The organism is Pseudoxanthomonas sp. (assembly GCF_036845285.1).
Taxonomy (GTDB): domain Bacteria; phylum Pseudomonadota; class Gammaproteobacteria; order Xanthomonadales; family Xanthomonadaceae; genus Pseudoxanthomonas_A.
In genome coordinates this window covers 1-57,671 of record NZ_DAIUEE010000013.1, presented here as the reverse complement: position 1 = coordinate 57,671, position 57,671 = coordinate 1, and the positions used below count along the sequence as shown (strand labels likewise).

General features: G+C 67.8%; 49 protein-coding genes and 2 pseudogenes (1 of these 51 running past the window's edge). 21 read left to right on the top strand and 30 right to left on the bottom strand.

The annotated features are described in order from the left end of the window. The 8 genes from ligA to V7060_RS14950 all read left to right on the top strand — a co-directional run. Positions 1-2,163, top strand: partial view of an NAD-dependent DNA ligase LigA gene (gene ligA / locus V7060_RS14985; RefSeq protein WP_334180051.1) — the 3' portion only. The gene continues 219 nt to the left of window position 1, outside the view; the window shows 2,163 of its 2,382 coding nt (coding positions 220-2,382); its start codon lies off the left edge, out of view; the stop codon is at positions 2,161-2,163. Between the two features lie 151 nt (positions 2,164-2,314). Beyond that, positions 2,315-3,283, top strand: a complete 969-nt coding sequence (gene epmA, locus V7060_RS14980) for an EF-P lysine aminoacylase EpmA (protein ID WP_334180050.1) — start codon at positions 2,315-2,317, stop codon at positions 3,281-3,283. Positions 3,284-3,392: 109 nt separating this feature from the next. Continuing rightward, entirely contained in the window at positions 3,393-4,142 is a 750-nt protein-coding gene (locus tag V7060_RS14975) for a DUF3011 domain-containing protein (RefSeq protein WP_334180049.1), read from the top strand. A gap of 49 nt (positions 4,143-4,191) precedes the next feature. Further along, the gene (mtnA, locus tag V7060_RS14970) at positions 4,192-5,250 is read left to right on the top strand and encodes an S-methyl-5-thioribose-1-phosphate isomerase (protein WP_334180048.1); all 1,059 of its coding nucleotides are present in this window, start codon (positions 4,192-4,194) and stop codon (positions 5,248-5,250) included. A gap of 175 nt (positions 5,251-5,425) precedes the next feature. Further along, positions 5,426-6,559 carry a GGDEF domain-containing protein gene (locus tag V7060_RS14965; RefSeq protein ID WP_334180047.1) on the top strand — a complete coding sequence of 378 codons (1,134 nt, stop codon included), beginning with the start codon at positions 5,426-5,428 and terminating at the stop codon, positions 6,557-6,559. Positions 6,560-6,672: 113 nt separating this feature from the next. After that, a complete protein-coding gene (locus tag V7060_RS14960; protein ID WP_334180046.1) occupies positions 6,673-8,475 on the top strand; it encodes an ATP-binding protein in 1,803 nt (600 codons plus the stop codon). Beyond that, positions 8,472-8,912 carry a response regulator gene (locus V7060_RS14955; protein WP_334180045.1) on the top strand — a complete coding sequence of 147 codons (441 nt, stop codon included), beginning with the start codon at positions 8,472-8,474 and terminating at the stop codon, positions 8,910-8,912. Before V7060_RS14960 ends, V7060_RS14955 begins: the two co-directional genes overlap by 4 nt. Before the next feature lie 3 nt (positions 8,913-8,915). Beyond that, complete coding sequence (locus tag V7060_RS14950) at positions 8,916-10,424, top strand: ATP-binding protein (protein ID WP_334180044.1); 1,509 nt, start codon at positions 8,916-8,918, stop codon at positions 10,422-10,424. A gap of 46 nt (positions 10,425-10,470) precedes the next feature. Here V7060_RS14950 and V7060_RS14945 read toward each other — a convergent pair whose 3' ends face one another. The 3 genes from V7060_RS14945 to V7060_RS14935 form a co-directional block, all read right to left on the bottom strand. Next, the gene (locus tag V7060_RS14945) at positions 10,471-10,797 is read right to left on the bottom strand and encodes a hypothetical protein (RefSeq protein WP_334180043.1); all 327 of its coding nucleotides are present in this window, start codon (positions 10,795-10,797) and stop codon (positions 10,471-10,473) included. Positions 10,798-10,946: 149 nt separating this feature from the next. After that, entirely contained in the window at positions 10,947-11,360 is a 414-nt protein-coding gene (locus V7060_RS14940) for a hypothetical protein (RefSeq protein WP_334180042.1), read from the bottom strand. Between the two features lie 285 nt (positions 11,361-11,645). Then, entirely contained in the window at positions 11,646-11,990 is a 345-nt protein-coding gene (locus V7060_RS14935; RefSeq protein WP_334180041.1) for a hypothetical protein, read from the bottom strand. A 178-nt stretch (positions 11,991-12,168) separates the two neighbouring features. On the opposite strand from V7060_RS14935, the gene V7060_RS14930 reads away from it, so the two are divergent. The 4 genes and pseudogenes from V7060_RS14930 to V7060_RS14915 all read left to right on the top strand — a co-directional run bounded on the left by V7060_RS14930 (position 12,169) and on the right by V7060_RS14915 (position 17,657). Continuing rightward, complete coding sequence (locus V7060_RS14930; RefSeq protein ID WP_334180040.1) at positions 12,169-14,589, top strand: DEAD/DEAH box helicase; 2,421 nt, start codon at positions 12,169-12,171, stop codon at positions 14,587-14,589. A 104-nt stretch (positions 14,590-14,693) separates the two neighbouring features. Further along, positions 14,694-15,455: pseudogene (locus tag V7060_RS14925) on the top strand (ribonuclease H-like domain-containing protein); the annotation flags it as partial. Between the two features lie 83 nt (positions 15,456-15,538). Next, on the top strand, positions 15,539-16,363 hold the full coding sequence (locus V7060_RS14920; RefSeq protein ID WP_334180039.1) for a hypothetical protein: 825 nt from the start codon (positions 15,539-15,541) through the stop codon (positions 16,361-16,363). A 172-nt stretch (positions 16,364-16,535) separates the two neighbouring features. Then, complete coding sequence (locus V7060_RS14915) at positions 16,536-17,657, top strand: HDOD domain-containing protein (RefSeq protein ID WP_334180038.1); 1,122 nt, start codon at positions 16,536-16,538, stop codon at positions 17,655-17,657. Between the two features lie 219 nt (positions 17,658-17,876). Here the strand turns inward: V7060_RS14915 and V7060_RS14910 are convergent, their stop codons facing one another. Next, on the bottom strand, positions 17,877-18,305 hold the full coding sequence (locus tag V7060_RS14910) for a type II toxin-antitoxin system death-on-curing family toxin (RefSeq protein ID WP_334180037.1): 429 nt from the start codon (positions 18,303-18,305) through the stop codon (positions 17,877-17,879). A gap of 10 nt (positions 18,306-18,315) precedes the next feature. After that, positions 18,316-18,537, bottom strand: coding sequence for an AbrB/MazE/SpoVT family DNA-binding domain-containing protein (locus tag V7060_RS14905; RefSeq protein WP_334180036.1), 222 nt, complete (start codon positions 18,535-18,537; stop codon positions 18,316-18,318). Positions 18,538-18,649: 112 nt separating this feature from the next. Here V7060_RS14905 and lexA point away from each other — a divergent pair, with 112 nt between their 5' ends. From lexA to V7060_RS14880, 5 genes are read left to right on the top strand one after another with little or no spacing between them, the layout of a single operon-like run. Continuing rightward, positions 18,650-19,255, top strand: a complete 606-nt coding sequence (gene lexA / locus V7060_RS14900) for a transcriptional repressor LexA (protein WP_334180035.1) — start codon at positions 18,650-18,652, stop codon at positions 19,253-19,255. Position 19,256: 1 nt separating this feature from the next. Continuing rightward, positions 19,257-19,883, top strand: a complete 627-nt coding sequence (gene imuA, locus V7060_RS14895; protein WP_334180034.1) for a translesion DNA synthesis-associated protein ImuA — start codon at positions 19,257-19,259, stop codon at positions 19,881-19,883. Positions 19,884-19,892: 9 nt separating this feature from the next. Then, the gene (locus V7060_RS14890; RefSeq protein WP_334180033.1) at positions 19,893-21,311 is read left to right on the top strand and encodes a DNA polymerase Y family protein; all 1,419 of its coding nucleotides are present in this window, start codon (positions 19,893-19,895) and stop codon (positions 21,309-21,311) included. Next, a complete protein-coding gene (locus tag V7060_RS14885; RefSeq protein ID WP_334180032.1) occupies positions 21,308-24,568 on the top strand; it encodes an error-prone DNA polymerase in 3,261 nt (1,086 codons plus the stop codon). Before V7060_RS14890 ends, V7060_RS14885 begins: the two co-directional genes overlap by 4 nt. Before the next feature lie 8 nt (positions 24,569-24,576). Next, complete coding sequence (locus tag V7060_RS14880) at positions 24,577-25,215, top strand: alpha-ketoglutarate-dependent dioxygenase AlkB (protein WP_334180031.1); 639 nt, start codon at positions 24,577-24,579, stop codon at positions 25,213-25,215. Positions 25,216-25,426: 211 nt separating this feature from the next. On the opposite strand, the gene flgL is transcribed toward V7060_RS14880, so the two are convergent. From flgL to V7060_RS14820, 12 genes are all read right to left on the bottom strand, one after another. Beyond that, on the bottom strand, positions 25,427-26,629 hold the full coding sequence (gene flgL / locus V7060_RS14875; protein WP_334180030.1) for a flagellar hook-associated protein FlgL: 1,203 nt from the start codon (positions 26,627-26,629) through the stop codon (positions 25,427-25,429). Continuing rightward, entirely contained in the window at positions 26,626-28,509 is a 1,884-nt protein-coding gene (flgK, locus tag V7060_RS14870) for a flagellar hook-associated protein FlgK (RefSeq protein WP_334180029.1), read from the bottom strand. The genes flgL and flgK overlap by 4 nt, the downstream gene beginning before the upstream one ends. A gap of 14 nt (positions 28,510-28,523) precedes the next feature. Beyond that, positions 28,524-29,576, bottom strand: coding sequence for a flagellar assembly peptidoglycan hydrolase FlgJ (gene flgJ / locus V7060_RS14865; RefSeq protein WP_334180109.1), 1,053 nt, complete (start codon positions 29,574-29,576; stop codon positions 28,524-28,526). A 10-nt stretch (positions 29,577-29,586) separates the two neighbouring features. Continuing rightward, entirely contained in the window at positions 29,587-30,768 is a 1,182-nt protein-coding gene (locus tag V7060_RS14860) for a flagellar basal body P-ring protein FlgI (RefSeq protein WP_334180028.1), read from the bottom strand. A 10-nt stretch (positions 30,769-30,778) separates the two neighbouring features. Further along, entirely contained in the window at positions 30,779-31,465 is a 687-nt protein-coding gene (gene flgH / locus V7060_RS14855; protein WP_334180027.1) for a flagellar basal body L-ring protein FlgH, read from the bottom strand. Positions 31,466-31,499: 34 nt separating this feature from the next. Next, positions 31,500-32,285: a flagellar basal-body rod protein FlgG gene (flgG, locus tag V7060_RS14850; protein ID WP_142124956.1), complete on the bottom strand. Its 786-nt coding sequence runs from the start codon at positions 32,283-32,285 to the stop codon at positions 31,500-31,502. A 1,015-nt stretch (positions 32,286-33,300) separates the two neighbouring features. Next, positions 33,301-34,053: a flagellar basal body rod protein FlgF gene (locus V7060_RS14845; RefSeq protein ID WP_334180026.1), complete on the bottom strand. Its 753-nt coding sequence runs from the start codon at positions 34,051-34,053 to the stop codon at positions 33,301-33,303. A gap of 28 nt (positions 34,054-34,081) precedes the next feature. Further along, a complete protein-coding gene (gene flgE, locus V7060_RS14840) occupies positions 34,082-35,302 on the bottom strand; it encodes a flagellar hook protein FlgE (protein WP_334180025.1) in 1,221 nt (406 codons plus the stop codon). A 37-nt stretch (positions 35,303-35,339) separates the two neighbouring features. Further along, on the bottom strand, positions 35,340-36,020 hold the full coding sequence (locus V7060_RS14835; RefSeq protein WP_334180024.1) for a flagellar hook capping FlgD N-terminal domain-containing protein: 681 nt from the start codon (positions 36,018-36,020) through the stop codon (positions 35,340-35,342). A gap of 27 nt (positions 36,021-36,047) precedes the next feature. Beyond that, the gene (gene flgC, locus V7060_RS14830; RefSeq protein WP_334180023.1) at positions 36,048-36,455 is read right to left on the bottom strand and encodes a flagellar basal body rod protein FlgC; all 408 of its coding nucleotides are present in this window, start codon (positions 36,453-36,455) and stop codon (positions 36,048-36,050) included. 11 nt (positions 36,456-36,466) lie between these two features. Beyond that, positions 36,467-36,853, bottom strand: a complete 387-nt coding sequence (flgB, locus tag V7060_RS14825; protein ID WP_334180022.1) for a flagellar basal body rod protein FlgB — start codon at positions 36,851-36,853, stop codon at positions 36,467-36,469. Between the two features lie 114 nt (positions 36,854-36,967). Continuing rightward, entirely contained in the window at positions 36,968-37,921 is a 954-nt protein-coding gene (locus V7060_RS14820; protein WP_162337309.1) for a chemotaxis protein, read from the bottom strand. An 892-nt stretch (positions 37,922-38,813) separates the two neighbouring features. Between V7060_RS14820 and flgA the strand changes: the two genes are divergently transcribed. The 4 genes from flgA to V7060_RS14800 all read left to right on the top strand — a co-directional run bounded on the left by flgA (position 38,814) and on the right by V7060_RS14800 (position 41,628). After that, the gene (gene flgA, locus V7060_RS14815) at positions 38,814-39,461 is read left to right on the top strand and encodes a flagellar basal body P-ring formation chaperone FlgA (protein ID WP_334180021.1); all 648 of its coding nucleotides are present in this window, start codon (positions 38,814-38,816) and stop codon (positions 39,459-39,461) included. 168 nt (positions 39,462-39,629) lie between these two features. Next, positions 39,630-39,938: a flagellar biosynthesis anti-sigma factor FlgM gene (gene flgM / locus V7060_RS14810; protein WP_334180020.1), complete on the top strand. Its 309-nt coding sequence runs from the start codon at positions 39,630-39,632 to the stop codon at positions 39,936-39,938. A 5-nt stretch (positions 39,939-39,943) separates the two neighbouring features. After that, a complete protein-coding gene (locus V7060_RS14805) occupies positions 39,944-40,288 on the top strand; it encodes a flagellar protein FlgN (RefSeq protein ID WP_334180019.1) in 345 nt (114 codons plus the stop codon). Between the two features lie 188 nt (positions 40,289-40,476). After that, positions 40,477-41,628 (top strand): ATP-binding protein, encoded by a 1,152-nt coding sequence (locus V7060_RS14800; protein WP_334180108.1) that lies wholly within the window; start codon positions 40,477-40,479, stop codon positions 41,626-41,628. A 192-nt stretch (positions 41,629-41,820) separates the two neighbouring features. Here the strand turns inward: V7060_RS14800 and V7060_RS14795 are convergent, their stop codons facing one another. From V7060_RS14795 to V7060_RS14735, 13 genes and pseudogenes are all read right to left on the bottom strand, one after another. Further along, positions 41,821-42,087 carry a GIY-YIG nuclease family protein gene (locus tag V7060_RS14795; RefSeq protein ID WP_334180018.1) on the bottom strand — a complete coding sequence of 89 codons (267 nt, stop codon included), beginning with the start codon at positions 42,085-42,087 and terminating at the stop codon, positions 41,821-41,823. Then, positions 42,080-43,726, bottom strand: a complete 1,647-nt coding sequence (locus V7060_RS14790; protein WP_334180107.1) for an EAL domain-containing protein — start codon at positions 43,724-43,726, stop codon at positions 42,080-42,082. Before V7060_RS14790 ends, V7060_RS14795 begins: the two co-directional genes overlap by 8 nt. A gap of 65 nt (positions 43,727-43,791) precedes the next feature. Then, positions 43,792-44,421 (bottom strand): histidine kinase, encoded by a 630-nt coding sequence (locus V7060_RS14785; RefSeq protein WP_334180017.1) that lies wholly within the window; start codon positions 44,419-44,421, stop codon positions 43,792-43,794. A 131-nt stretch (positions 44,422-44,552) separates the two neighbouring features. Beyond that, positions 44,553-45,743, bottom strand: coding sequence for a methyl-accepting chemotaxis protein (locus V7060_RS14780; protein ID WP_334180016.1), 1,191 nt, complete (start codon positions 45,741-45,743; stop codon positions 44,553-44,555). A 289-nt stretch (positions 45,744-46,032) separates the two neighbouring features. Then, positions 46,033-47,103: a chemotaxis response regulator protein-glutamate methylesterase gene (locus tag V7060_RS14775; protein WP_334180106.1), complete on the bottom strand. Its 1,071-nt coding sequence runs from the start codon at positions 47,101-47,103 to the stop codon at positions 46,033-46,035. Next, a complete protein-coding gene (gene cheD / locus V7060_RS14770; protein ID WP_334180015.1) occupies positions 47,100-47,702 on the bottom strand; it encodes a chemoreceptor glutamine deamidase CheD in 603 nt (200 codons plus the stop codon). Before cheD ends, V7060_RS14775 begins: the two co-directional genes overlap by 4 nt. Then, positions 47,699-48,610: a CheR family methyltransferase gene (locus tag V7060_RS14765; RefSeq protein WP_334180014.1), complete on the bottom strand. Its 912-nt coding sequence runs from the start codon at positions 48,608-48,610 to the stop codon at positions 47,699-47,701. Before V7060_RS14765 ends, cheD begins: the two co-directional genes overlap by 4 nt. A 100-nt stretch (positions 48,611-48,710) precedes the next feature. After that, positions 48,711-50,939, bottom strand: coding sequence for a methyl-accepting chemotaxis protein (locus V7060_RS14760; RefSeq protein ID WP_334180013.1), 2,229 nt, complete (start codon positions 50,937-50,939; stop codon positions 48,711-48,713). A gap of 103 nt (positions 50,940-51,042) precedes the next feature. After that, positions 51,043-51,447, bottom strand: coding sequence for a hypothetical protein (locus V7060_RS14755; RefSeq protein WP_334180012.1), 405 nt, complete (start codon positions 51,445-51,447; stop codon positions 51,043-51,045). A 165-nt stretch (positions 51,448-51,612) separates the two neighbouring features. Continuing rightward, the gene (locus tag V7060_RS14750; RefSeq protein ID WP_334180011.1) at positions 51,613-54,231 is read right to left on the bottom strand and encodes an EAL domain-containing protein; all 2,619 of its coding nucleotides are present in this window, start codon (positions 54,229-54,231) and stop codon (positions 51,613-51,615) included. Positions 54,232-54,398: 167 nt separating this feature from the next. After that, positions 54,399-56,648 carry a methyl-accepting chemotaxis protein gene (locus V7060_RS14745; protein WP_334180010.1) on the bottom strand — a complete coding sequence of 750 codons (2,250 nt, stop codon included), beginning with the start codon at positions 56,646-56,648 and terminating at the stop codon, positions 54,399-54,401. A gap of 215 nt (positions 56,649-56,863) precedes the next feature. Next, entirely contained in the window at positions 56,864-57,352 is a 489-nt protein-coding gene (locus tag V7060_RS14740) for a chemotaxis protein CheW (RefSeq protein ID WP_162337321.1), read from the bottom strand. Between the two features lie 96 nt (positions 57,353-57,448). Beyond that, positions 57,449-57,671, bottom strand: a pseudogene (locus tag V7060_RS14735) (hypothetical protein); the annotation flags it as partial.

The following is a 57,671-nucleotide window of genomic DNA, read 5'->3' as shown; positions in this document are numbered from 1 at the left end:
CATGAAGTTCCAATGCTCTCGCTAGGTAACGCATTTAGTGATCAAGAGGTTGTCGACTTCGTTCGACGAATCAAAGGGAAGCTGAGGCGTTCTCGCGTCATGTTTTCTGCAGAGCCAAAGCTGGATGGCCTTGCTATCAGTTTGCGCTATGAAAGAGGTCGGTTCGTTCGAGGGTCCACTCGCGGTGACGGTACAATTGGCGAGGATGTAACCAAGAATCTAAAAACTGTTAAGTCCATCCCGATGAAGCTTCGGAGTACTGGGTGGCCGGATGTGCTCGAAGTTCGTGGTGAGGTATACATGTCTCGCCGCGACTTTGAGCGTTACAACAGCTACGCGCTAAAGAATCAAAAGAAGGTTCTTGCGAATCCTAGGAACGGCGCGGCTGGTTCTTTACGGCAGCTCGATTCGCGGATAACTGCTGAAAGAAGGCTGTCTTTCTTTGCGTACGGAGTGGGAGAGGTAAAGAACGAGGGGGTTCTGTTTGGAGAAGAATCGATCCTACCCAGCACACATTCAAGAACTTTGACCTCTTTGCGTGACTGGGGCTTTCCTATTAGCTCTCTATGCAAGGTTGTCGAGGGAGCTAGTGGTCTACTGGATTACTACCGGTTCGTTGGCGAACAACGAGACGTCCTCCCATTCGACATTGATGGTGTTGTGTACAAGTTGGATGACTATGCAGGGCAGCGCGAGATGGGCTTCGTCTCGCGCGCGCCACGCTGGGCGATCGCGCACAAGTTCCCGGCCCAGGAGCAGGCGACCACCGTCGAGGCCATCGAGATCCAGATCGGCCGCACCGGCGCCGCTACCCCGGTCGCGCGGCTGGCGCCGGTGCACGTGGCCGGCGTGATCGTCACCAATGCCACGCTGCACAACGCCGACCAGATCGCGCGGCTGGACGTGCGCGTGGGCGACCATGTCATCGTGCGTCGCGCCGGCGACGTCATTCCGGAAGTGGCAGGCGTGATCCTCGACCGCCGCCCCGACGGCACCGTGCCGTGGCAGATGCCGACGCATTGCCCGGTGTGCGGTGCCGAGATCGTGCGCGAGGAAGGCGAGGCGGTCTGGCGCTGCTCCGGCGAACTGAGCTGCCCCGCCCAGCGCAAGGAGTCGCTGCGTCACTTCGCCTCGCGCCGCGCGATGGACATCGAGGGTCTGGGCGACCGCTACATCGAGGACCTGTCGGACCTCGGCTATCTGGATTCCATCGCCGATCTCTATCAGTTGACGCTGGACGACCTGCTGGAGATGAAGCGCCGCGCCGACGAGCGCAAGCCTGTCCCCGCGGAGGCGGCGAGCACCACGCCCGAGACGGTGAAGTCGGGGAAAGTGGCGACCAAGTGGGCCGAGAACCTGATCGAGGCCATCGACCGCAGCCGCCGCACGACGCTGGAGCGCTTCCTGTTCGCGCTCGGCATCCAGCACGTCGGTGAGAGCACGGCCAAGGCGCTCGCCGCGTGGCTCGGCGACCTGCAGCGCATTCGCCACCTGCCGTGGCCGCTGTTCAAGCGCGTGCCCGACATCGGCGGCGAAGTGGCGCGTTCGCTCGGCCATTTCTTCGACCAGCCGGGCAACCAGCGTGCCATCGACGATCTGCTGGCGCGCGGCGTGGTGATCGGTGACACGCATCCGCCGTCGGGCAAACTGCGGCCTGGCCTGGACCTCGCCACGCTGCTGGTCGACCTGGAGATTCCCAAGGTCACCCGCGTGCGCGCAGAACAACTGGCCTCCGCGTTCCCGTCCGTGGACGCGCTGCTGGATGCGCCCGCGCACAACTTCGTCACCGCGGGTTTGCCGAGCGATTCAGCGAACGCATTCGCCGCGTGGCTGGAGGACGAAGCAAATGCCAAGCTGCTGACACATAGCGGCGCCGCGCTCGACGAACTGCTCACGAACACGCCAGAGGACGTCGAGGTCCCCGCCGGCCCGCTCGATGGCAAGACCGTCGTCCTCACCGGCGGCCTGGCCGCGATGAGCCGCGACGAAGCCGGCGAGAAACTCGAAGCCCTCGGCGCCAAGGTGGCCGGCAGTGTGTCGAAGAAGACGCATCTGGTAGTGGCGGGCGAGGCCGCGGGTTCCAAGCTCGCCAAGGCGCAGGAACTGGGCATCGAGGTCTGGGACGAAGCGCAGCTGCTGGCGTTTCTGGAGCGGCATGCATGAGGCTGCAGGGATGCCTCTGTAGGAGCGACGTGAGTCGCGACCGGAAGAACTCCACTCCCGGACAATCCGTCTATCGCGCGCGCCGACAGGACGCCGGTTGCTTCGGACGTGGGGTCGCGACTTACGTCGCTCCTGCAAGGAAGCGGGGCTAATGACTTGGCAACCCACTGCGACGATGGATGCTCTCCGCCTGCGCGCCGCGCTCAATCGCCTCGTGCGCGAATTCTTCCACGCCCGCAACGTGCTGGAAGTCGAGACGCCGATGATGTCGCGCGCGGGTAACACCGACGCGAACATCGCTTCATTCTCGCTGGACTTCTCCGGTCGCACCGACGGTGCGCCGCGCACGTGCTGGTTGCGCACCTCGCCGGAGTTCCCGTTGAAGCGCCTGCTCGCGGCGGGCGCAGGCGACTGCTTCGAACTCGGCAGGGTGTTCCGTGACGGGGAAGCGGGCGGTCGCCACAACCCGGAATTCACCATGCTGGAGTGGTACCGCGTGGGCTGGACGCTGGAGCCGCTGATCGACGAGACGGTGGTGCTGGTGCAGGCGGCGCTGTCCACGATCGGACGGGAGGCGACGGTGTCGCGCATTCGCTTCCGCGACCTGTATGCGCAGAGGCTCGGCTTCGACCCGATGACGGCCGACCTGGAGACGGTCCGCAACGCGGCCTCCGGTATCGCCATCGATGGCGAAGGCCTGACGCGCGACGACTGGCTGGACCTGCTGATGACGCACCGTGTGCAACCTGCATTCGGTCGCGACATCCATGTGGTGTATGACTATCCGGCCACGCAGTCGGCGTTGGCACGCGTGGTGGAGCGCGATGGCGTGCCGGTGGCGGAGCGCTTCGAGCTGTACCTGGGACCGCTGGAACTGGCCAACGGCTACCACGAACTGACAGATGCGGTGGAACAGCGTGGGCGTTTCGAACGCGACGTCGCCGTGCGGAAGGCGCGGGGTGACGTGGCGCCGCCGCTGGACGAGGGGCTGCTTGCCGCACTGGCACAAGGCATGCCGGCGTGCGCGGGCGTGGCGCTGGGGGTGGACCGCTTGTTGATGGCGATGCTGGATACGCCGCGCATCGCCGACGTGCTGGCCTTCGACTTCGCGCGCGCCTGAAAGCCAGCCAAACATCGCGCGCGGGTCGTGCGGACTGCAAACGGTTTCGTGAGCCCGTGTTCATTTTCGCTGCGTAGATTGCGAGCCAACACCCAAGAGGACACCTGCCATGGAACGCCACCTGATCGCTTCGTTGATGTTGGGAACCTTCGCGCTGCTCGGCACCGCTGCGGCGAAGGCTGCGCCGCAGTACGACGATCGCTATTCCGGCGGCGGACAGACCGTCCGCTGCGAATCGCCGAGCAACCGCTACCGCGAATGTCCGATGGATACCCGCGGCGGCGTGCAGTTGACGCGACAGTTGTCGAGCACGCGTTGCGAGGAGGGTCGCACCTGGGGCCAGGGGCGGGGCGGCGTGTGGGTGGATCGCGGCTGCCGTGCCGAATTCGCCAGCGGGCGCGGCGGTGGCTGGGGCAACGGCGGTGGCTGGTCGGGCAACGGCCAGCGCATCCGCTGCGAATCGGACAACGGCCGCACGCGCACCTGCCCGATTCCATCGCGCGCTGACGTTCGCCTGGTGCGCCAGCTGTCCAGTTCGCGTTGTGTCGAAGGCCAGACGTGGGGCCAGGACCGCAATGGGCTGTGGGTGACGCAGGGCTGCCGGGGCGAGTTCGAGGTCTATGGCCGTGGCAACGGCTGGGGAAATGGGGGCGGCTGGGGCAACAACGGTGGCAACGGGCGCACGTTCCGCTGCGAATCCGACAACGGCCGCACGCGCACCTGCAGTGCCGATGGCCGCCGTGTTGAACTGGTCCGTCAGCTGTCGAGCAACGCCTGCATCGAGGGTCGTACCTGGGGTCGCGACAACCGTGGCGTCTGGGTGACCAGCGGCTGCCGTGCGGAATTCCGCAGCTGGTGAGTTCCGAACGAAGCACGGCCAGCTCACGGCGGGCCGTTACAATGCGGGCATGAACGACGCCATCGATTACGCCCGCTACGACCGCATCCGTCCCATCCGCTGGACCGGCACTGCCTTGGAACTGCTGGATCAGCGCAAGCTTCCGTTCGTGGTGGAGTACCTGGCCTGCACGACCAGCGATGAGGTGGCCGCCGCCATCCACGACCTGGCGGTGCGCGGCGCGCCTGCCATCGGCATTGCCGCCGCCTGGGGCGTGGTGCTGGCCTCGCGCGAGGTGTTGGCGGCGACGCCTGCCGAGGCGCTGGAGAAACTGGAACCCGCCCTGCAACGCCTCAACGAGGCACGGCCCACGGCGGTAAACCTGGCGTGGGCCTTGGCGCGCATGCGGGCCGCCCTGCGCAGCGCCGGCAGCGACTGGCGCGGGGTACTGGAACTGGAAGCGCTGGCGATCGCCGAGGAAGACCTGGCCGCCAACCGCCACATGGGCGAGCTGGGTGCGGCATTGATCGATGAGGGCAGTGGCGTGTTGACCCACTGCAATACCGGGTCGCTGGCGACCGCCGGCTTCGGCACGGCGCTGGGCGTGATTCGAGCCGGCGTGGCGCAGGGCCGCATCGGCAAGGTCTATGCCGGCGAGACGCGGCCGTGGCAGCAGGGCGCGCGCCTGACCGCGTGGGAGCTGCAGCAGGACGGCATTCCGGCGACGCTGATCGCCGACTCCGCCGCCTCCCACCTGATGAAGACCGGTGCCGTGCAGTGGGTGGTGGTGGGCGCGGACCGCATCTGCGCGAACGGCGACACCGCCAACAAGATCGGTACCTACCAGCTGGCCATCGCCGCGCGCCACCACGGTGCGAAGTTCATGGTGGTGGCGCCATCGTCGACGGTCGACATGGCCACGCCGGACGGCGATGCCATCCATATCGAAGAGCGCGACCCGGCCGAGCTGCTCGGCATCGGCGGCACGCGCATCGTGGCCGAGGGCGTCGCGGCCTGGAACCCGGTGTTCGACGTCACCCCGGCTTCGCTGATCGACGCCATCGTCACCGAGAAGGGCGTGATCGAGCGGCCGGACGAAGCGCGCATGCGGGCCGCGTTCGGCGGATGAGGCCCCGCGCGCGCATGCGGTCCGCTACCGACGCAGGGCGTCAGTCGAGGGCGGACGGCGTCATGCCGGTGGCATGGGGCGGGTGAAACGCCGCCGCACGGCACTGGGCGACGGCACTTCCGGCGAGGTGGCACGAGGGTTGCATCGCAGCAGCCATAACGCCCAGGAATCGCGCATGCGCGCACGCCTCGTCCATGTACCGATCGCTGTCCCGGGCGGCATGCTGCACAGCCTGCGCGCCTTGCTGTCGCGCCGGTCGACGCGCCTGCTGACGGCCCCCGAGCGCGAAGACCTGATCCAGGCGCAGTTGCGCGCCACGCGGCCGATCGTCAGCGGCGTGCTGCTGTGCGGGGCGGTGCTGCTGGCGATCATCGCGCTGTTCGAACTGGCGCAGGTAACGCCGTCCATCGGGTATCCGGTGTGGGCGCAGGGGATGGCTGCCATCGGGGTGGCGGCCTGCGCCGCCGGCGTCGCGCGGCTGCTGCATTGGCAGCATCGGTTGATCCTGGTGCTGGTCGGCATGCTGCTTACCGGCATCTTCATGAGCATGCCCCTGCCGGGTGCGACCGGGCAGCTGGCGCTGCGGACCGGCCTGTTCCAGTTGCTGCCGCTGGCGCTGATGGCATTGACGGTGCGGCCGATGTCGCTGCTCGCGCTGGCCTTGCTGATCGTCGTGATGGCGCAGCTGCGCATCGTGCTGTACGGCGCGCCAGGCACCGGCACGGCGCTGTACTGGCTGTACACACTGACCACCATCGGCTTCGGCCTGGTGCTGGCCGGATACCGCACGGATTTTGCCGTGTCCGCGTGGCAGATGCGGCGGCGCCTCGTGCAGCAGGCGCACACCGATGAGCTGACCGGCCTGCTGAACCGCAATGGCTGGAGCGAACGTGCCGTCGCGGCGCACGCGCAGGCGATGGACGCCGGCCGGCCGGTCGCGGTCGTGGTGCTGGACATCGATTACTTCAAGCGCATCAACGACGACCACGGCCACGAGCGGGGCGACGCGGTGCTGCAGCGGCTGGGCGACATCATGCGCGCCCGCATGGGGGCGAACGATTGCGTGGCGCGCATCGGCGGTGAAGAGTTCGCGGTGTTGCTGGATGGAAACGATGCCGCGTCCGCACACGCCTTCGCCGAGCGCCTGCGCCGGGAATTCGGCAAGGCGCAGGGCGACCTGGTCACGACGTTGTCCGCCGGCATCGCCGAGCACCGGCCAGGCGAAACCCTGCGCGACCAGATGCGCCGCGCGGATCTGGCGTTGTACGAAGCCAAGCGCGATGGCCGCGATCGCGTGCACGTGGCCTGAAGCGCCTGAACGGGCAGGCGCGATTCCAAATGTGACAACCCTGCGATAGCATCGGCGGAACGTTTGCGCGGGCATGCCTCGTCTGGACGCGTCCAACCGATGACCAGGGGAACATGAACGAAGAACGCACCCGCGCGATGTGGGGGAAATCCCGCCTGCCGGTGCTCGGGCTGGTCATCCTGCTCATCGTCGTGGCGCCGGTCATGCTGCTGCAGCGGCTGTCGCGCGCCAACCAGGAAGCGACGGACGTCGTCATCCATACCCATCAGGTGGAAGCGGCCGTGCTCGGGCTGGCGCTCGATGTCCGCGAGATGGAAAGCTCCGCGATGCTGATCGCGCTCGGCGCGGACCATCCGCTGGCACGCGAACGCCTGGTCTCCGGCCGCGCGTCGCTGCCCGAGCGGTTCGACACGCTGGCCCGGTTGACTTCGGACAATCCCGAGCAGCTGGTGCGCATCGGACGCCTGCGCGAGTTGGTGGACGCCCGCATCGAAGTGGTCGACCAGTTGATCGAGGCGCCGGATGCCTACCGTGGCAGCGTGGTCGCACCGCTGGCGACCCGGTTCCCCATCCGCGGCCTGCTGAACGACATCCTCGCCGACGAACGCTCGCTGCTCACGCAGCGGAGTGGCGATGCGACCGTGCAGCGCCAGCGCATGGAGTGGATCAGGATGATCGCGCTGGGTGCGCAGTTGCTGCTGCTCTCGCTGGTGTTGATGTCGCTGGGCCGTCAGGTGGCGCGCCGACTGAACGCCGAGAAGCAGACCGCGCGTGCGAGCCAACGGGCGCTGGTGGTGCTGGACACGGTGCGCGAGCCCATCGTGCTGCTGGACGACGCGCAGCGCATCCAGATGCACAACATGGCGTTCGCCGACCTGTACGGCATCGAGCAGGGCGCGAAGGCCGGCAGCCTGGACGACCTGGGCGCCGCCTGGCAGGACAAGGTCATGCGCCAGCGGCTGCACGATGTGCTGGCGCGCGGACGCGAGTTGTGGGACTACGAATTGCAGCAGGAGACCAGCGATGGCCTGCGCCGCACCGTACTGCTCAACGCGCGCCGCATGCCGTTGCCGGATACGGACGACCATGCGGTGCTGGTGACGGTCAGCGACGTCTCGCTGCAGAAGACCGCGCAACAGGAAATCGCCGCGCTCAACCGCCAGTTGGAAGGCAAGGTGGAGCAGGTGTTGGAAGTGAACCGCGAGCTGGAGGCGTTCAGCTATTCGGTGTCGCACGATCTGCGCGCACCCCTGCGCCACGTCGCCGGGTTCTCGGACAAGCTGGGCCGCCACCTGGGCGAGGACATCGACGACAAGAGCCGGCATTACCTCAGCGTGATCGGCGACTCCGCCCGCCGCATGTCGCAGCTGATCGACGACCTGCTGGTCTATTCGCGCCTGGGCCGGAGCGCCTTGCGCCTGCAGGCCGTGGACATGCAGTCGCTGGTGGCCGAAGCGCGGGCGATGCTGGATGCGAACGAATCCAGCGAGGGACGGGCGGATCGCGTGGAGTGGCGCATCGCGCCGATGCCGATCGTGGTGGCCGACGAAAACATGATGCGCCAGGTCTGGAGCAACCTGCTGGGCAACGCGGTGAAGTACAGCAGCCGGCGCGAGCGTTCCGTCGTCGAGGTGGAGCACCGCCTGCAGAGCGATGGCAGCCACCTGTTCAGCGTGCGCGACAACGGCGCTGGCTTCGATATGGCGTACGCAGGCAAACTGTTCGGCGTGTTCCAGCGCCTGCACAAGGCCAGCGATTTCCCCGGTACCGGCATCGGCCTGGCCAGCGTCCGCCGCGTGCTCGGCCGGCATGGCGGGCGGATCTGGGCCGAGTCGACGCCGGGCGAGGGCGCCACGTTCCATTTCACCCTTCCAGCGGCGCTTGACGCTCCGCCTTCCAGAGAGAAAGACGCATGAGCGACATCCGCACCATCCTGCTGGCAGAGGACAGCCTGGCCGACGCCGAAATGGCGATCGACGCGCTGCGCGAGGCCAACCTGGCCAATCCCATCGTGCACGTGGAGGACGGGGTCGAGGCGCTGGACTACCTGCTGCGCCGCGGCGCGCACGCCGACCGCGAGGACGGCATGCCGTCGGTGCTGCTGCTGGACATCAAGATGCCGCGCATGGATGGGCTGGAAGTGCTGAAGCACATCCGTGGCGACGAGAAGCTCAAGCACCTGCCGGTGGTGATCCTGTCGTCCTCGCGCGAGGAAAGCGACCTGGCGCGCAGTTGGGACCTGGGCGTGAACGCCTACGTCGTCAAGCCGGTCGACATCGACCAGTTCTTCCAGGCCGTGAAGACGCTGGGTACGTTCTGGGCGGTCATCAACGAAACACCGGGGGGAGGCTGACCGGTGCCGCAGTCCGGGACGCCACTGGGCCCTGTCCGCATCCTGCTGGTGGAGGATTCGGCGCTGGATGCCGAATTGCTGGTCGAGCAGTTGCAGGATGCCGGCCTGGCGGGCGAGTTCATCCGCGTGGATGGCGCGGACGACATGCGGACGGCGCTGGCCGGCGCGCCGTTCGACCTGGTGCTGTCGGACATGGAACTGCCGGGCTTTTCCGGGTACGAGGCGCTGGAGATCCTCCGCCGGCACGATACGAAACTGCCGTTCGTGTTCTTCTCCGGCACGATCGGCGAGGACGCCGCCGTCAAGGCGTTGCAGGAGGGCGCCAGCGATTACGTGCTGAAGCATTCCCCGGCACGCTTGCCGGCCGCCGTCGCGCGCGCCATCCGCGAGGCGCGCACCGAGCGCGAACGCGAGCATGCCGAGCGCGAACTGATGCGCTCGCAGCGGCTGGACTGCCTGGCGATGCTGGCGGCCGGCCTCAGCCACGACCTGCGCAACATCCTGCAGCCGCTGTTGATCGTGCCCGACCTGCTGTCGACCTACAGCGACGATCCGAAGATCCTGCGGTTGGGTGCGGTGATCTCGGAGAGCGGCAAGCGCGGCCACGAAATGGCCGATTCGATGCTGTCGTTCGTGCGCGGCTCGCGCAAGGCCAGCGAGACCATCAGCGTGGCGGCGCTGTTCAGCGCCGTGCAACTGCTGCTGCAGGGCAGCCTGTCGCGGCAGGTCCGCCTGACGGTGGAACAGCCGCCGGAAGACCTGCTGATCGAGGGCAACTACACCGAGTTCCAGCAGTGCCTGATCAACCTGTGCCTCAACGGCATCCAGGCGATGGCCGAACGCGGGGGCCAATTGACCCTGTCGGCGCAGCAGACCGTTGCGGCCGACGGTCGCGACTACGTGGTGCTGCGCGTGGCGGACGAAGGCAGCGGCATGGACGAAGCGACGCGGCAGCAGTTGTTCACGCCGTTCTTCACCACCAAGGCCAGCGGTACCGGCCTCGGCCTGATGTCGTGCAAGCGCATCGTGGAGGCGGTGAAGGGACGCATCGAAGTGAACAGCGCGCTGGGGCAGGGCACTGCATTCGAACTGCACCTGCCGGCGCCGGCCATCGACGAATGGGTGGGCGCGGAAGACGCGGCCTTCCTCGACGGCAAAGGGAGCCGGATCCTGCTGGTCGATGGCGATGCGACGCGCTTGTCGCTGCTGGGCAATGCGCTGGCCGCACAGGGGTACGACCCGGTCATGGCGCCAGACGGTGCGAATGCGTTGCAGCAGATCGCCAGCGATGGGCTGCCGGCCGTGGCGATCATCGACGAAGACATCCTGCTGCTGTCGGCGGCGGACGTGCTGGCGGTGCTGCGTGAGGCCGGCTTCGAAGGCCCGGTGATCCGCCTGCGCGAACCCGGCCGGCAGGCCGACGAGCACGACTGCACCGCCACGGTGGTCAAGCCGGTACAGGTGCAGTCGCTGTTTGGCGCGATCGAGCACGCGCTGGGATTGCGCGACTGATTCCCGCGCTGGAAGGGCAGGCGCATCGCCTGCCTTGTGTCAGACGTCAGACGTGGCCCACCGTCGGCGCCGGCTTCAGCCGCTGCCAGACCGCGCGCATGATCGGTTGCGCGCGGTACCAGCCGATCGGTGTGTCCGGGCAATCCCGCTGCAGGCGGTCCCGCAACGCCGGCGCGATCTCGTCGAACTCCTGCCGGTGGTGCAGCAGGTAGGCGTCGTAGCCGATCTTCAGGCATTTCTCCAGGTCCCCCACCGTGGCACCGACGACCTGGAACGTGTCTTCGTTGAGGCGCGTCTTCCAGTAGGCCAGTTCGGCGTCGATGTCGACGATCTGCGCAGTGGAGTGGGCGGTGCGAGCGTAGTGAGCAGCCATGGTGATCCCCGTTTCGACATGGTGGTGACGTCGGGAATTTTTTGTTTTCCACGGTGATGCTTAAGTGAAATAAAAGCCGTTTTAACCGTGATTTAACCCCTCGAAGGCGTTTTGGTTCACGTTTGAAAACATGGCGTGACGAGCGATGTCTAGCGACGGCGTGCGGCATCGGCCAGCAGTGCGCGTTCCTCCATCGCGCCCGGCGGTGGCAGGAACAAGGGAGGGTCTTCTTCCAGCGGCGCGTTGAGGCGCTCCCATACGCGCGCGATGACTGCCTGCGCCAAGGGCCAGTCCAGCCGCACGCCGCGCACGATGCCGGCCTGGTAGCGCGACGGCAGCGACGGCAACAGTTCCTGCAGCGAGCGTCGGTGCGAGAGCAGGTAGGTGTCGTAGGCGAACTTCAGCGTCGGCACGTAATGGCGGAACGGCGTGCCTGACCGGTGGAAGGCCTGTTGGGCGTAGGTGTCCGCCCAGAAATGCAGTTCCGACTGGATGTCCACGACGGCACACGGCATCGCGTCATCGGCCCAGGCGTGGGCAAGTGGATCGTGCAGGCATGGCATGGGGTCCCCTCCATGGCGCGAGGCCAGGCAGCGCGTGGACCGCATGGATGAAGGACGGTCGGTGAATGGGCCAACCACCGGCGTGTGCCCGCCGTCGCAGTCAACGACTGCGCGAAACCCCCCCGTGGCAACGTGATGCTCCATCCTCCCCGGAAGGAGATGTGGTCCGCGGCCCTGCCTGGCCAGGTGATTGTCGCCCCTGCACCGAGGAAGACGACGGAGCCTGCGCGTGCCGGCCAACCGTTCGTCGTCACGCGGCGCCGTTCCTCCGGTCGATTCTTGCGGTCAATGCATGCGCGGGCGTTCGGCCGCATGTTCGTCCAGCCAGCGCCACGCTTCACGCAGCAGGGTGCGCGTCACCGGCCAGTCCGGGCCTGCGTCGCCGCGCAGGCGATCCCAGTGATCTTCCAGTGCGAGTTCGGTATCGAGATCCAGTTCGCCCGCGTGGTCGGCATGCGACGCGGCGGCGAAGGCATACGCGCGGCACGCGTCCGCCCATGCCACGTCCGGATGCAGGCGCCGGCGGCGGCCGTAGTCGTAGGCCGTGAAGGCGGCGAAGGGATCGCTTGCGCCCGAAGGCGTGGTCTGTCGCAGGGCATGGAGTTGCGTGCGGTAGAGATGACGGTTCATGGCGGTCTCCGGATCACACCCCACGTGGTATCGCGCACGGCGTTACCCAGGGGTGAGCGTTGCCTTCAATGGCCGATCACAAAGCTGAGGCGGGCGGTTGCGATCAGCCGGCGGTCAGTCTCAGCAGGTGAGACGTGGGGCGCGTCTGATGGCCGGCACGCCGCTTCCGGACACGCCCATGCCCGCCCAGACATCGCTGATCCGCCACCACGCCACCGATGCCGCGCTGCTGCCGACGCAGGGCGCCGATGGCAGCGCCCTGGCGGAGCGGCTGGCGGGGAAGTACCGCGACCGGGTCACCGGACAGTTCGTCATTCCCGCGCGCGAAGGACGCTACGAGGCGCTGCCCGACGATCTGCCGGCGGCACTGGCCACCGCGTTGCGCCAGCGCGGCATCGAACGGCTGTATTCGCACCAGGCCGAGGCGTGGCGGCAGGCGCAGGCTGGCGACCACCTCGCCATCGTCACCCCGACCGCCTCCGGCAAGTCGATCTGCTACACGCTGCCGGTGGTGGCCTCGGCGCTGTCGAAGCGCGGCAAGGCGCTGTACCTGTTCCCGACCAAGGCGCTGGCGCAGGACCAGGTGGCGGAACTGCTCGACCTGAGCAAGGCCGGCGACCTGGGCCTGAAGGCCTTCACCTTCGACGGTGACACGCCGGGCGATGCGCGGCAGGCGATCCGTCTGCATGGCGACATCGTGGTCAGCAATCCGGACATGCTGCACCAGGCCATCCTGCCGCACCACACCAAGTGGGCGCAGTTCTTCGAGAACCTGCGCTACGTGGTGATCGACGAAGTGCATACCTACCGCGGCGTGTTCGGCAGCCACGTGGCCAACGTGCTGCGGCGGTTGAAGCGTGTGTGCGCGTTCTACGGCGCCACGCCGCAGTTCATCGTCTGCTCGGCCACCATCGGCAATCCGCAGGCGCATGCGGAAGCGCTGCTGGAACTGCCGGTGCATGCGATCACCGACTCCGGCGCGCCGAGCGGCGAGAAGCACGTGCTGCTGTGGAATCCGCCGGTGGTCAATCCCGACCTGGGTCTGCGTGCATCGGCGCGCTCGCAGAGCAACCGCATCGCGCGGCTGGCGATCAAGGCTGGGCTGAAGACGCTGGTGTTCGCGCAGTCGCGCACGATGGTCGAGGTGCTGACCAAGTACCTGAAGGATGTGTTCGACAGCGATCCGCGCCTGCCGGCACGCATCCGCGCCTACCGCGGTGGCTACCTGCCGACCGAACGGCGCGAGGCCGAGCGCGCGATGCGCGACGGGCGCGTGGACGGCATCGTGTCAACGTCGGCGCTGGAACTCGGCGTGGACATCGGCAGCCTGGATGCGGTGGTACTGAACGGTTATCCCGGTTCCATCGCCGCGACATGGCAGCGCTTCGGCCGCGCCGGACGACGGCAGCAGACCTCGCTCGGGATCCTCGTCGCCAGTTCGCAGCCGCTGGACCAGTACGTGGTGCGGCATCCGGAGTTCTTCGCCGACAGTCCGCCGGAGCACGCGCGCATCGCACCGGACCAGCCGATGATCCTGCTCGACCACGTGCGCTGCGCCGCGTTCGAACTGCCATTCCTCGCCGGCGAACCGTTCGGGCCGGTCGATCCGACGCCGTTCCTGCAACTGCTGGACGAAGACAGCGTGGTGCATCGCGAAGGCGACCGCTACGAGTGGATCGCCGACAGCTATCCGGCCAACGCGGTGAGTCTGCGCTCGGTGGCGGACGGCAACTTCGTCGTCGTGGATCGTACCGATGGTCGCCAGACGATCATCGCCGAGGTCGATTTCAGCGCCGCGCCGCTGACGCTGTACGAAGGGGCCATCCACATGATCCAGTCCACGCCCTACCAGGTGGAGCGGCTGGACTGGGAAGGGCGCAAGGCCTACGTCATCCGCACGCACGTGGACTACTACACCGACGCGATCGACTACACCAAGCTGAAGGTGCTGGAGCGCTTCGACGGCTGCATCGCGGGGCAGGGCACCTGCCACCACGGCGAGGTGCACGTGGTGCGCCGCGTGGCCGGGTACAAGAAGATCCGCTACTACACGCACGAGAACATCGGCTACGGCCCGGTGAATCTTCCCGACCAGGAGATGCACACCACCAGCCTGTGGTGGCAGCTGCCGCCGGCGCTGCTGGAGTCCGCCTTCGAGTCCCGGCAGGACGCGCTGGACGGCTTCCTCGGCGCGGCCTACGCGCTGCACATCGCCGCCACGGTCGCGGTGATGGCGGAAGGTCGCGACCTGCAGAGGGCGGTCGGCGACGGCGATGGCGCGTGGTTCGCGCTGCCGGACACGCAGGGGCGCGGCCAGTTGCGCGGCACCGAGAGCCAGGTGCTGTCGCCGGTGTCGGGCGAACGCTTCGTGCCGACCGCATACCTCTACGACAACTATCCCGGCGGCATCGGTCTGAGCGAACCGTTGTGGCGACGCCAGCGCGAACTGGTGCAGCGCGCGGTACGCCTGGTGGCCGGTTGCGATTGCAAGGCCGGTTGTCCCGCCTGCGTCGGCCCGGTGCTGGCGAACGACGAGGACGCCGACACCACGCCGCGTGCGCTGGCCGCACGCGTGCTGCAGTTGCTGGACGCCGCATGAGCGTCAGCCTGGAGAAACTGCAGCGCCTGCGACGGCAGGCCGGACACGGAAATGCCGTGTCGTCGTCCACGCCGCTGCCGTCGGTGCATGATCCCTTGCCCGCACTGCGGCGCATGCTGGGGATTCGCGAACGGGCGCGTCCATCCATCGTGGTGCCTGCACGCGATCGCGCATTGCCGGGCGACGAAATCGCACCGGGCTTGCGCTTGCTGGAGGAGACGCTTCCGTTCGACCCGGTGGCAACGCAGGTCGACGGCACGTTCGCGCGGATGGGAACCCTGTCCACGTCCAACCTGTTGTTCTTCGATACCGAGACCACCGGCCTGTCCGGCGGCACCGGCACGCGCGCCTTCATGGTCGGGGCGTCGGATTTCGTGCCCGGCTGCCTGCGCATACGCCAGTTGCTGATCACCCACCTGTCGGCCGAGCCGGCGATGCTGCGCGCGTTCGCCGGCTGGCTGGCGGAAGACACGCGCCTGGTCAGCTACAACGGCCGTTGCTATGACGCGCCGCTGCTTGCCGCGCGTTACCGGCTGGCACGGCAGGGCACGCCGCTGGCCGGCATCGAACACCTCGACCTGCTGTTCCCCACGCGCCGTCGTTACCGCGGCGTGTGGGAGAACTGCCGGCTGGCGACCATCGAGCGCCACGCGCTCGGCATCGTGCGCGAGGACGACCTGCCGGGATCGGAAGCGCCCGGTGCGTGGCTGCAGTACCTGCGTGGCGGCGATGCCGGCCTGCTGCGGCGCGTGCTGCAGCACAACTTCCAGGACGTGGTGACGCTGGCGCATTTGCTGCTGCACCTGTCGACAGCGTCCGGCACGGACGGTCCTGTGGTGGATGCAGCGGTCCGCGCGGCGCCTTGACCGCATGCAGGGCGGGGCGGATGCTGCCCGCGTCGATCGGCCGACGATCGCAATCCCTGTCCGTCGTCCCGCAGGAGCCGTCCATGCCACGTTCCGCCGTCTTCTGCCTGCTGCTCGGCGCCGGTCTTCCGACGATGGCCGCCGCGCAGGAATTCCTGCCTCCGGTCGACCGTTTCTACGCCGGGGCGGGGCGCTACTGGGCCGACCACGACCTGGACACGCGCTGGGATGCCAGCGATGGTGCGGTGGGCACGCACGTCAACTTCCAGCGCGACCTCGGCTTCGTGGATCGCCAGGATGCGCTGGTATGGAGCATCGGCGGCAGCGTGGGTGCGGAACGGCGGCACAAGTTGGATGCCTTCGGCTACGACTACGACGACGCCAGCACGCGCGTGCTCGACCGCGCGCTGGAGATCGGCGACAACGCCTACCCGGTCGATGCGGCATTCGACGGCCGCCTGGACCTGGACATCACCGGCGTGTCCTACACCTGGATGTTCCTGCAGGACGGTCGGCGCGCGTTCGGCGTGGGGCTGGGGGCGATGCGATACGAGATCGCGGCCGACCTGGACGCAAGCGCCGCGGTCGCCGGCACGCCGGTCGCGTATGCGAACGATCTGTCCGAGGATGCTTGGGCGCCGATGCTGCGCGCGGAATACGCGCACTCGCTGTCGGAGCACTGGCGCTGGGGCGCATCACTGGCCTACACGAAGAAGACCGGCGGCAACGTCACCGGCGATGCGCGCGACGTGCAGGTGCGGCTGGACTATCTCCCATGGCAGCGGTTCGGCTTCTCGCTGCGCTACAACTACAACGACGTGGACCTTGATTTCACGCGTACGCGCTTCGACGGCAATCTCGACCTCAACAACCGCGGCCCGCAACTGCTGGCGCTGCTGCGCTTCTGAAACCGCGGCTGTCGGGATTCCACCGACAGTGGAGTGTGAAGCGTTGCGCATTCCCCGCATTGCGTCTCAAGAATGCGCGGTTGCGGCCGACACCCTTGCTAGATTCCATCGGGTCCGTGCCTCCTCGAGACAGGAGGCGCGCATTGAACTTGCAACATTAAGGGGACGTGCCTTGCGCATTCTGTACGTTGGCGACACCGCTTGCCTGCCTGACGACCTGGCCGACTACATCGGCGACATGGGGGACGAGTGGACCGTCGAATCGGTCGCCGACGGCAAGTCGGCGATGTTCGCGGTCGCCAATGGTCCGGTCGACGTGGTGATGGTGGGACCGGCGCTGTCCGACCTGCCGCCGGCCACGCTGCTGGGCCAGATCCGCACGCTCCGTCCGGAAACCATCCGCATCGCGCTGCTGGAAGGCAGCGTCGACAGCCTGGCCACGCCGATCAAGCTGATCGGCGTGGCGCACCGCTTCCTGCCGCTGCCGCTGTCGTCGGAAACGGTGCTGGAATCGATCCACAGCCTGGAAGAACTGCGCGACCTGCTGGACAGCCCGCGCCTGCGCCGCGCCATCGGCCGCGTCGAACACCTGCCGTCGCCGCCGCACCTGTACTTCGCGCTGACGCGTGCGCTGGAAGAGGACGAAGGGACGGCCAACGACATCGCCACGCTGGTGGCGGGCGATCCGGCCATCGCCGCCAAGGTGCTGCAGCTCTGCAACTCGGCCTATTTCTCCAGCGGCCGTTCGATCACCGACCTGCGGGCGGCGGTGACCCGCCTGGGCCTGGGTACGCTGCGCGACCTGGTGCTGGCCAGCGAGGTGTTCTCGATGAAGACCACGTCCGGCGTCGACCGCAGTGCGCTGCAGCAGCGTGCGTTGCTGGCCTCGCGGTTGGCGGCGAAGATCCTGCCGCGCACCAGCTCCGAACTGGGCGCCACCGCGGCACTGCTGGCCGATATCGGCCTGCTGCTGCCCGGCGTGCGCGACGAGCGCGAGACGCCGGCCGCCGAGGACGACGACCGCCCCGGCCACACCGAGGCCGGCGCCTACCTGCTCGGCCGGTGGGGCCTGCCGATGCCGATCGTCGAAGCGGTGGCGTTCCACCGCCAACCGCAGCGTTCCAGCCTGCGCAGCTTCTGGGTGCCGGGCGCCGTGCACGTGGCCGGTGCACTGGCCAGCAACGAGCCGGTGGACGAGGGCTACCTGAAGTCGCTGGGCGTGCTGGACCAGCTGCCCGGCTGGCGGCAGATGGCCGAAACCATGGTCGAGCGCGCCGAGGAACAGGCCGCCTGACGCCTTGTCGATGCCACGGGTGCCCTTGGACGCGCCATGATCGTCTGCGATTCCGCCCTTCCACCGCGTGGAGCGCGGTGGTCATTGGAGGTCGGCTGTCGTTCCAGCGAAGGCTGGAATCCATGGTCCACCCGCGATGTCCATCCTTCCCCTACGGCGGGGAAGGCAGCGGCAGGATGGGGGCCGGCCTTGGCTGGGACGACGGTGCGCGCATCGCCATCAGGGGCCATGGGAGGAAGCGGGTTCCTGCACCTTGCCAGGGACTTTCGCGATGATCCGCGGGCGTAACCATTCGGCGAATTCGGCTTCGTCGAGGCTGCCTTCCGACAGGCCTAGGTACTGCGGGTAGAGTTCGTGGTCCTCGGCCGACAGCGTAGCGCCATTGAGCACGATGAAGACTTCGCACGCGACGGCGGCCGTGCGCTTGTTGCCATCCACGAAGGGATGATTGCGGGCCAGGCCGAAGGCCGTGGCCGCTGCCAGATCGGCCAGGTCCGGCGCAGGCTGGCCGTAGGCATGCAACTGCCGGGGACGTGCCAGCGCCGATTCCAGCAGCCCTTCATCGCGTACGCCGGTTCCGCCGCCATGTTCGGCCAATTGCCTGTCGTGGATGGCCAGAGCCAGCACCCGGCTGATCCAGACGATCATGGGCGCCGCGTCATTGCGCCAGCTTGTTGAGCAGGGTGCGGCGACGGCGCATGACCTGCTCGGCCACGTCCATCTGTTCGGCGAGGGCCGGGTCGTAGACCGTCAGGCGGATGCCGTCGGACGTCTCCAGCGCGTGCAACTCGTCGCCCTTCTCCAGGCGCAGGCGTGACAGGAGTTCCTTGGGCAGGATGACGCCGGCGGAGTTGCCGACGGTGGTGATCTTGAGCTTCATGGCGCCTCCATGGCGTTATAACGAGGGTTATATTGCAGCGAGAGGGGAGGGAGTGGCAAGCGGTCGGTGATGTCTCGCCATGTGAGACGTTAGGGTGTACAAATGTACACCCATGGACCCTGTCGATCTTCCCCCGCAACGTGCCGCCGTCCTGGCCTTCCTGCGCCGGGAGCTGGCGGCCGGGCGCGCGCCCAGCCTGGCGGACATCGCCGCCGCCTTCGGTTTCGCCTCGCGCAATGCCGCGCAGAAGCATGTGCAGGCGCTGGTCGCCGACGGCCTGCTGGAGCAGGCGCCCGGCCAGAAGCGCGGCTTGCGCCTGCCCGGCGGCATGGCCGACCTGCTGCCGCTGCCGGTATTGGGACGGGTGGCCGCCGGCCAGCCGATCGGTGCCGACATCGGCCTGGACGAGCAGCTGTGGCTGGACCGCCGGCTGTTCTCGCCGCAGCCGGATTACCTGCTGAAGGTGCAGGGCGATTCGATGATCGACGACGGCATCGTCGACGGCGACCTGGTCGGCGTGCACCGCACGCCGGAGGCGCGCGACGGCCAGACCGTGGTGGCGCGCATCGATGGCGAGCTGACGATCAAGCGCCTGCAACGCGAACGCCGGCGCATCCGCCTGTTGCCACGCAATCCTGCGCACGCGCCCATCGATGTGCAGCCGGGACAGGACTTCGCCATCGAAGGCGTCTACTGCGGCCTGGTGCGGCGCGGCTGACATGGGCGCCGTCGTTGCCCTCGACACGCTGCTGGCCGCACGCACGCTGTGGCATGCCGGCCGCAGCACGGCCATCGCCGCCGATGGCGAATCCACCGGCCACGACGCGCTGGATGCCTTGCTGCCGCAGGGTGGCTGGCCACGCCGTTCCCTGACCGAATTGCTGCTGCCCGCCGACGGGGTGGGCGAACTGGCGCTGCTGCTGCCGACACTGGCGCGGATGACCCAGGCCGGTAGCGCGGTGGCGGTGATCGCGCCCCCGTATATCCCGTATGCGACGGCCTGGCAGGTCGCAGGCGTGGACCTGTCCCGGCTCGAGATCATCGACGCCACGCCGCGGGATGCGTTGTGGGCCTTCGAACAATGCCTGCGCAGCGGCGCCTGCGCCGCCGTGCTGGGATGGCCGGTGCATGCCGACGGGCCTGCGCTGCGCCGGCTGCAGGTGGCGGCCGACAGCGGCGAGTGCCTGGGGTTCGCAGTGCGCGACCGTCGCCATGCGGCCAATCCCTCGGCCGCCGCGTTGCGGCTGGAAGCCGTCAGCGATCCGCGCGGCGACACCGTCTGGCAGGTGCGCAAATGCCGTGGCGGACCGGCGCCGGCGCATCCGTTCGCGCTGGCCACGCATTGAGGTCTGCGCATGCTCTGGGCCTGTGTACTGCTGCCGCAGCTGGCGCTGGACGCCGTCCTCCGGCGGTTGCCTCAACCTGAGGCGCCGCTGGCGCTGATAGGTGGTTCTGCGCAGCTGCGCACCCTGCATGCGGTGAACCTGTCCGCCGCGCAAGCGGGCTTGCGGGCCGGCATGCGCCTGACCGCCGCGCACGCCTTGCTGCCGGAGTTCGCGATGGTCGAGCACGACCCGCAGGCCGAGTCGCGCATGCAGCGCTTCCTCGCGTCATGGGCGTACCGGCACAGCTCGCTGGTCAGCGCGCAGTGGCCCGGCTGCCTGGTGCTGGAAGTGCGCGCCAGCTTCCGCCTGCTGGGGCCGTGGCCGCGCATCGAGGCACGGTTGCGCGAAGAACTCGGCGGGCTGGGTTTCCAGCATCGCATCGCCATGGCGCCGACGCCGCGCGCCGCGCATGTGTTCGCCGGCCTGCGCGATGGCCTGGCGGTGATGCAGGCCGAGGCGATGGCCGATCTGCTGGATCGCGTACCGGTGCGGCGTGCGCGGCTGCCGGACGACAACGGCGAGCGCCTGCACCGCATGGGGATCCGCGACCTGCGCACGCTGCGCGGTCTGCCGCGCGACAGCCTGCGCCGCCGTTTCGGCCTGCCGGTGCTGGAGTACCTGGATCGGCTGTACGGGCTGGCCGACGATCCGCTGGCCTGTTACGCACCACCGGACCATTTCGATGCACGCATCGAACTCGGCTACGAAGTCGAGAGCCACATGGCGCTGCTGTTCCCGCTGCGCCGGCTGATCGGCGACCTGTGCACTTACCTGTCCATCCGCGATGGCGGCGTGCAGCGCTTCGTGCTGCGGCTGGAGCACGAGCAAGGCCACACCGATGTCGAGGTCGGCCTGCTGGCCGCCGAGCGCGAACCGGCGATGCTGTTCGAGCTGACCCGCAACCGGCTGGAACGCGTGCAGATCGAACATCCGGTGATCGGCATGCGATTGCTGGCGCGCGAGCTGCCACCGTTCGTGCCGGCGGCGCGCGACCTGTTCGACACGCGTCCGCAGCAGCAACTGCCGTGGCCGCAGCTGCGCGAACGCCTGCGCGCGCGCCTGGGCGACGACGCGGTGCATCGCGTGGCGCCCGCCGGCGATCCGCGCCCCGAGCGTGCGTGGCGACGCGTGCTGGGCGACGGTGCGTGCATTCCGGTGGCGCCGGTGCGACCGCCACGTCCGGCCTGGCTGCTGCCGCAGCCGGTGCCGCTGCGCGATCCGCATCCGCGCATCGTGTCCGGCCCTGAGCGGTTGGAAAGCGGCTGGTGGGACGGCGACGACGCACGCCGCGACTACTACGTGCTGGAAACCTCGCAGGGCCAGCGCGCGTGGGCGTTCGCGCCGCCGGGCGAGCAGGGTGGCTGGATGCTGCATGGGTGGTTCGCGTGAGCTGGGACGATGCGGTGGACGGCGTCGACCGCGATACGCCCGGCTGTCGTCCGCCGCGCGCGTGGGAAGTGGCGCAGCGTTTGCGCCTTTCCATGGCCGCCAACGACGACACGCCGCGCGAGGATGCGTGGCCGCCTTATGCGGAGCTGCATTGCCTGTCGGATTTCTCGTTCCTGCGCGGGGCGGCCAGCGCGGAGGAACTGTTCGAGCGTGCGCGCGATCTCGGGTATGCCGCGCTGGCGATCACCGACGAATGCTCGCTGGCCGGCATCGTGCGTGGCTGGGAAGCCGCGCGTGCGACCGGGGTGAAGCTCATCGTCGGCAGCGAGTTCACCCTGGCCTGCGGAATGAAATGCGTACTGCTGGTGGAAACCGCCGCCGGCTATACCCGGCTGTGCGAACTGATCACCACCGCGCGGCGCGCGGTCGACAAGAAGGGCTACCGGCTCACGCGGCAGGACGTGGAACGCATCGTATCCGATACCGATCCGGCGGCCTGTGGCCTGTTCGCACTGTGGCTTCCCCCGCAACACGTCGACGATGAGGCAGGTCGCTGGTTGCAGTCGGTGTTCGGCGAACGTGCGCATCTGGCGGTGGAACTGCATCGCGAGCAGGACGATGCGGCGCGACTCGCGGACCTGCTGGCGGCAGCGTTGCGCCTGGGGATGGTGCCGTTGGCGGCCGGCGACGTACACATGGACGTGCGTCGCCGCCGTGCGCTGCAGGACACGATGACCGCGATCCGCCACGTCACGCCGCTGGCCGACTGCGGGGCGCACCTGTTCCGCAATGGCGAACGCCACCTGCGCACGCGGCGGGCGCTGGGCAACATCTATCCACGCGATCTGCTCGACGCAGCCCTGCGGCTGGCCAATCGTTGCGCGTTCGACCTCAAGCGCGACATCGACTATCGGTATCCGGCTGAGCTGGTGCCTGAAGGTCATACCCCGACGACGTGGCTGCGCAAACTGACTGAGCGGGGTATGCAGGAGCGCTGGCCGGGTGGCATACCCATCGAGGTCGAGGATCGGATCAACGGTGAGTTGCTCTTGATCGCCGACCTGAAATACGAGGCGTTCTTCCTCACGGTGTGGGACATCGTGCGCTTCGCCAAAGAGCAGAACATTCTTTGCCAGGGGCGTGGTTCATCGGCGAATTCCGCCGTGTGCTTCGCGCTTGGCATCACCGTGGTGGATCCTGCGGAGAGCCGTTTGCTGATGGCTCGTTTCCTCTCGAAGGAACGCAACGAACCACCGGATATCGATGTCGACTTCGAGCACGAACGGCGCGAAGAAGTGCTGCAGTACGTTTACAGCAAGTATGGCCGTCGCCGCGCGGCGCTGGCTGCCACGGTCATCCGCTATCGGGGCAAAAGCGCGGTGCGCGATGTGGCCAAGGCGTTTGGCCTGCCGCCGGACCAGGTCGCGCTGCTGGCCGAGTGCTACGGCTGGGGCAACGGCGAGGCGCCGATGGATCAACGCCTGCGTGAGGCCGGCTTCGATCCGGGCAATCCGCTGATCCAGAGAGTTCTGTCAGTGACCCGCCAGCTACGCGACCACCCGCGTCACCTGTCGCAGCATGTCGGTGGCTTTGTCATCAACGACGGGCCGCTCTCCGAGCTGGTTCCGGTGGAAAACGCCTCGATGGACGATCGCACGATCATCCAGTGGGACAAGGACGATCTGGAGACGATGGGTCTTCTCAAGGTCGATTGCCTGGCCCTTGGCATGCTGACCTGTATCAGGAAAGCGCTGGATCTGGTGGAGCAACATCGCGGTTTCAAACCGGATATTGCGAAGCTTCCGGAGGGAGACAAGACGTCCACTTTCGAGATGATCCAGGCTGCCGACACGGTCGGGGTGTTCCAGATCGAATCGCGAGCGCAGATGAGCATGCTGCCGCGGCTCAAGCCGGAGGATTTTTACGATTTGGTGATCGAAGTGGCCATCGTACGGCCCGGTCCGATCCAGGGCGGCATGGTTCATCCTTATCTGCGGCGTCGGCAAAAGAAAGAGGATGTGACGTATCCCTCGGAAGGCGTGAAGGACATTCTTGGGAAAACTCTCGGTATTCCCCTGTTCCAGGAGCAGGTGATGGAGTTGATGATCCACGCTGGCTACGAACCGCATGAGGCGGACAAACTGCGTCGATCAATGGCGGCCTGGAAGCGCGGCGGCGACATGGAGCCGCACCGCGTGCGCATCCGCGAACTCATGGAAAAGAAGAACTACTCGTCGGAGTTCATCGACCAGATCTTCGAACAGATCAAGGGCTTCGGCTCCTACGGTTTCCCGCAGAGCCACGCCGCCTCGTTCGCCAAGCTGGTCTACATCAGCTGCTGGCTGAAGCGCCACCAGCCTGCGGCGTTCGCCTGCGCGCTGCTCAATGCGCAGCCGATGGGGTTCTATTCCGCCAGCCAGATCGTGCAGGACGCACGACGTGGCAAGGGCGGGCGCGTGGGGATCGATATCCTGCCGGTCGACGTACTGCACAGCGACTGGGACAGCACGCTGGAGGGCGGGCATACGCGGCGCTCCATCGATAACGAAGGGCAGCCCGCGTTGCGACTCGGCTTCAGGCAGGTCGCCGGCCTGTCGGAAGGCGTCGGCAACGCCATCATGGCCGCACGTGCGCAAGCCATCTTCACCGACGTGCGCGACCTGTGCCTGCGTGCGCGCCTCGACGAGAAGGCGCGCAACGCGCTGGCGGAAGCGGGTGCGTTGCAGTCGCTGGCCGGCCATCGCCATGCGGCGCGCTGGGCCGTGGCCGGCATCGAACGACAGCGCCCGCTGCTGCCCGGCAGCCCGGACGAGGACGCCATCGCATTGCCCGCACCCACGGCGGGAGAGGACGTCACTTCTGACTATCGCACCACCGGATTGACGCTGGGTGCGCACCCGCTGTCCCTGCTGCGCGAACGCCTGCGGCGGCATCGCGTGGTCGATTCGCGCCAGCTGCGTGGATTGCCGCACGGACGCGGCGCGTTCGCTGCCGGCATCGTCACCCAGCGGCAACGGCCGGCGACGGCGAAGGGCACGATCTTCGTCACCCTCGAAGACGAGCACGGCATGGTCAACGTGGTGGTGTGGTCGCACGTGGCGCTGCGCGACCGCAAGGCGCTGCTCGGTGCGCGGCTGATGGCCGTGCGCGGACGATGGGAACAGGTGGATGGCGTGGAGCACCTGATCGCGCGCCGGCTGGAGGATTTCAGCCACCTGCTGGGCGAGATCCAGCCCGGCTCGCGCGACTTCCACTGAGTCCCACGATGCACGCGCTCTCCACACTGACCGACGACCTGTTCGCGCCCGTGATGGTGCAACTGGTGGACGATGCCGAAGGCGGCGTCCGCTATTGGCCGGACGCCATCGATCCGGCCATGGCACGTGCCTGGTTCGACATCCTGCAGGCGCGGGCTGCCTGGACGCACCTGCAGCGGCCGATGTACGACCGCATCGTCGACGTGCCGCGGCTGCTGGCGAACTACGCCGTGGACGCGCTGCCCGACGATCTGCCGCTGGCGCAGCTGCTGGCCTGTGTGCAGACGAAGGCGCCCGCGCCGTACTCGCACATCGGCATGAACCTGTACCGCGACGGCCACGACAGCGTCGCCATGCATGGCGACAAGCTGCACACCGTGGCGGCACGCCACCCGATCACCCTGGTCTCGCTGGGCGCGCCGCGGCGCATGCTGATCCGTGCGCGGGATGGCCGGCGCGAAACGCTGTCCGTGGACCTCGCACCCGGCAGCGTGCTGTCGATGAGCCATGCCTCGCAACGCACGCACGAACATGGGATACCGAAGACACGGCGAGCGCAGGGGCCGCGGATCAGTGTGGTGTTCCGGGTGAGGCCGGATGGAACCCCTCTCCCTGCGCAGCGGGGAGAGGGTGCCAAAGGCGGGTGAGGGGCGAGCGGAGAGGAGGTGCTTCCGCTGAGATAGACGACCAGCATCCGTCAGCGATCAGGGTGCGGTAACTCCACGCGAAGGGCGCCCCTCATCCGCCCTCCGGGCACCTTCTCCCCGCAGGCGGGGAGAAGGGAGCAAGGCAAAAAAAACGCCGCGAGGGCGTCGCGGCGTGGAGGGCAGGGACTGCGTGAAAAGGGGAGGGAGGCGGTCAACCCATCAGCTTGAACAGCGACAGCTGCTGCATCTGCATGAAGACCGTCTGCGCGGCTTGCAATGCGGTGTTTTCCATCTGGTAGCGGCCGATGGCCTCGGCCCAGTCCAGGTCGCGCAGCCCGGACAGGGTGTCTTTCAGCGTGATGTTGTTGGCCTCGCGCAGCGAGGCGGCGGTCTCGATGGCGGACAGCTGCGCGCCACCGCTGGCGCGTGCGTCGATCATCCGGCCTTGCGCGGTGCCGATGTCGCGCATGGCGCCCTGCAGGCTGTTCTGCATGGCGGCGCGTTGTGCGTCGGTGGTCGGGCTGGTGTCCAGCGTATCGATCAGGCCCTGCACGGTGGCGAAGATGTCGCGGCTGCCGGATGGCCCCAGCGTGAAGCTGTCGCCGTTGGCCGGCTGGCCATCGATCTTCATCTGCACGCCGGCGAAGGCGATGCTCTCGCCCTTGGCATAGGTGCCGGACGCAACGGGATTGCCGCCCGCGTCCAGCACCTGGTAGGCGTTGTTGGCGCCGAACGACAGCGTGTAGGTGCCGCCGTTCCACACCGAGGAATCGGTGACGCTGAAGCCCATCAGCAGGCCGGTGCCGGTGTTGCCGCTGGCGGGCTGGCCGTCGATGCGGCCGTCGCCGGTGCGCAGGCGCAGGAAGACATCGCTGCCGGGCAGGGTGTCGGAGACGAACATGTCCGGCGCCACTTCCACCTGCCGCTGCGTCTGGTCGCCGCTGTAGACGATGTTGCCCCCGGCGATGGCGAACGGTGCGCTGCCGTCGCTGGTGCCGCCGAACAGGTAGCGGCCGGCGCCGTCGGTGCTGTTGGCCAGGTCCAGCAGGCCGGCATGGATCGCCTTCAGCTCGGTGCTGATCGCATGGCGGCTGTCGTCGCCCATGGCGGCGTTGTTGGCCTGGATGACGAGTTCGTTGACGCGCGCCATCGCATCGCCCACGCGGGTCAGCGCGTTTTCCTGCAGGCCCAGGCGGTTCTGCACCGCGTTGGCGTTCTGGCCGAAGCGTTCCAGTTCGGCGACCGCGCGGTCCAGGCCGACGGCGGTGCCGGCGGCGACGGGATCGTCCTTCGCCGTCACCAGCCGCTGCCCGCTGGCGAGTTGCTGCTGGGTGTGCGCCAGCTTCGCCTGCTTGGCCAGCATCGTCGTGATCGACTGCTGGTACATCATGGTGGTGGAGATGCGGTAGTTCATCGGCGGGTCGCAGCCAGGAGCGATTGGAAAAGCGTGTCGGCGGTGGCGATGATCTGCGACGCCGCCTGGTAGGCCTGCTGCAGGCGCATCAGGTCGGCGGCTTCCTCGTCCAGGTTCACGCCGGAAATCGCATCGCGCGAGGCCTGCGCCTGGTCGTGGATGACCTGCTGCGCCTGCGCCGAATAATCGGCCTGCCGCGCCGCGGAACCGACCTGCGTGGTCAGTCCGCCGATGGCGCCGTTGAGCGTCAGCGTGCCGCCGTTGAGCACGCGCGCATCGTCCAGGTTGGATAGCAGCCTGGCGTTGCCGTTGTCGCTGGAATTCGCGCCGGTCGGACCGATGCGGAAGCTGTCGCCGGCAGCGGGTGCGCCATCCAGCGACACGCTCCAGCCGTTGTACGCCACGGTCTGGCCGGGGGTGTAGGGGAACGGGCCGGTGCCGTTGATCGTGTACTGCGTGGCGTCGAGGAAATCGATGTCCACCGGCGCCAGCAGGTTGGCGTTCGCGGCGTCGGTGACTTTCAGGCCGCTGAGTTTGCCGCTGCCGGTATTGGCCAGGTCGGTGTTCGCCTTGACCGGCGTGGCGGCGGCGATGCGGCCGGGATCGGTGATGGCCACGCCGAGGTTGCCGGCCGCGCCCGCAGTGGGTTGCAGCAGGAAGCGGTCGTTGGTGCCCGGCGTGGTGCCCGGCGCCAGTCGCAGTTCGATGCCGTTGATCACCAGTGGATCGGCGGCCGTGCCGGTGCCGGTCATCGGGATGTTGGCGCCGGTATCGGGATTCGTCGCCACCCAGGCGGCGCCGTCGAAGCGCAGCAGTACGTTCTGCGAATTCAGTGCGCCCACGCTACCGACCGAGGTCTGCAGCACGGCGTTGCCGCTGTTGCCGGCGTTGGACGAGATGCGCGGCGCGGGCAGGCTGAAGAAATCCGCGCCCATCTGGCCGTACTGGTCCATGCCGGCGCGATGGCCGGCGTTGAACGTCTGCGCCAGCGAGGTGGCGACGCGGCCGAGTTCGGCCATGGCCGGGTCCAGCACCGTCGTGCGGAATTCGATCAGGCCGCCGATCTGGCCGCCGAGGGCGCGCTTGTCCAGCGTGGTGCGCTGGCCGTTGGTTTCCAGCGCCACCTGCAGGCGTTCGGGACGGTACGGATCGGGCACGGTCACCAGCGTGCTGGCGGACGCGCCTACCACCAGCGGTTGGCCGCCGGCGCTGAACACATTGACCAGACCCCCGTCCTGCACGATCGCATTGCCGCCGGTGTAGCCCACCAGTTCGCTGATCAGCTGGTCGCGGCGGTCCAGCAGGTCGCCGGAGGGGCTGGTGCTGCCGCCGATGCGCCCGTTGAGCTGGGCGATCTCTTTCGCCAGCCGGTTCACTTCGCCGGTGGCGGCGGTCAGGCCGGCATTGACCTCGATATCCAGCCCGTCGAGATGCTTGTCGATCTGGTGGAACCGGGTGACCAGCGCATTCGCCTGCGCCAGCACGCTTTCGCGGTCGGCCGAGCCGGCCGCATTTGACGACAGCGCGTTGACCGAATCGAAGAAGCTCGACCACGGCGCGCTGATGCCGGTCGCCTTCTCGGAGAACAGCTGGTCCATGCGCGTGGACAGCGTGGACAGCTGCTGCAGGCGCGCGAGTTCGCCGCCGCTGTCCAGCAGGCGCGAGGTCGCCAGCGAATCGGCCATCCGGCGCACGTCGACGATCTGCACGCCGTTGCCCTGGTAGCCGTAGCCAAAGTAGGTGCCGTCGCGCGCCTCGAACTCCACGCGCTGGCGCGAGTAGCCCGGCGTGTTGATGTTGGCGACATTGTGGCCGACGGTGGACAGGGCGCGCTGGAAAGCGATCAGGGCGCTGCTGCCGGTGGCGAGAAGGTTCGACATGCGTGTTCCCCAGGTCAGCGCCGCAGCGCGTTGCCGATGGCGTTGCCTACCACGCTACCGACCTTGCCGCCGACGGCGTCGCCGATCGACGACAGCACCTTGCCCAGCGTCGGGCCGTTGGCGATCGAGGCGATCTTGTTGGCGTAGGTGGGGTCGGTGGCGTAGCCGGCGCGCTGCAGGCCGCGCGCGAAGCCGGCGATGTCCTTGCCGGCGGACAGCGCCTGCTGGTAGCGCGGGTTGGTCTTCAGCAGCCGCACGTAGTCGGCGAAGCTCTCGGCGGGCGAGGCGTAGGCGCGGAAGTCCGCGGTCTCGGTGCGCTTCACGCCGTTGCTGTACTCGTGGGTGGCGGTGCGGGCGCGTTCGCCTTTCCAGCCGGTGGCCTTGATGCCGAACAGGTTGTGCGCGCTGTCGCCATCGCCGGTCTTGATCTGGCGCTTGCCCCAGCCGGTTTCCAGCGCCGCTTGCGCGACCAGCGCGCGCGGGTCCACACCGAGTTCCTTCGCGGCCTGCTTGGCGTGGTCCCAGATCTCGGCGACGAAGCGCTCCGGCGTGTTGCGCGCATATTTGGACGGATCGGCCGACGCGACCTGTTCCACCTCGTCGCAGGCGGCATCCGGGCGCACGGTGATGGTGTCCAGCGTGATCGCGCCGGGCAGCGCCGCGGTATCGCGCGCACTGCTGCCGATGCCGCGGCCGGCGATCGCGTCGAGCATGGAATCGGCTTCGCCGCCCGGCAGCAGGCGCTTGTAGGCCGACAGCGCGGTGCTGGCCGGCACCGCCGGCGTATTGATATCGGTGGCGCCCAGCTGGCGCGCGATCATCGGCGCCAGGCCCAGCCCGCGGCCCTGCGACATCGCCGTGGCCAGCTGCTGGTCGTACATGTCGCGGAAGACCTGGTTTTCGCCGGGGAACAGCGAATCACCGAAACCGGCCTCGCGCATGCACTTGATCATCATCTGCGCGAACTGGCCCTCCAGCTTCTTCGCGACATCGTGGATGCGCGCGTTGTCGGGCGTGCCGCCGGCATCGGCCAGCGACAGGGAGGGGTTCAACGTTCCGATGGGCATGCTGGCCATGTCAGATCACCTCGAGCTCCGCGCGCAAGGCGCCGGCCTGCTTCAGGGCTTCCAGGATCGCGATCAGGTCGCCGGGAGCGGCGCCGACCTCGTTGACCGCGCGGACGATCTCGTCCAGCGACGTGCCGCCTTCGAACTTGAACATGCGGTTGCCTTCCTGCGTCACCGACACGCTGGACTGCGGCGTCACCACGGTCTGGCCACCACGCGAGAATTCGTTCGGCTGGCTGACGTTGGCGGATTCGGTGATCGTCACCGTCAGCGAGCCATGCGTCACCGCGGCCGGCATCACCTTTACCTGCGCGCCGATGACGACGGTACCGGTGCGTGCGTTGACGATGACCTTGGCCGGCGCGCTGCCGGGCGTCAGTTCCAGGTTCTCGACCTGGGCCAGGAAGTTGACCCGGCGGGAAATGTCGGCGGGTGCGCGCACGGCGACGGTCACCGCATCCAGCGCATAGGCATTGCCGGTGCCGAAGCTCTGTTCCAGCGCCGCGACCATGCGCGACACCGTGGTGAAGTCGGCGCGGTGCAGGTTCAAGGTGATGGTGCCTTCGCCGCTGTCCAGCGCATTCGGGATCGCGCGCTCGACGGTGGCACCGTTGGGAATGCGGCCCACGCTCGGCACGTTGACCGACACGCGCGAGCCGTCCTTGCCCTGCGCACCGAAGCCGCCGACCACCAGGTTGCCCTGGGCGATGGCGTAGACCTCGCCGTCGGCACCGCGCAGCGGCGCCATCAGCAGGCTGCCGCCGCGCAGCGAGGTGGCGTTGCCGATGGACGACACGGTGATGTCGATCGGCTGCCCGGGCTTGGCGAAGGCAGGCAGGTCGGCATGGATGGCCACGGCGGCCACGTTCTTCAGCTGCGGATTGACGTTGGCCGGGACGTTGACGCCCAGCTCGCCCAGCAGGTTCTTCAGGCTCTGCACGGTGAAGGGTGCCTGGCTGGTGCGGTCGCCGCTGCCGTCCAGGCCTACCACCAGGCCGTAGCCGACCAGCGGATTGCTGCGCACGCCGCCGACCTGGGCGAGGTCCTTGATGCGCTCGGCCCGCGCGGCTGGCGCCAGGCAGATCAGCACCAGGCCGATCCAGGCCAGCAGGCCGAGCAGCGTGTAGGTGTCGATGCGGCGCGGCTTCTTCGCGGGCGTCGGCGCAGCGTGGTTGGATTCGTTGGTGTCCATCGCGCGGCGCTCAGTTCGGGAAGATCGGGGAATTGAAGAAGCGGCCCAGCCAGCCCATCGAATTGGACTGCGCGATGGCGCCGCGGCCGCCGTAGGCGATGCGCGCGTCGGCGACCTTGCCGGAGGAGATCGTGTTGTCCGGATTGATGTCGGCCGGGCGCACGATGCCCTGGATCTGTACCAGCTCGTCGCCCTGGTTCAGGCGCATGTTCTTCTGGCCCTGCACGACCAGGTTGCCGTTCGGCAGGCGCTGGATCACGGTGACCGTCACGCTGCCCAGCAGGCGGTTGCTCTGCGCGCTGTTGCCGCTCCCGTTGAAGCCGCGGTCGCCATTGACCGAGGCGCTGAGGATGTCGCGGCCGTTGAGCGTAACGGCCGCGCCGGCGATGTTCGGCGCAGCCAGCGCGATCTCGCTCTTCTTGTCGACCGAGGTGGTGGCCGAGGTCTGCGCCGCGGTGTTCTCCACCAGGTTGATCGTCAGCAGGTCGCCCACGTCGCGCGCGCGGCGGTCGGCGTACAGGTTCAGGCCAGGGCCGGCGCGGTAGATGGAACCAGCGGTGGCGGGTGCCTGCGCGGCGACCACCGGCTGGATCGGCTGCATCGGTGCGTACGGACGCACATCGCCGACATAGCGTGTGCAACCGGGCAGCAGCATCAGCGCGCAGGCGAGGGTGGTGGCGGACGTTATGCGCTTCATGGCGTGTCTCGTGGCGTGACGGTGGGATGCGGCGTCAGACGTTGTTGTTGAGGTAACCGAGCATCGAGTCGGTGGTGGAAATGGCCTTGGCGTTCATCTCGTAGGCGCGCTGGGTCTCGATCATGCTGACCAGCTCTTCCACCACGTTGACGTTGGAGCCTTCCAGCGAGCCCTGCACCACGCTGCCCAGGCCGTTGAGGCCGGGCGTGCCGTTCTGCGCGGGACCGGAGGCGGTGGTCTCGACGTAGAGGTTTTCGCCCTTGGCCTGCAGGCCGGACGGATTGACGAAGTCGGTGAGCGTCAGCGAGCCGATCTCCAGCGCCTGCGCCTGGCCGGCCATCGTCACGCTGACGGTGCCGTCGTTGCCGATGGTCATCGACTGCGCACCCTCCGGCACCTGGATGCCTGGCTGCACCGGATAACCGCTGTTGGTGACCAGTTCGCCCTGCGCATTGATCTGGAACGAGCCGTCGCGCGTGTAGGCCGGCGAGCCGTCGGGCAGCAGCACTTCGAAGAAGCCGCGCCCGTTGACCATGACGTCGAGCGAGCGTCCGGTCTGCTGCGGGTTGCCCTGCTGGAAATCCTTGGAGGTCGACACGACGCGCACGCCGGTGCCGAGCTGCAGGCCGGAGGGCAGCTGGGTCTGCGAGGAGGTGGAGCCACCTGGCTGGCGGACCTGCTGGTACAGCAGGTCCTCGAAGCTGGCGCGGTCGCGCTTGAAGCCGGTGGTGTTGGTGTTCGCCAGGTTGTTGGAGACCACGGACATGCGCGTCTGCTGCGCGTCCAGTCCGGTCTTGGCGACCCAGAGGGCCTGGTTCATGGCGTGGTTCCTCGCGGATTGAAGGGGTGGAATCGCGCGGTGCGGTTCCTCGCCTCCTCTCAAGCAAGTCCTGTGCCGAAACGGGTGTCGTGGTTCTGGCGCCGGGATCCATGCCGAAGTGGGACGGGGGGCCGCTCGCAGTGGAGGCGTGGCGGAAAACCGGCGGGGCCTGGCGTCAGCCCCTCTCCCATCGGGAGAGGGGTTGGGGTGAGGGGGGCAACAAAGCCGGTTAACCCCGCCTATCAGCCATGCTTCCAGATCCACCATTCACTCGAAACGCGCGCTCACGGTGAGCGTGTTGAGTGCGCCTTTCGGAGGCGAGGCTTTGGGTCAAGGATGGCGCCGCTCGCCGCGGGGGCCTTACTTTTCTTTGCTTGTGCAAAGAAAAGTAAGCAAAAGAAACACACCCCGGCGGTCCGCCCGCCGCTGCGCGGCGGGTGCGCAGTCCCGGCGGGAATTTTCGTGCAGGGCATCCCTGTATCGAGTACGGGGCAGGCTCTGCCCTGTACGAAAACGGCGCACGTTCTGTGCGCCGCCCTTCGGGTTTTACCCACCAGGACTGCCGGACCTCAGGGGTCCCGACAGCTCACGCCGAGAGAATCCAAGTGCATGCTTTTGATCCTGTCTTTTCGGGTCCCCATGAGGCACGGCGGGTGGGCCGGGTAAAACCCGCAGGGCGCCGTCATGGATGACGGCGTTTCCGTATGGCACATGGATGTGCCTTACGGAAATTCCCGGCCCGCTCGCGGACCCGGAGCGAAGCGCAGGGCGTGCCGCCTGGGGTGTGCTTTCTTTGCCTACTTTCTTTGCACAAGCAAAGAAAGTAGGGCCTCCGCGGCGAGCGGCACCATGCGTGAGAAAGAAGATTTATCCCGCAAGGCCATCGAACCAAAGATTCGCCGCGGATGTGATGACAGCCAGTGGTGGCCTGAAAACATGGTCTTCGTTGCCCCTCACCCCAACCCCTCTCCCGGTGGGAGAGGGACTCACAACGCAGGGAGAGTAGCGCTAAGCGTCAACCACCCAACCGCAGCAACTGATTCGACGACTGCGCCATCTCGTCGCCGCTGCGGATCACCTTCACCTGCATCTCGAACTGACGCTGCAACTGGATCATCTGCACCAGCGCACCCGCCGCATCCACGTTGCTGCCTTCCAGCACACCCATCGTCAGGCTGTTGCCAGTGGCCGCCGGCAACGCGGGCGCCTGCGGATCCGATGGACGCACCAGGCCGTCGCCACCGCGGGCGAGCTGCGATTGCGCGGCTTCCACGATGCGCATGCGGCCGACCACGGCCATCGTCTGCGGGCCTTCGCCCTGCGGGATGATCGATACCGTGCCATCTGCGCCGATGTCGATCGACTGCGCCGGCGGCACCGCGATCGGATTGCCGTTGTCGTCCAGCACCGCGCGGCCGCCGGCGGTGACCAGCTGGCCATTCGGGGTGATGCTCAGTTCGCCGTTGCGCGTGTACGCCGTGCCGCCGTCGGCGGCCTGCACGGCCATCCAGCGGTTCGGCTGCAGCGAGATGTCGAGCGAGCGGCCGGTGACCATCTGCGAACCGGTGCGCCCGTCGAAACCGGGATCGATCAGCACCGCGTCCACGCGCGAGGGAAAGCCCTGGCCCTGGATCCTGAACGCCTCGGTGCCGGCCAATGCGGCCTTGAAGCCCTTGGTGTCCACGTTGGCCAGGTTGTGCGACACGGTGCCCTGCGCCTGCAGCGAAGCGCGGGCGCCGGTCATGGCGACATAAAGGGCCTTGTCCATGGGTCAGTCTCCGTCGGCGTCGGCCGGATCAGCGGATGTTGATCACGGCCTGGGTGATCTGGTCCTGGGTGGACAGGGCCTGCGAATTGGCCTGGAAGTTGCGCTGCGCCACGATCATGTTGACCAGCTGCTCGGTCAGGTCGACGGTCGAGGCTTCCAGCGCACCGGAGGCCACCTGGCCGAAGTCCGACGTGCCCGGTGCGCCGATGCGCGGTTCGCCCGAGGCGTAGCTGTGCGTCCAGGTGTTGTTGCCCTGCGAGACCAGGCCCTGCGGGTTGCTGAAGTTCGCCAGCGCGACCTGGCCCAATGCCTGGTCCACGCCGTTGGAATAGCGCGCATAGACCACACCGGTTTCGGACACGCTGAACTCGTTGAGCTTGCCGGTGGCGTAGCCGTCCTGGTTCTGGATGCGCTTGGCGAACTGTTCGCCGTACTGCGTGGTGCCGCTGATGTTCATCGTCATGTTCAGCACGCCGGCACCGGTGCTGGGCGTGAACGGCGCCAGCGTGACCAGGCCATTGGCCGGCGCGGTCAGGGTGCCGTTGTTGTCGAACTGCACCGTGGTCGGCGCGCCCATCGAGGCGCCGTCCACGTACGTGTGCATCTGCCATTCGTTCGGGTTCGGCGTCTTCACGTAGTAGACGGTCTGCTGGTGGGCCACGCCCAGCGAGTCGTACACGGTGACGGAAGTCGTCTCGTTGTAGCTGGCGCTGTCGGTCGGCGAGAACGGCGCGATGGTCGGCTGCGCGGCGTTGCCGGGCAGGGTGACGCCCAGTTCGACGTTGGTGGTCGGCGACGGCGGGCTGTCGGTGGTCAGCAGGCGCAGGTCGGTCATGTTGCCGGTGTCGAAGCCGACGCCGTCGGCGCGCGGCGGGAACACCTGCAGGCGATAGCCTTCCGGCGTGGTGACATAGCCGTTCGGGTCGCGCTGGAAGTTGCCGGCGCGCGTGTAGACATTGGTGCCGTTGTTGCTGACCGTGAAGAAGCCTTCCTTGTCGACGGCCATGTCCAGGTAGCGCCCGGTCTGGTTGATGTCGCCCTGGGAGAACTGCTGGGCCACGTTGGTCAGGCGTACGCCGGCGCCGATGCCGTTGCGCATCAGGCCGTAGCCGGTGGACGAGAACACCTCGGCGAACTCCGCGCGCGACTCCTTGAAGCCGGTGGTGTTGACGTTGGCGATGTTGTGCGAGGTCACGTTGAGGTCGGCGTTGGCCGCCCTCATGCCGGACAGCGAGCTGTTGAAAGCCATGGAAGACTCCTTGCAGGATGCGGTGGGAGTGAGAGGGTCAGGACGCCGACTTGCCGATGCGCAGCACGTAGTCGAGCGGGGCGGTGCCCAGGCCGGGCAGGTTGAGGTACAGGCCGTCGGAGCCGATGGTCACGCTGTCCACGTGGGCGTCGACGTAGGTGTTGAGTGCGGTGCCGGTGCCGTCGGTCGCGGTGTGGGTGGCCTTGATCGAATACTTGCCGGCCTCGGCGCGTTCGCCGTTGGCTTTCAGGCCGTCCCACGCGAACGCGGTCTCGCCTTTGCCGGTGGCTTCGACTTCGACCGTGTCGACGACGATGCCGCTGGCGTCCTTGATCTCGAAGGTCACCTTGCCGGCGCCCGGCGACATCACCAGGCCGGTGGCGTTGCCGGAGGCGGGCAGGGCAATGGATTCGGACGGCACCACCACCGAATGCCCGACCAGCGAAGCGCCCTTGAGCACCTGGTCGCCGGTCAGCGCGGCGGTGAAACCGTTGACGGTGCTGTTGAGGTCGCTGATGCCCTGCACGGTGGAGAACTGCGCCAGCTGGGCGACGAACTCGCTGTTGGACAGCGGCTTCAGCGGATCCTGGTTGCTCAGTTGCTCGGTCATCAGCCGCATGAAGTCGGCCTGGCCCAGCGTGTCGGCCTTCTTTTTCGGGGTCGCGCCGGTGCCGCTGGTGTTGAGGGCGGCGAACGGATCGCCATTGACGGTCGTCATGTGCGTGCTCGGTCAGGGGGCGGGGCGTCAGCGGCCCATGGTCAGGGTGGCCAGGGCGAGTTCCTTGGCGGTGTTCAGCACTTCCACGCCGGCCTGGTAGCCGCGCGAGGCGGAGATCAGGTTGACCATCTGCGCGACCGGATCGACATCCGGTGCATAGACGTAGCCGTCGCCGTCGGCCATCGGGTGGCCGGGTTCGTAGCGCTTGATCGGCGGCGCCTCGCTCTGGGTGATTTCCTTCACCTGCACCGACGTCAGCGTGCCGTCGGCACTCAGTCTGCGCGCCTGGAAGATCGGTTCGATCGGCTTGTAGACGGCTTCCGGCGACGAGGCGATGGAATCGGCGTTGGAGAGGTTGCTGGCGATGGTGTTCAGGCGCACGGACTGCGCCTGCAGCGCGGAGCCGGCGACGTCGAAGATGGGCAGGTTGCTCATGCCATGCCTCCTTACTGGCCGGTGATCGCGGTGAGCATGGTGCGCACCTTGGATTCGATGAAGCTCAGCGAGGCGCGGTATTCCAGCGCGGCGCGGCCATAGGCGGCGCGCTCGGTGTCGGCGTCGACGGTGTTGCCGTCCAGGCTGGGCTGCACGCCGGCGCGCTCGAAGATGCGCGGCGAGGCGTTCAGCAGCGTCATGTGCTGCTCGTTCGTGTTGCGCAGCGGCGCAGCCTTGGCGGCGGCCTGTTCCAGCGCGGCCTGGAAGTCCAGGTCCCTGGCCTTGAAGTTGGGTGTGTCGGCGTTGGACAGGTTGCTGGCGATCAGCTGCATCCGCTGCTCACGCAGCGGCAGTGCCGCGGCGTGGACACCAAGGTAATTGGAGATGGGATTGGACATGGCACCGCTCCGGCAGACCGTTGCCGGGGCAGCTGCAAGGCGTGTGCCAGATCGCGCGTTTCCTTCTCCCTGCAACGCGGGGAGAAGGTGCCCGAAGGGCGGATGAGGGGCGCTTTACGCCGCCATTCTTGCCGAAACCACCTGGTTCAGCCGGAACAGCACGTGCTCAGCCAGCTCGTGCGGGCTGTACTTGGCCACGAAGGCGTTTGCCCCGACCCGTTCGACCATGGCGTTGTTGAACACGCCCGACAGGGACGTGTGCAGCAGCACGTACAGGCCGGCCAGGCCCGGATGGCGACGGATTTCCGTCGTCAGCGTGTAGCCGTCCATGGCCGGCATCTCGATGTCGGAGATGACCATGGCGTAGCGCTCGGCCGGGTTCTCGCCGGCGGCGTGCACCTGCAAGAGATGGTCCAGTGCCTGGCGGCCGTCGGAGAGCAGGGTGGCGGTGACGCCCAGCTGCTCCAGCACGCTGCGGATCTGCGAGCGGGCCACGCGCGAGTCGTCCACCACCAGCACCTGCATCGGCGGGGCGTCGGCGGGCAGGGCCATCTCCGGCGCCAGCGTCGCGTCCATGCGCGACTGGCAGATGTCGGCCAGCACGCTTTCCACGTCGATCACCTGGATCAGTTCGCCCTGGAACCGCGTTACGGCGGTCAGGAAGCTGTTTTCCGCCCCCAGCTCCGGCGGCGGGTGGATGTCTTCCACCGCGATGTTGACGATCCGCTCCACGCCGCTCACCAGGAAGCCCTGCACCGAGCGGTTGAACTCGGTGACGACCAGGTAGTTGGGGGCGTTCTCGGGATTCGGGTCGCGCTCGGGGTGGCGGATGCTCAGGCCCAGGTCCAGCACGGGCACCGACCGCCCGCGCACGTCGGCCACGCCGACGAACTCGGTAGGCAGGCCGGGCAACTGGAACAGGGACGGCCGGCGCAGGACTTCCTGCACCTTGAAGACGTTGACGCCAAAAAGCTGACGCCCGCCCAGGCGGAACAGCAACAGGGCGAGGCGGTTGTGGCCGGCCAGGCGGGTGCGCTGGTCGATGCGGTTGAGCAGATCCTGGGTCATGTCCAGCATATCGGCCGGGGTGGGGGGCACTTGAGTGGGCGTGCCGGACCGCTGAACGCTCCTCTCCCTGCGCTGGAAGCCCCTCTCCCTGCGGGAGAGGGGTTGGGGTGAGGGGTAACGGAGTCCATTGCTGTGTGAGCCATCGGCCTGTCCAGGTCCTCGCGTTGGCTTTCTGGGCCTGTCGGGACAGTTTTCTTGGTGAATCCACATGGCGCCGCTGGCCGCGGAGGCCCTACTTTTCTTTGCTTGTGCAAAGAAAAGTAGGCAAAAGAAACACACCCCGGCGGTCCGCCCGCCGCTGCGCGGCGGGTGCGCAGTCCCGGCAGGAATTTTCGTACGGGGCATCCTGCCCCGGCCGAAAACGGCGCACATCCTTGTGCGCCGCCCCTGCGGGGTTTTACCCGCCGGGACTGCCGGACCTCAGGGGGCCCAACAGCCAAAGCAGAAGCCTCCGCGCGCGCCGCCTTTGCTTTTGCTTGCTTCCGGGTCCCCATGAGGCACGGCGGGTGGGCCGGGTACAACCCGAAGGGCGCCGTCATGGATGACGGCGTTTTCGTATGGCACATGGAGGTGCCTTACGAAAATTCCCGGCCCGCTCGCGGACCCTGCGCGCAGCGCAGGGCGTGCCGCCTGGGGTGTGTTTCTTTGCTTCTTTCTTTGCACACGCAAAGAAAGAAGGCCCCCGCGGCGAGCGGCACCATGCGTGAGTAAAAGAAGTTCCACCCCGCGAGGCCATCGAACGAAAGGTTCGTCGCGAATGTGGTGACAGCCAGTGGCGACCTGAAGACAAGGACTCCGTTGCCCCTCACCCCAACCCCTCTCCCGAGGGGAGAGGGGCTTGACTGGCACACCGCTTGCACCTTCCCCGCCGATGAACCGACGGAACCCGCCCATGCTGCTGCGCCTGACCACCGCCCTGATCGGCGGACTGACCGCATGCGCCGTGCTGGCCGCGGATTTCCAGCCGGTCGACAGCATCAAGGCCGCCGCCATCGGTGCCCTGCCGGCCGGCAGCGACGCCGAGGCAACGCTCGATCCCGCCTTGCGCCTGCCCCGATGCAGTGCCGCGCTGGTCGCGCGCGTGCAGGGCAGCAACAGCGTCGAAGTCGGCTGTCCGGATGGCTGGCGCCTGTTCGTGCCGGTACGCGTGCGCCGCAGCCAGACCGTGCTGGTGCTGGCGCGCGGCGTCGCACCCGGCGAAACCATCACCGCCGATGCCTTCGTCGAAGAACGCCGCGACGCCTCGCGCATCGTCGGTGCCGCCGTCGCCGATCCTTCGCAGGCGGTGGGACGCGTCGCGCGGCGCATGCTGTCGGCGGGCGCCGTGCTGGCCTCGACCGACCTGGTCGCGCAGCGCCTGGTGCGGCGTGGCGACAACGTGGCGCTGGTGTCCCGTCGCGGCGGGGTGGAAGTCCGCGTGGCCGGCAAGGCGCTGGCCGATGCGGGGGAGAACGAGCGTGTCACGGTCGAAAACCTGTCCTCGCGCCGGGTGGTGCAGGGCATCGTGGGCGCGGGCGGCGACGTCTGGGTAAGCCGATGAAAAAAAATGCAGATCCGCCCTCAAGATGTGCCGGAGGGTGCCGATACCGACGCTGGGTGGAAGGACATCGGGCAAAACCCGGACCTTCCTCGGAAATGTGCGATCCGTCACTAAAGTCGAACGGGTGGCGGCCGATAACTCCCATGAACCCTGTGACAGGTGACTGACATGAACCAGAAAATCGAAGGCACTCCCCCTGCCGCCATCCGTACCACCGGCCCCGTGAGTGGCCGGGTGGCCTCCGCAGGCGCCGATCGTTCCAGCCCCGTGGAAGCCAGTGCGGCGGGCGACAGCCTGCGTCTGACCGGTGAAGCCACCAGCCTGCAGGCGATGCAGCGCGAACTGGCCACCGCGCCGGCGATCAACGAAGCCCGCGTGGCGGCCGTGCGCGAAGCGCTGCAGGCCGGTACGTACAAGGTCAATGCCGAGGCGATCGCCGACGGCATGCTGGGTCTGGAAGACCAACTGGGCGGCTGAGCACCATGAGCCACGCCTCCCTCCAGCGACTGTCCGCGGCCCTGGAAGAGGAGCGGCGCGCCATCGTCGAGCACGACGTGGAAGCGCTGGTGCGCTGCACGCAGGACAAGCTGGATGCGCTGCGCGCGCTGGAAACCGCCGCCGCCGGCTTCGGTTTCCCCGACGACCTGCGCGAGAACCTGGCCGAGCTGGCAGAGAAGAACCACGCGAACGGCATCCTGCTGGCGCGTCGCCGTCGTGAAGTGAACTGGGCGCTGCGCCACCTGGGCCGCAGCGAAAGCCATGGCGCCTACGACGCCCAGGGCCAGACCTCGACCGCCTCCGCGCCGCGCCCGCTCGCCGTCGCCTGAGTCCGGTGCCGGATCCGAAAACTGCGACACCGCACCTTGCCGCTCCTGCGGCCGCGCCGGATACTGGCGCTCCATCGCTGCCACCCGATGCATCCGTGGCCACAGTCCCGCCTTTGAATCCTTCCGCCAGCGCCTGCGCCGTGGACGACATCCCGACCTTCGCCGATCTCAAGGCGCTGGCCGAACTGATGGACGATGGCTACCTGCTGTGCCGTGGCGATGCGCGTCCGCTGCATGCCAACGCTGCCGCGCGCGCGCTGGTCAGCGACGACGGCGATGCGCTGGGCGCGCTGTCCCGGCTGCTGCCGGCGGATGCGATCCGCACCGCGCGCGAGACCGGGCGCTGGAACGCCGACCTGACGCTCGCCGATGGCCTGGTGCTGCAGGTACGCGCCTACTTCCACGGCAACGCGGGTGGCGGTCACTGCCTGGTCGTGTTCCACGATGTCAGCGAGGCGCATGCGCGCCAGCAGGAACTGCAGCGGCGCCACGCGCAGCTCCGCCAGACGCTGGTGCGCCTGGCCGGTGCGCAGGAACAGCTGGTGCAGTCGGAGAAGATGGCTTCGATCGGCCAACTCGCCGCCGGCGTCGCGCACGAGATCAACAATCCGATCGGCTACGTGCATTCCAACCTCGGCTCGCTGCAGGAGTACCTGCACAGCCTGTTCTCGCTGATCGAGGTGTACGAGCGTGCGCTGCGCCTGCCGGACCCGAAGGCGATGCTGCCCGAGATCGAAGACCTGCGGGCGCGTGCCGACATCGACTTCATCACCGGCGACCTGCCGCAGCTGATGTCCGAATCACGCGAGGGCATCGAGCGCGTGACCGCCATCGTGCGCAACCTGAAGGACTTCTCGTACTCCGGCCGCGACGACAGCTGGAAATCCGCCGACCTGCATGCCGGCCTCGATTCGACGATCAACATCATCTGGAACGAGCTGAAGTACAAGGTCACTCTTGAGAAGCACTACGGCAAGCTGCCGCTGGTGCAGTGCCGCCCCTCCGAGTTGAACCAGGTGTTCATGAACATCCTGCTCAACGCCAGCCATGCGATCGACGAACGCGGCACGATCGGCGTCAGCACGGGCGTGGAGGGCGACGAGGTCTGGATCGAAGTCCAGGACAGCGGCCACGGCATTCCCGACGAGATCCTGCAACGCATCTTCGATCCGTTCTTCACCACCAAGCCGGTCGGCAGCGGCACTGGCCTGGGCCTGTCGATCTCCTACGGCATCGTCAAGAAGCACAACGGCCGCATCGAAGCGCGCAACGTGCCCGGCGCGGGCGCCTGCTTCCGCATCATGCTGCCGATCCGCCAGCCGGCTGCAGACGCGGCGTGATGTTGCTTCCTTCTCCCCGCGAGGCGGGGAGAAGGTGCCCGGAGGGCGGATGAGGGGCGAGCGCGAGCGACACGCTGCACAAGAAACTGCTTTGCGCACGTTGTTCGTAAGCGACATTGATGCGAACCGTCTCCGTTCGCCCCTCACCCGCCTTCGGCGCCCTCTCCCCGCTATGCAGGGAGAGGGGAGAGGCTAGGCGAAGAACGCCAGCTTCTTGTCCCGCGGCAACCGCTTCAGCTGCGCTTCCGCGCGCGAGGCCGCGCTGCGGTCCGGATAGCCGCGACTGGCCAGCACGCGCACTGGCGGGTTCGCCCGCGTGTACTTCGCGCCGGTACCGGCCGCATGCGCGGCATAGCGCGCGTCCAGGCGGTTGGTGATGCCGGCGTAGAAGGCGCCGTTGCGGCATTCCAGCAGGTACAGGCACCAGCCGTCCGGCGTCGTCGTGCCGCTGTCAGGCATGCGCGCGGTGGTGCGGCTGGTTCTCGTAGGTGGTGAAGGCCTGGCGGATGTGTTCGCGCAGGTCGTCGTCGTTCCACGGCTTGGTCAGGAAGCGGTAGATCTCGCCGCGGTTGATCGCTTCGGTCACCGTGGCCAGGTCGGTATAGCCGGACAGCACCAGCCGTACGGTATCCGGATACAGCAGGCGCACGCGGCCGAGGAATTCGGTGCCGCTCATGTCCGACATGCGCTGGTCGGACAGGATGACCTGCACGTCGTTGGTCGCCAGCAGTTCGAACGCATCGGTGACGTTGCTGGCGGCGAGGATGCGGTAGCCGTCGCGGCGGAACAGGCGCACCAGCGAGCGCAGGATGTTCTCCTCGTCGTCCAGCAGCAGCAGCGTGCGGTCGGGCTTGGTGGCGGCGAAGGCGTCCGCGCGCAGGTAGCGGCGGCGCAGCACGGCACCGGCGTCCTCGGCCGACATCGGTTCGCCGAAGAGGTGGCCCTGGAACATGTCGCACTGGTTGCGGCGCAGGAAGCCGAGCTGCGTGTCGGTCTCCACGCCGTGCGCGATGACCTTCATGCCCAGCTGGTGGCCCATCGCGATGATGGCGCAGGTGATGGCGACTTCGCGGTTGCCGGACGGCACGCCCTTCACGAAGTTGCGGTCGATCTTGATCTTGTCCACCGAGAAGCGCACCAGCGAATCCAGGTTGGAATCGCCCATGCCGAAGTCGTCCAGCGTCAGCCGCACGCCTTCGCGGTGCAGCTGCGCCAGCGTGCGGTGGACCAGGTTCATGTCCTTGGCCAGCGCGTTCTGGCGGACTTCCAGCACCACCATCTGCGGCGGGATGCCGGCCTCCTGCATCGCTTCCAGCACTTCGGAGACGAAGCTGGGGCGCAGCAACTGCAGCGTGGAGACGTTGACGGCGATCTCGAAGTCGTCGAAGCCCCAGTCGCGCCACACGCGGGCCTGCTTGAACGCGTTGCGCAGCACCCAGTCGCCGATCTGCACGATCACGCCGAGCTTCTCGGCCACGTGCATGAAGCGTTCCGGCACCAGCAGGCCGAGCGCGGGCGAGTACCAGCGCAGCAGCGTCTCCATGCCGACCACGCGGCCGTCGTGCGCGTTGATCTGCGGCTGGTAGAACAGGCGCAACTCGTTGTGGTGGATGGCGTTGACGATCTGCCGCGCGATGATGCTGTCGCTGCGCGCGGTGATCGCGGCGCCGCGGCGGTACAGGCGCACCAGGTTCATGCCTTCGTGCTTGGCCTGTTCCATCGCGCTTTCCGCGCATTGCAGCAGGCCGGATGCGGTATCGGCATGTTCCGGGCACAGTGCCACGCCGAGCGTGCCGGTCAGGAACAGCGTGTACGGCAGGACCGTCATCGGCAGTTCGATCTGCTCGCGCAGCAGGTCGCCGAAGCGCTCCGGCGGCAGCGTACCGGGCAGGCGCGGCACGGCCACGATGAACTCGTCGCTGCCGTGGCGCCAGGCGCGCGACTCGGGTCCCAGCGCGCGCTGCAGCCGATCGCTGAGGATGGCCAGCGCCTCGTCGCCGACCTCCACGCCCATGTTCTCGTTGATCGAGCGGAAATGGTCGATGTCGATGTACAGCAGCATCAACGGCGTCCCGTCGGCCGTGGCGATGTCGACCATGCGCTGCAGGTCGGGTTCGCCGGCGCCGAGGCGCGGCAGGCGGGGCAGGTGGGCGTGCTCGGTGTTCACGCGGGATCGGCAGGTGTCGCGGACGTGGCCGCATAGGGTAGGCGAAGTCGCCAGCGCGTGCCGCCGCCGTCGAGGCCACCGCCAGCGGCGATGGCCAGCGCCTGCAGCAGGGGCAGTCCGGTCATGTCGTGCGCGGTATCGGCGTCCACCGCCAGGGTGAGGTCGCCGGCGGCATCGGCGTCGCCCGCCAGTGCCAGCGAAGGCGTGCCGCCTGCCTGTGCGATGGCGCGCATCAGTGCCTGCGCGATGCGGAACGCCACCAGTGCGGTGTCCGCCGCGGGCGCATGCGGCAAGGGCGCCAGGGCCACCGTGCCATTGGCGAACAGGCGCTCATGCTCGGCGCGCAGCGCGGCATCCAGCCCGATGGAATCCAGCTGTGGCGGGTGCAGCGTGGCGTGCAGGTCGCGCACGATGGCGACGGCCTCGTCGCTGGCGCGGATGATCTCCTGCAGGTCTTCCGCGCGCACGTCGGCATCGTCTTCCGACTGCACGAGGTGCGCGCCCATCCGGATCGCCGACAGCGCCTGGCCGACCTGGTTGTGCAGGGCGCGACCGACACGATGGCGCTCGGCTTCCTGCAGGCGGAACAATTGCAGCAGCAGGTCGGAGGAAGGAGACGTCGACATGGGCGATGCGGGAGCGGGACCGTCGGCAGTATGCCAGCCATGCCGCGGGGTGATGGCGCTGCGCGGGCCTGAACGCGAAAGGGCGACCATCGCTGGCCGCCCCATCGTGTGCTTCTGCCGGGATGGGTGGGTCAGAACAGCTCGACCGTGCCTGCGCCCATGTTCTGCTGCGCGACCGGCTTGTGCGGCGGACGCTCCCACTCGGTGCGCTGGTCGCGCAGGCGGTTGCCGATCAGGCGCAGCGCGCTGAGCAATTCGTTGTCGGTGGCGCCGCCGGTGCGGTGCAGCAGTTCCTGCAGGGCCAGGGCTTCCTTGTTGATCGCGGTCAGGCGGTCCAGGTGGGTGTTGGCACTGCCCAGCGACTGCGTGGCGATGTCCTCGAACTGCAGCGAACGCACGGCATCGGCGACGCTGGCATCGATGGCGTGGCCGCACAGCGAGACCTCGCGCATGCCGTCGCCCAGCGAGGCGTTGATCGCCGCGACCTGGTTCAGCATGCCGGCGGCTTCCGAGCGGGCCTCCCGCGAACGGTCCAGGTCGCGCGAGGCCATGTTGGACACGGTGTCGCGTACCTTGGCGATGGATTCCTTCGAGCTGTGGGCCAGCTTGCGGATCTGCTCGTTGAAGGCGGTGGAGCGCTCGGACAGGTTGCGCACCTCGTCGGCCACCACCGCGAAGCCGCGACCGGCTTCGCCGGCGCGCGCCGCTTCGATCGCCGCGTTCAGCGCCAGCAGGTTGGTCTGGTCGGCGATCGACTTGACGTCCTCGAGCAGCGAGAAGATGCCGTCCAGGTGCTGTGCCATGTCGTCGATGTGGTGCACGGTGGTGCCGCTCTGGCCGGCGACCTGTTCCAGCGCCTCGACCAGCTGTTCCATGCGCTGGCTGGCGTTCTGGGCGAAGCGGGCCACGTCCACGCCGGCGCGGTCGCCCTCGCCGTTGCGGTCGATGATGCGCGAGATCGCCGCGCTCTGTTCGCGCGACTTGCGGTTCATCGCATCGAAACTGCCGCCGAGGTTGCTGACCGCCTCGCGGATCAGTTCGCGGGCACGGTCGATCTCGCTGCGCGAGCCCTCGATCTCGTTGTTGACGAAGCGACGCAGCTCGGTCAGCAGGGCATCCTGCTCGCGCACGACGCTGGCGTGCTCAGGGGAGATCTGGTGCGAGTTGACGACGGTCAGCCAGGCGAAGATCAGCCAGGCCAGCGTCAGCGATGTCAGCAAGGCCCATTGCAGGGCGTTGGGCCAGTCGAGACCGACCGACAGCGGGAACAGCAGGGTCAGGATGAGGGGTGCCGCCAGACGAACCAGGATGCGCGAATACATGGGTGCTCTCTGATGAAGCTCACTGATGAGTATCGGCCGTGGCGAACGGCTCTTTAGGCGGGAAATCCGCCGGTTTTTGCGTGACAGGAGATCTGTGACCACCGTTGCTGCTTGTTGTAGGAGCGACGTGAGTCGCGACCGCAGCAGGGAGAGGCCGGTGACCTGCATGGGGTGGAATCTCCGCCCATCACTGCTTCTTGTCTGCGGCGAATATCCGGGAACGGGTTGGCGCGCGGTCGCGACTTACGTCGCTCCTACAGTCGCTCCCACAGGAGAGAATCCCGAAGGCTCAGGCGATCGCCGCCGCCAGGTCGAGCAGGCGCTGGGCGATGCGTTCCAGCGGCAGGGCTTCCTTGGCCGCGCCCAGCCGCATCGCGGCGCCGGGCATGCCCCAGACCACGCTGCTCGCTTCGTCCTGCACCAGCGTGGGGGCGCCGGCCTGGCTCATTTCCAGCAGGCCACGTGCGCCGTCGTCGCCCATGCCGGTGAGGATGGCGCCGACCGCATTGCCACCGGCGCTCTGCGCGACGGAGCGGAGCAGCACGTCGACCGCCGGCTTGTGCCGGTTCACGGCCGGGCCGTCGTCGACGCGGCAGCGCCAGCGCGCACCGTCGCGGATGACCCGCATGTGCTGGCCGCCGGGCGGCAGGTAGGCGTGGCCGGGCAGGATGGCTTCGCCGTCGCTGGCCTCGCGCACGGCCATCGCCGAATGACGGTCCAGGCGTTCGGCGAAGGCGCGGCTGAACCCGGCGGGGATGTGCTGGGTCAGCACGATGGCGGGTGCGTCGGCGGGCATCTGCTCCAGCACCACGCGCAATGCTTCGGTGCCGCCGGCGGACGCACCGATGGCGATCAGCCGGTCGGTGGTGCGGAAACGCAGCGCGGGCGGCGCCGGTAGCGCGGCATCCAGGTTCACGCGCGGCGCGCCGGTGCGCGCCAGCGGGCGCACGCGCGCCTTCGCCGCAGTCTTGACCTTGGCGATGATCTCGTCGGAATACGCCTGCAGGCCGCTGGCGACATCGAGTTTCGGCTTGGAGACGAAGTCCACCGCGCCCAGCGCCAGCGCCTGCAGCGTGGTGTCGGCGCCGCGCTCGGTCAGCGACGAGATCATCACCACCGGCATCGGCCGCAGCCGCATGACGTTCTCGAGGAACGCCAGCCCGTCCATGCGCGGCATTTCCACGTCCAGCGTCATCACGTCCGGATTGAGGCGCTTGATCTTGTCGCGGGCCAGCAGCGGATCGGCAGCGGCGCCGACGACCTCGATGCCGGGGTCGCGGGACAGGATTTCGGTCAGGATCTGGCGCACGACCGCCGAGTCGTCGACGATCAGCACGCGGCAAGGGGACGTACTCATCAGAACAGCTCCACGCCCCCGGTGACAGGAGCCCTGGACAGGCGGGCGCGGGCGGCGGATTCGGCTGCCAGCACTTCGGCATCGTGCGCGTGCGGCAGGCGCTGCACGACCGCGCGGCCGGTGTCGGGGAAATACCAGACCTTGCGCGGGTGGATGCCGCGCAGGTCCTCGGCCACCACCGGGATGCGCTCGGCGTCCAGGTAGCGGCGGACGAATTCGGCGTTGCGCGTTCCCACCGGATTGCTGGTGAAGCCCTTCAGCACATTGGCGCCGCCGAACACCTTGGCCTGCAGCCGGTTGCGCGCGGCGCCCCGCTTGAGCAGGTCGTTGATCAGCAGTTCCATCGCATAGCTGCCGTAGCGCGCGGGCGCGCCGTCGCCGACGTTGCCGTCGGGCAGCAGGAAGTGGTTCATGCCGCCCAGCTTCAGCAGCGGGTCGCGGATGCAGGCGGCCACGCACGAGCCGAGCACGGTGACCAGCGCCGTGTGGTCGTCGACCACGAGGTACTGCGTTGGCAGCAGTTTGGCGGCGGCGGTCTTGAAGCGGATGTCGTGGTAGCGCATCACGCTGCCATCGGCGAAGGCGGCCGCGGCGGCGCTCATGCGGCGGCCCCGGCGCGGCGGTACAGCGTGCGGCCGCAGGGCTGGATGATGTCGGCCGCGTGCAGGTAGTTTTCCGAATGGCCGGTGTACAGCATGCCGTCGTCGGCCAGGTGCGGCACCAGGCGCGTGAGGATGCCGCGCTGGGTCGGCTTGTCGAAATAGATCATCACGTTGCGGCAGAACACCGCCGTGAACGGGCCGGCCACGTCGTAGCGCGGCGCCAGCAGGTTGAGCGGGCGGAAGTCGATCATCTGGCGCAGGGCCGGATGCACGCGGCACTTGCCCTCGTTCGGTCCGCTGCCGCGCTGGAAGTAGCGCCGCTTCAGCGCATCGTCCAGGCCGGCGATGCGCTCGACCGGATAGATCCCGCGCTCGCCGGTAGCCAGCACCTGGGTGTCGACGTCGGTGGCCAGGATGCGTACCGGCGGTGTCAGTGTGCCGTAGGCCTCGCAGGCGGAGATCGCGATCGAGTAGGGCTCCTCGCCGGTGGAGGCGGCGCAGGACCAGAGCTTCAGCGGGCCGTCGTGCCGGCGCTTGGCCAGTTCTTCCTGCAACCGCTCGAAATGGTGCGGCTCGCGGAAGAACGAGGTGAGGTTGGTGGTCAGCGCATTGGTGAATGCCTGCCACTCGTCGCCGCCATCGCGTTCCAGCGTGTCCAGGTAGTCCTTGAAGCTGCGCAGGCCGAGCGCGCGCAGGCGGCGCGAGAGCCGGCCGTAGACCATGTCGCGTTTGCCGTCGGCCAGGGCGATGCCGGCACGTTGCCGGATCAGCTCGACGACGCGGCGGAAATCCCGGTCGTCGAATTCGAAATCGCGCGCACCTGCGGCAAGGGCATCATCGCGGGCGGGGAGGGCAGCGGTCCGTCGGGTCGCGGTAGCCGGGGCAAGGGAGCGGGTACTGACGGACATGGGCGTCTCGAAAGAGCGGGTACTGATGGAGTACTCGAACGATGCACCGTCACCAGGACGGCGCATCGATCATCGGCCGGACTGAGGCAAGCCGCGTGCCTCAGAACTCCTGCCAGTCGTCGCCGTCCGCCAGTGCCGGTTCCAGCCTGGCGGGCGTGGCCACGCGCACCACCGCCTTGGCCGGGGTGCTTGCGGGCGCGGCCTTGGCGGGCTTGGCCGCCGCCGTCGGCGCGGCATGGGCGTGCAGCTTGAACACCGACACCGATTCGCTGAGCGCCTGCGCCTGCTCCTCCATCGAACGGGCGGCAGCGGAGGCTTCCTCCACCAGCGCGGCGTTCTGCTGCGTGGTCTCGTCCATCTGGGTGATGGTCTGGTTGACCTGTTCGATACCGGCGCTCTGTTCCTGCGAGGCGGCGGAGATCTCGGCCATGATGTCGGTCACGCGCTGCACGCTGGCGACGATCTCGCCCATCGTGGCGCCGGCCTGGTTCACCAACTTGGAACCGTCCGTGACCTTGTCGACCGAGGTTTCGATCAGGCCCTTGATCTCCTTGGCGGCGTTCGCGCTGCGCTGGGCGAGGGTGCGCACTTCGCTCGCCACGACCGCGAAGCCGCGGCCCTGTTCGCCGGCACGTGCCGCTTCCACCGCGGCGTTCAGCGCCAGGATGTTGGTCTGGAAGGCGATGCCGTCGATGACCGAGATGATGTCGGCGATCTTCTTCGACGACTGCTCGATGTCGCGCATCGTGGTGACGACCTTGCCGACCACCTCGCCACCTTGCGATGCGACACCGGCGGCGCCGATCGACAACTGGTTGGCCTGGCGGGCCGACTCGGCGTTCTGGCGCACGGTGGAGGTCAGTTCCTCCATCGAGGCGGCGGTTTCTTCCAGGTTGGCGGCCTGCTGTTCGGTACGGCGCGACAGGTCGGAGTTGCCGCTGGCGATCTCGCCGGCAGCAGTGTTGATCGAACTGGACGCATCCTGGATGCGGCCGACGATGTCGGTCAGCTGGGCGACGGTGGCATTGGCGTCGTCGCGCATGGTGGCGAACACGCCATGGAAGTCGCCTTCCATGCGTGCCGTCAGGTCGCCGCGGGCGATCGCCTGCAGCAGTTCCGACACTTCAGCCAGGTTCTCGTCGGTCGTCTCCATCAACTGGTTCAGGCCGTCGATCATGTCGCGGAAGTCGTACTGGTACTTGTCCACGTCGCCGCGCTGGCTGAAGTCGCCGGACGAGGCCGCCATGGCCAGGCGCTTGATCTCCGCATTGATCGCCGACAGGTTGGCCTTGGTGGCGTCCATCGTCTCGGTCAGGTTGGCTTTCTCGCCCGGCAGCTTCGGCATGTCCAGGCTCAGGTCGCCGATCGAGTAGCGCTGCATGATCTTCAGCGCATCGCCGATCGCCTGCAGGTGCGAGGCGACCAGCGCGTTGGTGTCGCGCACCATGCGGCCGTACTCGCCGGGGAACGCGCTGTCGTCCATGCGGTAGCTGATCTGGCCTTCGTCGTGGCGCGTGGCCATCTCGCTCTGTGCGGCGATCACCGACTGCACCTGCGTCTGCATGCGCTGCATGGCGGTGAGCAGCTGGCCGACTTCGTCCGAGCGGCTGGTGTCGATCTTGCCGTCCAGCTTGCCGGCGGAGACGTCGTTGGCCACGCGCACGGCCTCACCGACGGCGTTGGCGATGGCACGGGCGAAGAACCACGCCAGGGCCAGGCCGCCGACGATGCCGGCCAGCAGCATGACGATCATCAGCGTGCTGCTGGCGGTGAAGGTTCTGTCGGCATTGATGTTGGCCTCCTTCGCTTCGTTGTCGACGATCGTGATGAGCGCGGTCAGTGCGTTGGCGGTCTTGGTGTGCTGGTCGCGCGTCGCGCCGATGAACGTGTCCACCGCATCGTCCGGCAGGCCGAGGTCGAGCATTTCCTGCACGTCGGCATAGGACTGCTTGGCCGCCGTCCATTCCTTCAGGAACAGGTCATAGGCCTTCTTTTCCTGGGCTGTCGCCACCAGCTTGGCGTACTCCTTGATAGCCGCATCGATCTCCTTCTCCTGCTGGGCGGCGCCTGCCTTGGCCTCGGCCTTGATGGCGTCGCTGGCCCGCACGTGCTGGCGATACGTGGTGGTGCGGTACTCGCCAATCATCCCGCGCAGGTCGCCGGCGGCTTTCACGCTGGGCAGCACGTTGTCGGTAACCTGGCTGGTGACGCCGTTGAGGGAATTCAGGCCGACGAAGGCGGCGATGCCCTGGACCAGCATCAGGGCCAGCACGACACCGAAGGCGAGCATCATCTTCGTCGTCAGTTTGAAATTCTTGATCCGCTGCATGGGATTCTTTTCCTTTACCGGGGCGCGCGCCGCGCCGCTCTCAGGTGCAACCGGGGCAGGGCGGGGCGTCGATGACGCCCTGCCCGTGGAACGGACCGCGGGATCAGCGGATCGTGGCCAGCTTCAGGTTCGACGGCGAGCTCACTACGATCTCGGCGCGCGACTGGTCGCGCTCGATGTTGCCGATCACGCAGACGTCCTTGCCTTCCAGTTCTTCCGGCGCCGGCTTGAACTTGGCGCGGGCGTCGCCCGGGATGCGCGCGGTGAAGGTGTGGCGCGGGAAGTTGCCGCCCATGTACAGGAACGTCGGGGTGCCTTCGGTGTTCTCGGCGAAACGGGCCTTGCCGACCTTGCCGCAGACGGTGCCGGCCTTGCCGGTGAAGCGCGGCGCCATGTCGGCCGGAATCGCGTTGTCGATCTGCGACTGGCTGCTGGCCGGGGCGGCAGGCATCAGCAGGGCGGCGCCGACGACGGCGATGGACAGGGTCAGGACGGATGCGATCTTCATGCCAGGAACTCCGGATGGGCAGGGATAGTGGGAAACGCTCACCGCCTGAGATCGGCGCCGCACACGCAAACTTGAGTTGACGGAGGTATCAATGCGCGGCGATGCACGTGACTGGGAGCTGCATCACATTTCGTGATGGGTGCGCAGCGGCACGGAACGGCGGCATCAGGCCGTGGCGGTGGCGTCCGCAACGACATCCACATCGCGCACGCAGGCATGCGGATGGGCGTGCAGCCACTGCTCCAGCGGTCCGGGCGGCAATGGCGGCGAGAACAGGTAGCCCTGCAGGACGGGGAAGCGCTGTTCGGCGAGGAAGCGATGCTGGGATTCGGTTTCCACGCCCTCGGCCACCACCTTCATGCCCAGGCTTTCGCCGATGCGCAGCACCGACGAGGTCAACGTGCGGGCGATGGCGCTCGTGTCGATGTCGCGCACGAAGCTCTGGTCGAGCTTGAGTTCGCTGATCGGCAGGCGGTGCAGGTGGCTGAGGCTGGAATAGCCAGTGCCGAAATCGTCCAGCGACAGGCGCACGCCGAGCACGTAGATGGCCTCGATGTTCTCCAGCACGTCGGGATCCGGGTCCAGCATGACGCTTTCGGTGATCTCCAGCGTCAGGTCGCTGGGCGCCAGGTCGTGTTCGTCCAGCAGGTCGGAGATCTGCAGCGACAGCTGCGGATCGCGGAAGTTGATCGCGGAAATGTTCACCGACACCCGCGGAATGTCGATGCCGCGGCGGCGCCAGTCGGCCATCTGCGCGCAGGCCCGCTGCAGCACCCACAGGCTGAGGTCGGCGATCAGGCCGCACTCCTCGGCCACGGGCACGAAGCGCGACGGGGGGATGACGCCCAGGTCGGCATGGTGCCAGCGCAGCAGGGCCTCCACGCCATAGAGTTCGCGGCTGGTCCCGCCGCCGACCTGCGGCTGGTAGTGCAGGTCCAACTGGTTCAGCTTCAGGGCGTCGCGCAGCGCCGCTTCCAGCGACACGCGCTCCTGCGCCAGCCGGTTCATGTCCACGCTGAAGAAGCGGAAGCCGCTGCCGCCGTCGCGCTTGGCGCGGTACATCGCCATGTCGGCGTGGCGGACCAGCAGGTCGATGTCGCGGCCATCGTCCGGAAACATCGCCACGCCGATGCTGGCGCTGGGATGCAACGTCATCAGGCCGGCGCTGGTGGGCGCGGCGAGCGTACCCAGCAGCCGCTCCGCGACACTGCCCGCCTGTTCGGCGCTGCACATCGGCAGCACGGCGACGAATTCGTCGCCAGCCTGGCGGCCGACGATGTTGATGCCGCCCAGTTCCTCGCTGAGGCGCGCGGCGACATCGCGCAGCAGGCCATCGCCGGCGGCATGCCCCTGCGCGTCGTTCACCCGCTTGAAGCGGTCGAGATCGATGAACAGCACCGCGGCCGTGCCGTTGGTCTGGGCGACGTTGGCCAGTGCCTGCTCGGCCTTGGCGCTGAACATGATGCGGTTCGGCAATCCGGTCAGCGTGTCGTAGAACGCCAACTGGTGAACGCGTTCGTTGGTCTGCTCGCGCTCCAGCGTCAGCGAACAGAGGTGCAGGCAGGTGTCGGCGAGACGTTCGTGCAGCTCTTCCGGACCGCGGTTCTCGCGGTAGTAGAACGACAGCGTGCCGAGTACGCGGCCGCTGCTGGACTTGATCGGGTGGGTCCAGCACGCGCGCAGGCCGAGTGGCGTGGTCAGGTGGCGGGTGTTGGCGCACAGCGGATCGCTGGCGATGTCCTTGACCAGCACGGCGCGGCCACGCCATGCGGCCACGCCGCAGACGCCGGCGCGCGGCCCGATCGGCAGGCCGTTGATCTTGCGCGCCCAGGCTTCCGGCATGCTGGGCGAAGCGAGGGCATGCATCAGCCCTTCGTTGTCGACGGTGATGATGGACACCGTCAACTCCGGCGCGATGTGTTCCACCTCGCGGCAGATCAGGGTCATCACGTCGGCGACGTTCCATTCGTGCACCAGCGCGTCCAGCACCTTGTTGTGCAGCACCTGGTGCATCTTGGTCTGGGTGATGTCGCTGAGCACGCTGACCAGCCCCAGCAGCGATCCGTCCTCGTCGTGCACGGGATTGATCGCGGTGGACAGCCACAGCGGGCGACCGGCCTTGGTGTACAGCAGCACTTCGGTCTGCAGGCCCTCACCGGCCTCCATCGCGCGGTTGATGCGTTCGTCCAGGCTGCCGTCGGTGTGCGGGCCGGACAGCAGCTGCGCCGGCTTCACGCCGTGCAGTTCTTCCAGCCGGTAGCCGAGCATGCGGGTGAAGCCGCTGTTGACGTAGACGACCTCGCGGTCGGCGGAACTGATGAAGATCGCGTTGTCGCTGCTGTCCACCACGATGGACAGCTGCCGCAAACGCGCCAGTTGCCGCTGCTGGTCGCTGGTGTCGCGGACGAAGGCGGTATGGAAGACATGTTCGCCGACGACGACCTTCGACATCGATACCGAACAGGCGCTTTCGCTGCCATCCTGCCGTCGCAGCAGTGCATCGCGATGGCTGCCCAGCAACGATGACAGGGTGGACTCGGCAGTGCCGTCGGCGGGCGGCTCCGCCAGCAGTCGGGTGAACGGCAGGCCGTGCACATCCTCGCGCCGGCAGCCCCACAGGGCTTCCGCGGCCGGATTGAACAGCACCACGCGGTGGCGGCTGTCGATGACGAAGGCCGCGTCGACGGACTGCTCGAGCACGTGCCAGAGGCTGTCCTGCGCCGGTCCAACGGCTGCCTGGGCGTCGCGCAAGGGTGTCAGCGCGTTCATCGTGCGGCGAAGCATGCGCTGTCCTTGTCGTGCATGGTGGCCGGGTGGCTGGCGTCGTCGGTGGCGGGAAGTGCGACGGTCATCGGGAGCCAGGAAAGAGTGCCTTCAGGTGACATATCGGCGGGTGTCCGGGTTACTTGAACGCGGTCACGGGCCGGGCGAGGCATGCGGCGCGCGGCCGATCAGAACTCCTGCCAGTCGCCGTCGGCGAGGGCGGGTTCGGGCTTGCGCGCCATCGGTGTGCGTGCGGTGGCCCTGGCGGCCGGCCTGGGCGCCGCCACGCTGGATGCGGTGGCCGCCTTGCGTACCGGTGCGCTGACCGTGGTCTGCAGCTTGAATACCGATACCGACTCGGTCAGCGACTGCGCCTGTTCTTCCATCGAACGGGCGGCGGCGGTGGCTTCCTCCACCAGCGCGGCATTCTGCTGGGTCGCTTCGTCCATCTGGGTGATGGTCTGGTTGACCTGTTCGATGCCGGCGCTCTGTTCCTGCGAGGCTGCGGAGATCTCGGCCATGATGTCGGTCACGCGCTGCACGCTGGCCACGATCTCGGCCATGGTCGCGCCGGCCTGGTTCACCAGCGCCGAGCCGTCGGCCACCTTGTCCACCGAGGTCTCGATCAGGCCCTTGATCTCCTTGGCGGCGTTGGCGCTGCGCTGGGCGAGGGTGCGGACTTCGCTCGCCACGACCGCGAAGCCGCGACCCTGCTCACCGGCACGCGCCGCTTCCACCGCCGCATTGAGCGCCAGGATGTTGGTCTGGAAGGCGATGCCATCGATGACCGAGATGATCTCGGCGATCTTCTTCGACGACTGTTCGATGTCGGTCATGGTCGTAACGACCTTGCCGACCACGTCGCCGCCCTGCGAAGCAACGGACGCGGCGCCGATGGCGAGCTGGTTGGCCTGGCGGGCCGACTCGGCGTTCTGGCGCACGGTGGAGGTCAGTTCCTCCATCGAGGCGGCGGTTTCTTCCAGGTTGGCGGCCTGCTGTTCCGTGCGACGGGAAAGATCACTGTTGCCGCTGGCGATTTCGCCTGCGGCGGTGTTGATGGAACCGGAGGCATCCTGGATGCGGCCGACGATGTCGGTCAGCTGCGCGACGGTGGCGTTGGCGTCGTCGCGCATGGTGGCGAACACGCCATGGAAGTCGCCTTCCATGCGTGCCGTCAGGTCGCCATCGGCGATCGCGCGCAGCAGTGACGACAGCTGCGCGAGGTTGCGGTCGCTGGTGGCCATCATGCTGTTGAGGCCCTGCACCATGTCGCGGAAATCGTCGCGGAAGCCGGCCTCGTCGCCGCGTGCGGTGAAATCGCCCAGCGATGCCGCCTGCGCCAGGCGCTTGATCTCGCCATTGATGGCCAGCAGGCTCTGCTTGGCCGCGTCCATCGCCTCGTGCAGGAACGCGCGCGTGCCGGGCAGCCGGCGCGCGTCCTGGCTCAGGTCGCCGTTGGCGTAGCGTTCGAGGATGCCGATGGCATCGCGGAAGGCGTCCAGGTGCTCGAACATCATGGTGTTGATGCCGCCGGCCAGTTCACCGTACACGCCGGGGAAATCCTCCGGCATGCGGTGGCTGATGTCCTCGGCGCCGTGCAGGCGGATCATGTCGCGGGTCTCGTGCGAGAAGCGCTCCAGCATGTGCACCATGTCGTCGGTCGCCTTCAGCATCTGGCCGACCTCGTCGCGGCCATGGTGGCCGGTGCGCACGCTCAGGTCGCCGCGCGACACGCCCTTGATCGCCGACAGGGCGCGTGCCACGGGCTCCAGCACCGACTGGCCGATGACCCAGCTGATCGCCATGCTCAGCAGCACCAGCAGGCCACCGACCGCCGTCATGATGAAGGTGAACTGCAGCGCCTGCGCCTGCGTGTCGTCGAGGTAGACGCCGGTGCCGACCACCCAGCCCCAGGGCTGGTACAGCGCGGCATAGGAGGTCTTGGGAACGGGGGCGTCCTCGCCGGCCTTGGCCCAGCGATAGTCGACATGGCCGCCGCCGGCGCGTGCCACCCGCACGAACTCCGGGAAGATCCGCTTGCCGTCCGGGCTTTCCACCTGGTCCAGCGGTTTGCCGATCAGGTCGGGCCGCGAGGGATGCATCAGCATCGTCGGCGCTTCGTCGGTGACGAAGAAATAGTCCACGCCCTGGTTGGCCTGCATGGCGGCGAGGGCGGCGAGGGCGCGTTCCTTCGCGTCGGCTTCGTCCAGCACGCCGGCGTCGGCCTGCTTCGCGTAGCTTTCGATCACGCCCAGCGCCATGTCGGTCTGCGCCTTCAGTCCGGCCTGGCGCGTTGCGTTCAGGTCCACGTACTGCATGCGTGCCGCGACGACGGCGAGCGACACGACCCCCAGGGCGACCAGGGCGGTCTGGATCAGGAAGCGGCGCTTGAGGGGCAGCGAGGACAGGGTGGCGGCGATCTTGGCGGGGAACGTCATGGCGATCTCGGACGACGGGGGTGGTGCGCAGGGAGGAGGGCGGGACGCAGATGTCCCGCTGTGGTTATCGGCCGCGGCGTCGGAACTTTCAGTCAGGTGAGGCGCCCTGCGACGAAAGGCGCATGCCGGGGATCGGGGCGCGTAAAAAAGCGAAGACCGCGGGCCTTGCGGTCCGCGGTCCGGGGAAACCTCGCCCTGCCGGTCGCCCGGCGGGGTCAGGCGGCGACCTGTTCCGGCAGCGGCTGGCCAAGGTCGGCGCTGTCGATCAGCGTCTCGATGTCGAGCAGGATCAGCATGCGTTCGTCCACCGTGCCGATGCCGGAGATGAAACGGGTATCGACGCTGGCACCGAACTCGGGAGTCGGGCGGATCTGCTCGGCGTTCAGCGCCAGCACGTCCGACACGCTGTCCACGACGATGCCGACCACGCGGTCTTCCACGTTCAGCACGATCATCACGGTGAAGGCGTCGTAGCGCGCTTCCTTCAATCGCAGCTTCAGGCGCAGGTCGATCACCGGCACGATGGTGCCGCGCAGGTTGATCACGCCCTTGATGTAGTCCGGCGCGTCGGGCAGGCGGGTCACCGAGTCGTAGCCGCGGATTTCCTGCACCTTCAGGATGTCCACCCCGTAGTGCTCGTCTCCCAGGGTGAAGCTGAGGAACTCGTCCGCGCTCGCCGCGGCCTGGGTCTTCTTGTCGCTCATTCGTCGGGCTCCTGTTGCAGCCGGTAAGGGGGCGGGTTCCCGGGGCGGAACCGGTCAAGGCCTAGATCGGCCCCGGGCGGGGTTTCTTTAGCGGGTTCAGTAGGCGTGCGGTTCGGACACGGGGCGCGGAGCACCGCCGGCGGCGATGCGGGTGACACGCTCCTGGACCAGGCGCGCGACGCGGCCGTGGCCGTCCAGGCGGAAGCTGGACACGGCATCGTTCAGCGCCTCCGCCTGTTCTTCCATCGAACGCGCTGCGGCGGAGGCTTCTTCCACCAGGGCCGCGTTCTGCTGGGTGGTCTCGTCCATCTGCACGATG

Coding starts and splice junctions, on each gene's coding strand:
- epmA (WP_334180050.1), top strand. CDS start 2,315: ATGACTTGGCAACCCACTGCGACGATGGATGCTCTCCGCCTGCGCGCC.
- V7060_RS14975 (WP_334180049.1), top strand. CDS start 3,393: ATGGAACGCCACCTGATCGCTTCGTTGATGTTGGGAACCTTCGCGCTG.
- mtnA (WP_334180048.1), top strand. CDS start 4,192: ATGAACGACGCCATCGATTACGCCCGCTACGACCGCATCCGTCCCATC.
- V7060_RS14965 (WP_334180047.1), top strand. CDS start 5,426: ATGCGCGCACGCCTCGTCCATGTACCGATCGCTGTCCCGGGCGGCATG.
- V7060_RS14960 (WP_334180046.1), top strand. CDS start 6,673: ATGAACGAAGAACGCACCCGCGCGATGTGGGGGAAATCCCGCCTGCCG.
- V7060_RS14955 (WP_334180045.1), top strand. CDS start 8,472: ATGAGCGACATCCGCACCATCCTGCTGGCAGAGGACAGCCTGGCCGAC.
- V7060_RS14945 (WP_334180043.1), bottom strand. CDS start 10,797: ATGGCTGCTCACTACGCTCGCACCGCCCACTCCACTGCGCAGATCGTC.
- V7060_RS14940 (WP_334180042.1), bottom strand. CDS start 11,360: ATGCCATGCCTGCACGATCCACTTGCCCACGCCTGGGCCGATGACGCG.
- V7060_RS14935 (WP_334180041.1), bottom strand. CDS start 11,990: ATGAACCGTCATCTCTACCGCACGCAACTCCATGCCCTGCGACAGACC.
- V7060_RS14930 (WP_334180040.1), top strand. CDS start 12,169: ATGCCCGCCCAGACATCGCTGATCCGCCACCACGCCACCGATGCCGCG.
- V7060_RS14920 (WP_334180039.1), top strand. CDS start 15,539: ATGCCACGTTCCGCCGTCTTCTGCCTGCTGCTCGGCGCCGGTCTTCCG.
- V7060_RS14910 (WP_334180037.1), bottom strand. CDS start 18,305: ATGATCGTCTGGATCAGCCGGGTGCTGGCTCTGGCCATCCACGACAGG.
- V7060_RS14905 (WP_334180036.1), bottom strand. CDS start 18,537: ATGAAGCTCAAGATCACCACCGTCGGCAACTCCGCCGGCGTCATCCTG.
- lexA (WP_334180035.1), top strand. CDS start 18,650: ATGGACCCTGTCGATCTTCCCCCGCAACGTGCCGCCGTCCTGGCCTTC.
- imuA (WP_334180034.1), top strand. CDS start 19,257: ATGGGCGCCGTCGTTGCCCTCGACACGCTGCTGGCCGCACGCACGCTG.
- V7060_RS14890 (WP_334180033.1), top strand. CDS start 19,893: ATGCTCTGGGCCTGTGTACTGCTGCCGCAGCTGGCGCTGGACGCCGTC.
- V7060_RS14880 (WP_334180031.1), top strand. CDS start 24,577: ATGCACGCGCTCTCCACACTGACCGACGACCTGTTCGCGCCCGTGATG.
- flgL (WP_334180030.1), bottom strand. CDS start 26,629: ATGAACTACCGCATCTCCACCACCATGATGTACCAGCAGTCGATCACG.
- flgK (WP_334180029.1), bottom strand. CDS start 28,509: ATGTCGAACCTTCTCGCCACCGGCAGCAGCGCCCTGATCGCTTTCCAG.
- flgJ (WP_334180109.1), bottom strand. CDS start 29,576: ATGCCCATCGGAACGTTGAACCCCTCCCTGTCGCTGGCCGATGCCGGC.
- V7060_RS14860 (WP_334180028.1), bottom strand. CDS start 30,768: ATGGACACCAACGAATCCAACCACGCTGCGCCGACGCCCGCGAAGAAG.
- flgH (WP_334180027.1), bottom strand. CDS start 31,465: ATGAAGCGCATAACGTCCGCCACCACCCTCGCCTGCGCGCTGATGCTG.
- flgG (WP_142124956.1), bottom strand. CDS start 32,285: ATGAACCAGGCCCTCTGGGTCGCCAAGACCGGACTGGACGCGCAGCAG.
- V7060_RS14845 (WP_334180026.1), bottom strand. CDS start 34,053: ATGGACAAGGCCCTTTATGTCGCCATGACCGGCGCCCGCGCTTCGCTG.
- flgE (WP_334180025.1), bottom strand. CDS start 35,302: ATGGCTTTCAACAGCTCGCTGTCCGGCATGAGGGCGGCCAACGCCGAC.
- V7060_RS14835 (WP_334180024.1), bottom strand. CDS start 36,020: ATGACGACCGTCAATGGCGATCCGTTCGCCGCCCTCAACACCAGCGGC.
- flgC (WP_334180023.1), bottom strand. CDS start 36,455: ATGAGCAACCTGCCCATCTTCGACGTCGCCGGCTCCGCGCTGCAGGCG.
- flgB (WP_334180022.1), bottom strand. CDS start 36,853: ATGTCCAATCCCATCTCCAATTACCTTGGTGTCCACGCCGCGGCACTG.
- V7060_RS14820 (WP_162337309.1), bottom strand. CDS start 37,921: ATGACCCAGGATCTGCTCAACCGCATCGACCAGCGCACCCGCCTGGCC.
- flgA (WP_334180021.1), top strand. CDS start 38,814: ATGCTGCTGCGCCTGACCACCGCCCTGATCGGCGGACTGACCGCATGC.
- flgM (WP_334180020.1), top strand. CDS start 39,630: ATGAACCAGAAAATCGAAGGCACTCCCCCTGCCGCCATCCGTACCACC.
- V7060_RS14805 (WP_334180019.1), top strand. CDS start 39,944: ATGAGCCACGCCTCCCTCCAGCGACTGTCCGCGGCCCTGGAAGAGGAG.
- V7060_RS14800 (WP_334180108.1), top strand. CDS start 40,477: ATGGACGATGGCTACCTGCTGTGCCGTGGCGATGCGCGTCCGCTGCAT.
- V7060_RS14795 (WP_334180018.1), bottom strand. CDS start 42,087: ATGCCTGACAGCGGCACGACGACGCCGGACGGCTGGTGCCTGTACCTG.
- V7060_RS14790 (WP_334180107.1), bottom strand. CDS start 43,726: ATGGTCGACATCGCCACGGCCGACGGGACGCCGTTGATGCTGCTGTAC.
- V7060_RS14785 (WP_334180017.1), bottom strand. CDS start 44,421: ATGTCGACGTCTCCTTCCTCCGACCTGCTGCTGCAATTGTTCCGCCTG.
- V7060_RS14780 (WP_334180016.1), bottom strand. CDS start 45,743: ATGTATTCGCGCATCCTGGTTCGTCTGGCGGCACCCCTCATCCTGACC.
- cheD (WP_334180015.1), bottom strand. CDS start 47,702: ATGAGCGCCGCCGCGGCCGCCTTCGCCGATGGCAGCGTGATGCGCTAC.
- V7060_RS14765 (WP_334180014.1), bottom strand. CDS start 48,610: ATGTCCGTCAGTACCCGCTCCCTTGCCCCGGCTACCGCGACCCGACGG.
- V7060_RS14760 (WP_334180013.1), bottom strand. CDS start 50,939: ATGCAGCGGATCAAGAATTTCAAACTGACGACGAAGATGATGCTCGCC.
- V7060_RS14755 (WP_334180012.1), bottom strand. CDS start 51,447: ATGAAGATCGCATCCGTCCTGACCCTGTCCATCGCCGTCGTCGGCGCC.
- V7060_RS14750 (WP_334180011.1), bottom strand. CDS start 54,231: ATGCTTCGCCGCACGATGAACGCGCTGACACCCTTGCGCGACGCCCAG.
- V7060_RS14745 (WP_334180010.1), bottom strand. CDS start 56,648: ATGACGTTCCCCGCCAAGATCGCCGCCACCCTGTCCTCGCTGCCCCTC.
- V7060_RS14740 (WP_162337321.1), bottom strand. CDS start 57,352: ATGAGCGACAAGAAGACCCAGGCCGCGGCGAGCGCGGACGAGTTCCTC.